The sequence below is a fragment of the Burkholderia sp. Bp8994 genome (assembly GCF_003853805.1).
In the GTDB taxonomy this organism is placed as follows: domain Bacteria; phylum Pseudomonadota; class Gammaproteobacteria; order Burkholderiales; family Burkholderiaceae; genus Burkholderia.
The window spans coordinates 57,058-114,728 of record NZ_QTQH01000023.1; the positions used below are offsets into that span (position 1 = coordinate 57,058).

Consider the following 57,671-nt stretch of genomic DNA (forward strand, 5'->3'; position numbering starts at 1 on the left):
ACCGGGCGCTCGTAGCGGCTGCCGATGTCGTCGAGCAGCTGCTCGACGAGATGCGGCCAGTCGCGTGTCACCGGGTAGCGGCGGTCGTGGCCGATGCGCTCGATGTAACGCAGGTCGTAGTCGTCTGCCAGCTCGGCGAAGATCGTCCGGTACGTCGAGGCCGGAAAACCGTTCGCGTGCGAGAAGTGGAGGATGTCCTTCAAACGCCAATGTCTCCTTTGTCGACGGGAGTTGGCGCTTTAGCGCTTACTCCCGTCCCATGCTTCGCGGTCGACGGGAGTTGGCGCTTCAGCGCCTACTCCTGTCCCATGCTTCGCGGTCGACCGGAGCTGGCGCTTCAGCGCCTACTCCCGTCCCATGCTTCGCGGTCGACCGGAGTTGGTGCTTTAGCACTTACTCCCGCCCCATGCTTCGCGATCGGCGGGCTCCGCTGCTCCAGCACGTGTCCGGTCTCTTCGTTCCTGCTGCGCGCCATCACACCAACTCACCGGTCCATCCAGTACCGTCGCTGCGCATCGCGATAACGCTCGAACGCAAAACCGCCGTCCGCCGGCGCGACGTCGAACCGCACGGCCCCGTCGCGATCGGTGCGTGGCAGCGGAATCCCGCGCGCCTCGTAGCGCGCGAGGACCGTCCGGTGCGGATGCCCGAAGCGATTGCGATAGCCTACAGGAAATACCGCGACGCGCGGCCCGACCGAATCGAGGAAAGGCTCGACCGACGACGTGCGGCTGCCATGGTGCGGCACGACGAGGATCTGTGCGGCCAGCGCGTCGCGCGCATCGGCCACCAGGCGGCGCTCGGCGCGCGCCTCGATGTCGCCCGTCAGCAGGGCCGACGTGCCCACCGCGTCGATGCGCAGCACGCACGATTGTTCGTTCGACGGACCGGCCCCCTCCATGCGCGGCGGCCACAGCATCGTGAACACGACACCGTCCCAGCTCCACCGCTGCCCGGCCGCGCAAGGCAACCGATCGGTCACGCCGGCCGCCTGCGCGTCGCGCCACAGCCGGTGCCGCGGCGCGATGCCGGCAAGCAGCTGACGCACCTCGACCGCCGCATAGACGGCCGCCGCGCCGCCCGCGTGATCGGCGTCCGCATGACTGAGCACGAGCGTATCGACGGTCCGGATTCCGCGCGAGCGCAACGACGGCGCAACGATCCGCTGGCCGGCATGGGTCGACTCCGGCCCCGGCCCCGCATCGAACAGCAAGGTCCGGCGCGCGGTCTCGACCAGCACCGACGCGCCCTGCCCGACGTCGAGCACGGTCAGCCGGAAGCCGCCCGGCGGCGGTTTATCCGGCGCCGGCACAAGCAGCGGCAGCCACGTGATCGGCGCGGCCCAGCGCAGCGGCCAGCCGCGCGGCATCAACACCCATGCGACGCCGATGCACGCCAGCATCAACACCGGCCAGTCGGGCATGCGCAGCCAGAATACGCCGGCCGGCCAGTCGGCGAGATGCCCCAGCAGCGCCATCATCGGTTCGAGCGCCGCATGCGCGAGCCGGAACGCATAGCCGTCCAACGGCGCGGGCAACCCGATACCGGCGAGCACGACCGGCGTCACGACGGCACTGACCCACGGGATCGCGAACGCATTGCCGAACGGGCCGGATACCGAGATCTGCGCGAACCACGCTGCCGTCAGCGGCGCGAGGCCGATCGTCACCGCGTACTGCACGCGCGTGGCCTCCGCGATTCGGCGCCCGGTACGCGCGCACCCTGCTCGCAGCCACCTCCAGCGGTCGACCGCGGCGGTGCCATCCCCCGCACCGTCGCCGCTGTCGCGCCTGTCGCCCCCGTCGAATTCGCGCACCGCGCGCCAGCCCGCGACCGCCATCAGGATCACCGCGACCGCGCCGAACGACAGCCAGAACCCGGCGGACAACACGGCCCACGGATCGGCGAGCAGCACGCCGCCGAGCGCCGCGCACAGCACCGTGGACGTCGGCACGCTGCGTCCGGCCAGATAGGCGGCCGCACCGGCCGCGATCATCCACCATGCGCGCTGCGCCGGCACGTTGAAGCCGGCGAGCGCCGCATAGCCGGCGGCTGCCGTCAGCGCGGCAACCGAAGCCACGTAAGGCGCGGGAATCATCAGCGCCGCCGCACGTCCTCGCCAGCGCAGACGCCGCCAGACGATCGATGCGATCCCGCCGGCGAGCGCGCCGACGAGCCCGACGTGCAGCCCGGAGATCGCGACCAGATGACTCGTGCCCGTATTGCGCAGCACGCGCCACGCGTCGTCGCCGATGCCGGATTGATCGCCGACCGCGAGCGCGGTCACGATGCCGTGATGGCGCGCGCCGCTGCCGAGCGCATCGCCGATACGGGCACGCAGCGCGTCGCGCAGCCGATCGATCGACGCGCGCCATCCCGACGCACGCGCGTCGAGCAGTTCCGCCCGCTCGGGCGCGACCACATAGCCGATCGCGCGAATGCCCGCGGCGAGCCATGCCGCCTCGCTGTCTCGCACGCCGGGATTCGCCTCGGCATGCGGACGCTTCAGGCGCACGACGAGGCGCCAGCGCTGCGCGGCGCGCAAATCGGGCATCGCGTCGCGTGCTCCGGGCGCGCCGTACGTGCGCCACGACAACCGGATCACGGGAGGAAACCGGGCCAGCGCCGCATCGTTCGATTCGACGGCAAACAGCAGTCGCGCACCGGTGTCGTCGATCACCGGCAACCCGCGGATCACGCCCGTGACGACGATGTTGCGCCCTTCCCGCTCGACGGGCAGGCTGTCACGCAGCCGCCATTCGGCGCGCGCGGCCGCATAGCCGAATCCGATCGCACCGGCGGCGTACCCGCACAGCACCCACCGGAGCGCGACGATCGCGCGGGTTCGACGGCGCCGCGCACACCATGCGAGCAGCGCGCCGCAACCGGCCAGCACCGCCGCCCCGCCTGCCCAGCCGCCCGCGCCCGGCAACGCCGCCTGCCGCTGCAGCACGACGACGCCGAGCGCGAACGCGATCCACCACACGCGCATCGCGCCTCCTCGTCGACCTGGCGCTGCCGCTGTCGAGACGGCGCCTTCCGGCAACGATTATGCGGACGAAAGGGCGAGTCGCGGCAGCGCGGCGAGCGCGTTAGCCGTTGTGGATAGGGACAGCGCGTGCGCGTCGATCCCGCGTAGCTCGGCGAGCACGGCACCGATGCGCGGCACCTGGTCGGGCGCATTGCGGGACTTGTACGCCCATTCGGGCGCGATGTCGGGCGCGTCGGTCTCGACGACGATCGCGTCGAGCGGCAACTGCGCGGCGAGCCGGCGGATCTGCAACGCGCGTCCGAACGTCACGTTGCCGCCGAAACCGAGATGCAGCCCCTGTGCGAGATACGCGTCGGCCTGCTGGAAACTGCCGTTGAACGCATGCGCGATGCCGCGCCGCACGCCGAAGCGGCGCAGCCCGGCGAGCACGCGGTCCTGCGACTTGCGCACGTGGCACAGCACCGGCAGGTCGAATTCCCGCGCGAGCTTGAGCTGCCCTTGGTAGAAGAATTGCTGCCGCGCTTCGTCGAGCCCCGGCACGAAGTAGTCGAGCCCGATCTCGCCGATCGCGACGAAGCGCGGATCGTCGAGGCTCGCCTCGATCTCCATGCGCAGCCGGTCGAGATCCTCGTCGCGTGCGTGCGGCGTATACATCGGGTGGATGCCGAGCGCATAGACCGCGCCCGGCGTGCGCTGCGCCAGTTCGCGCACGGTCGTGAAGTTGTCGCGCCCGATGCTCGGAATCACGATGCGCGACACGCCGGCCGCACGCGCCGCCTGCGTGACCGCGTCGCGGTCGGCGTCGAATTCGGCGGCATCGAGATGGCAATGCGTATCGATCCACATGGCGGCTTTCCTGCGCCCCGCCGCAACGCCGGGACTCGTCCGGCGGCACGGCGGAGGCGTTCGTTCACACCGGCAGCGCCGGCTCCTCGTGCAGCACGCCGTCGCGCAGGCGCATGATGCGGTCGCAGCGCGCGGCGAGCTCGGGATCGTGCGTGACGATCACGAAGCTCGTTTCGAGCGTCTCGGACAATTCGAGCATCAGGTTGAACACGGTATCGGCCGTCGTGCCGTCGAGGTTGCCGGTCGGCTCGTCGGCGAGCACGCAGGCCGGCTTCGTCACCAGCGCGCGCGCGATCGCGACGCGCTGCCGCTCGCCGCCCGACAGCTCGCCCGGCCGGTGCTTCGCACGCGGGCCGAGACCGACACGTTCGAGCATCGCCTGTGCCTGCGCGCGCGCGTCCTCGGTCGTCATCCGGCGGATGCGCAGCGGCATCGCGACGTTGTCGAGCGCGGTGAATTCCGGCAGCAGGTGATGGAACTGGTAGACGAAGCCGAGCGCGCGGTTGCGCAGCTCGTTGCGCTCGCGCTCGGCGAGCTGCGTAAACGGCTTGCCGAGCAGCGACACTTCGCCCGCGCTCGGTTCGTCGAGGCCGCCCAGCACGTGCAGCAGCGTGCTCTTGCCGGAGCCCGACGCGCCGACGACCGCCAGCTTCTCGCCGCGCCGCACCGTCAGCTCGGTGTTGTTGAGCACCTGCACGTTGAAGCCGCCCTGCACGAACGCCTTCGTGATCCCGCGCGCCTGAAGCACGTATTCCTGCATACCTGCCGAGTCCTGTCTGATGGGTTGTCGTGAATCCGCGAATGCGGTCGCGCGATCATTCATAGCGCAGCGCCTCCGCCGGCTTCACCTTCGCGCCGCGCCAGCTCGGATAGAGCGTCGCGACGGCCGACAGCACGAACGCGATCAGGCCGATCTTGATGACGTCGCCCGCGACGAGCTCGGACGGCAGCTCGCTGATGAAGTACACCGACGGCGGCAGGAACTGCACGCCGAACAGGTGCTCGATCATCGGGATCAGCCACGGAATGCTCCACGCGATCAGGCAGCCGAGCGCGACGCCCGATGCGGTGCCGACGAAGCCGATCGTCACGCCCTGCACGACGAAGATCTTCATGATCGAGCCCGGCTGCGCGCCGAGCGTGCGCAGGATCGCGATGTCGGCCTGCTTGTTGGTCACCGTCATCACGAGCGACGACACGAGGTTGAACGCTGCCACCGCGATGATCAGCGTGAGGATGATGAACATCATCCGCTTCTCGATCTGCACGGCCGAGAACCAGGTCTTGTTCTGCTGGGTCCAGTCGCGGATGTACAGGCTGCCCGACAGCGTATGCGACAGCTCGACCGCGACCTGCGGCGCCTTCTGCATGTCGGTGAGCCGCAGCCGCACGCCGGTCGGCGCGGCCATCCGGAACAGCGCCTCCGCGTCGCGGATGTTGATCATCGCGAGCGTGCTGTCGTATTCGTAGTGGCCCGACTCGAACACGCCGACGACCGTGAACTGCTTGAGCCGCGGCATCATCCCGGCCGGCGTGATCGTGCCTTCGGGAGCGACGAGCGTGACCTTGTCGCCGACCGTCACGCCGAGGTTGCCGGCGAGCGCGTCGCCGAGCACGATGCCGAACTGGCCGGGCACGAGCGCGGCGAGCTGGCCCGCCTTCATGTCCTTGCCGATGTCCGACACCTGCGGTTCGAGCGACGGCTCGACGCCGCGCAGCATCACGCCGCTCACCGCGTCCTGGCGCGTGAGCAGCGCCTGCGCGTCGACGTACGGCGCCGCGCCCGTCACCGACGGATTGCGGCGCGCTTCCTGCGCGGTCAGTTGCCAGTCGGGCATCGAGCCGGTCGGCGAGAACACCTCGACGTGCGCGAGCACCGACAGCATGCGGTCGCGCACTTCCTTCTGGAAGCCGTTCATCACGGACAGCACGACGATCAGCGCCGCGACGCCGAGCGCGATCCCGAGCATCGACACGAGCGCGATGAAGGAAATGAAGCCGTTGCCGGTCGTGCGTTTGCCGGCGCGCGTGTAGCGCCAGCCGATCTGCCATTCGTACGGAAGTTTCAAGCGAATCCTTTCTGCTGGTTACGGCGGGGATGGCGGCCCGAGGCCGGAGCGCCGCCCGGGGCGCGGTCGAAAAAAGCGGTCGCCGGACGCAATCGGGCCCAATCGGACCGTCAGCCGGCCCGATCACGCGCGCAGTTTGCCATACAATGCGCACCATCATGCACGACCGACGCCTCCATTTTCTCGTTCCGTTCGCGCTGCCGTCGGCGGCCGATGCGGCCTCGTCCCTGCACACGCTGGACAGCCCCGCGCTCGAAAAGTTGCTCGCCCGCGCGAGCCTCGTCGAGCGCGTGGCCGGCGAGGACTTCCAGCGCACGCTGCCGCACGAGCGCTGGCTGGCCCGCCGGTTCGGCGCGACCCAGGGCAACGCCGCCGACGAGGCACCGCTCGCGCCCTACATGCTGCTGGCGGACGGCGGCGACCCGGGCACCCAGGCCTGGGCATGCGTCGAGCCGGTTCACGTCGAAATCGCGCACGATCACCTCGTGCTCGTCGACCCGGCGAGCCTCGCGCTCGACGACGGCGACGCCGCCGCGTTGCTGGCGGTCGCGCGCCCGCTGATCGAGGAGCTCGGCGTGCGACTGGAAGCGCCGCATCCGGCGCGCTGGTACCTGTCCAGCGAGCAGCTCGCCCGCCTCGCCGGCGCCGCGCCGCTGCGCGCCAGCGGCCGCAACATCGAGATCTGGTTGCCGCACGAGGCGCACACCGGCGAACGCTCGCGGATGTGGATGAAGCTGCAGAACGAAGTGCAGATGGCGTGGTTCCAGCATCCGGTCAACGAAGCGCGCGAAGCGCGCGGGTTGCCCGCCGTCAATTCGATCTGGTTCCACGCGCAGGGCACGCTGAAGCCGGTCGGCAAGCCGTTCGCGCGCGTGCTGTCCGTGTCGCCCGCCGCGCTCGGCCTCGCGCGCGCGGCGCAGGCCGAGGCCGGCGCCGTGCCGGCCGCATTCGGCGCACTACCCGCCGCCGCCGGCGCGACGCTCGTCGAGCTGCCCACGCTGTCCGCCCCGTTCATCGAACAGGACTGGGCACGCTGGCACGACGCGCTCGCCGCGCTCGAGCGCGACTGGTTCGCGCCCGCCCTCGCCGCGCTGCAGAACGGCGAGCTGGCCGGCGTCGACTTCACGCTGTGCGGCGACACCAGCTCCGTGACGCTGCAAGCGACGCGCGGCGACCTGCGCAAGTTCTGGCGCCGCCGCGCGCTGGCATCCCTGTTCGAATAACCCGACCTGTATGACCCGGATCGTTACCCGCCCCGTCGCGCCCGCCGACGCCGAAGCGCTCGCGCGCCACGGCCTGCATCCCGTCCTCGCGCGCCTGTACGCGTCGCGCGGCGTGCAGTCCCCGACCGACATCGAGACGGCGCTCGCGCGCCTCGTGCCGCCCACCGAACTGAAAGGCTGCGCGGACGCCGCGGCGCTGCTCGCCGACGCGATCGCCGACCAGCGGCGCCTGCTGGTCGTCGCCGACTACGACTGCGACGGCGCGACCGCCAGCGCGGTCGCGGTGCGCGGCCTGCGGATGTTCGGCGCGCAAATCGACTACCTGGTGCCGAACCGCTTCGAATACGGCTACGGGCTCACGCCCGAGATCGTCGAACTCGCGGCCGCGCGCAAGCCCGACCTGCTGATCACCGTCGACAACGGGATCGCGAGCGTCGCGGGCGTCGAGGCCGCGAACGCACGCGGCATCGACGTGCTCGTGACCGACCACCACCTGCCCGGCGACGCGCTGCCCGCCGCACGCGCGATCGTCAACCCGAACCAGCCCGGCTGCGCGTTCCCGAGCAAGCACATCGCCGGCGTCGGCGTGATGTTCTACGTGCTGCTCGCGCTGCGCGCCGAGCTGCGCCGCCGCGGCGCATTCGCGAGCAAGGAGACCGAACCGCGTCTCGACGGGCTGCTCGACCTCGTCGCGCTTGGCACCGTCGCCGACGTGGTGCGGCTCGACGGCAACAACCGCGTGCTCGTCGCACAGGGGCTGCAGCGCATCCGCAACGGCCGCATGCAGCCGGGTATCGCCGCGCTGTTCCGCGCCGCCGGCCGCGAGGCGCGCACCGCATCGGGCTTCGACCTCGGCTTCGGCCTCGGCCCGCGCCTGAACGCTGCGGGGCGGCTCTCGGACATGTCGCTCGGCATCGAGTGCCTGATCACCGACGACATCGGCCGCGCGTGGGACCTCGCGCAGCAGCTCGACGTGATGAACCGCGAGCGCCGCGAGATCGAGGCCGGCATGCAGCAGCAGGCGCTCGCCGATCTCGCCGACGTCGATCCGGCCGACGCATGCACGATCACGCTGTTCAATCCCGAGTGGCACCAGGGCGTGATCGGCATCGTCGCCGGACGGCTCAAGGAGAAATTCCACCGCCCGTCGTTCACGTTCGCGCATGCGGACGAGGCCGGCACGCGGGTCAAGGGTTCGGGCCGCTCGATTCCCGGCTTCCACCTGCGCGATGCGCTCGACCTCGTGTCGAAGCGCGAGCCCGACCTGATCGTCGCGTTCGGCGGCCACGCGATGGCGGCCGGTCTCACGCTCGACACCGACAACGTGCCGCGCTTCGCGGCCGCGTTCGAGGCCGTCGCGCGCGAATGGCTGTCCGACGACGCGCTGGCGCGCGTGATCGAGACCGACGGCGAACTCGAGGAAGCGTATTTCACGCCGCAGTTCGTCGGGTTGCTCGACGAAGCCGTCTGGGGCCAGGGCTTTCCGGCCCCGCTTTTCTCCGGCGAATTCGACGTCGTGTCGCAGTCGCTCGTGAAGGAAAAGCACCTGAAGCTGCAACTGGCGCGCGGCCGCCAGCGCTTCAACGCGATCTGGTTCAACCACACCGAGCCGCTGCCGGCGAGCGCGCTGATCGCGTACCGCCTCGTGGCCGACACGTGGAACGGCGTGACGCGCGTCCAGCTGATCGTCGAACACGCGGCCGGCTGAGCGCCGACCGGCCGGCCACCCGGCCCGCGGCGCCCGCGGGCCATGTGCGAACCATGCGGACCACATGCGCGCCGCGCCGGACGGGGCCGCGGCGCGCGCGCAAGCACACTCCGCGTCACCGGGAAACCCTGCCGATCGGCTATAATTCCGCTTTTTTACGAAGCAAGAACAGCGAACGATCATGGAAGCGGAACGTCTCAACGCGATCGAAAGCTCCCTGCTCGACCTGCGCAACCGCGCGGGCGAGCTTCGGGGGTATCTTTGACTACGACGCCAAAGCTGCGCGTCTGACCGAAGTCAACAAGGAACTCGAGGACCCGAACGTCTGGAACGATTCGAAGAACGCCCAGGCGCTCGGCCGCGAGAAAAAGCTGCTCGAAGGCGTCGTCACGACGCTGACGGCGCTCGATAGCGACCTGCGCGATGCGCTCGACCTGTTCGAGCTCGCACGCGAGGAAGGCGACGAAGACACCCTCGTCGCATCGGAAGACGACGCGAAGAAGCTCGAAGCACGCGTCGGCGACATCGAGTTCCGCCGGATGTTCTCGAACCCGGCCGACCCGAACAACTGCTTCATCGACATCCAGGCCGGCGCCGGCGGCACCGAGGCGTGCGACTGGGCATCGATGCTGCTGCGCCAGTACCTGCGCTACTGCGAACGCAAGGGCTTCAAGGCCGAGGTGCTCGAAGAGTCCGACGGCGACGTCGCCGGCATCAAGAACGCGACGGTCAAGGTCACGGGCGAATACGCATACGGCTTCCTGCGCACCGAAACGGGCATCCATCGCCTCGTGCGCAAGTCGCCGTTCGACTCGTCGGGCGGCCGTCACACGTCGTTCTCGTCGGTGTTCGTCTATCCGGAAATCGACGATTCGATCGAAGTCGAGATCAACCCGGCCGACCTGCGCATCGACACGTACCGCGCATCGGGCGCGGGCGGCCAGCACATCAACAAGACCGACTCCGCGGTGCGGATCACGCACATGCCGACCGGTATCGTCGTGCAGTGCCAGAACGACCGCTCGCAGCACCGCAACCGCGCCGAAGCAATGGCGATGCTGAAATCGCGCCTGTACGAAGTCGAAATGCGCAAGCGCCAGGCCGAACAGGACAAGCTCGAATCGAGCAAGACCGATGTGGGCTGGGGCCACCAGATCCGTTCGTACGTGCTCGACCAGAGCCGCGTGAAGGACCTGCGCACGAACGTCGAAATGAGCAACACGAGAGCCGTCCTCGACGGCGATCTCGACGACTTCATCAGCGCGAGCCTCAAACAGGGCGTGTAAGCGCCGCGGCGCGGCCCCTCCGGTCGCGCCGCCCTTCCCGTTGCGTTGCCGCACCCACTCCGAATTCCGACCATCATGACCGAACCGACCCAAACGCAGCCCGCCGTCGCGGCGGACGAAAACCAGATCATCGCCGAGCGCCGCGAGAAGCTGCGCGCACTGCGCGAGCAAGGCGTCGCCTATCCGAACGATTTCCGGCCGACGCATCACGCCGCCGATCTCCAGGTGAAATTCGCCGACTCGGACAAGGCCGCGCTCGAAGCGAACCCGGTCGAGGTGTCGGTCGCCGGCCGCATGATGCTCAAGCGCGTGATGGGCAAGGCGAGCTTCGCGACGGTGCAGGACGGTTCGGGCCAGATCCAGTTCTTCGTGACGCCGAACGACGTCGGCGCGGAAACCTACGACGCATTCAAGAAGTGGGACCTGGGCGACATCGTCGCCGCACGCGGCGTGCTGTTCCGCACCAACAAGGGCGAGCTGTCGGTCCAGTGCAAGGAACTGCGCCTGCTGTCGAAGGCGCTGCGTCCGCTGCCGGACAAGTTCCACGGCCTCGCCGACCAGGAAATGCGCTATCGCCAGCGCTATGTCGACCTGATCGTCACGCCGGAAACGCGCGACACGTTCCGCGCGCGCACCAAGACCATCGCGTCGATCCGCAAGTTCATGGACAACGCCGACTTCATGGAAGTCGAGACGCCGATGCTGCACCCGATCCCGGGCGGCGCCGCGGCCAAGCCGTTCGTCACGCACCACAACGCGCTCGACATGCAGATGTTCTTGCGCATCGCGCCGGAGCTGTACCTGAAGCGCCTGATCGTCGGCGGTTTCGAACGCGTGTTCGAGATCAACCGCAACTTCCGGAATGAAGGCGTGTCGCCGCGCCACAACCCGGAATTCACGATGATGGAGTTCTACGCCGCGTACACCGACTACCGCTGGCTGATGGACTTCACCGAGCAGCTGATCCGCCAGGCGGCGATCGATGCGCTCGGCACCGCGACGATCCAGTACCAGGGCCGCGAGCTCGATCTCGCGAAGCCGTTCCACCGCCTGACGATCACGCAGGCGATCCAAAAGTACGCGCCGCAGTACACCGACGGCCAGCTGTCGGACGACGCGTTCCTGCGTTCCGAACTGAAGCGCCTCGGCGTCGACGTGTCGCAGCCGGCCTTCCTGAACGCCGGCATCGGCGCGCTGCAGCTCGCGCTGTTCGAGGAAACCGCCGAATCGCAGCTGTGGGAGCCGACCTACATCATCGACTACCCGGTCGAAGTGTCGCCGCTCGCACGCGCGTCGGACACGGTGCCGGGCATCACCGAGCGTTTCGAGCTGTTCATGACCGGCCGCGAGATCGCGAACGGCTTCTCGGAGCTGAACGATCCGGAAGACCAGGCCGCGCGCTTCAAGAAGCAGGTCGAGCAGAAGGATGCCGGCGACGAGGAAGCGATGTTCTTCGACGCCGACTACATCCGCGCGCTCGAACACGGGATGCCGCCGACGGGCGGTTGCGGGATCGGCATCGACCGTCTCGTGATGCTGCTGACCGACAGCCCGACGATCCGCGACGTGCTGCTGTTCCCGCACCTGCGCCGCGAAGACTGACGGCGTGCCAGCGTGTGCGCCGCGCCCTGCGGCGCGCACGCGTCAGCTTTGTAACCACGCGTAAATCCCGCCTGCCGGCGTTCACCGGTTTTCGATCCTCCCCCGTTTTATTCCCTCGTCGCGACGGCCTTCTCCGGGTTTTCCCTGTAGCAAACGCCGATCCCGCGCTGCAATTCGTTACACCTTGATACGGTGCGCCGCTCGCTCGTGGACGACACTCCTGTTGCGTCACCACGCATGACCACGGGACCAGAACGAGGCGCCGGAACGCCAAGTCTGCTCGCTCCCGAGCGTGGGATCCGGCCAGCGCCAACGTGCGAAACCGGGTCGACACCGGAGAAGAAAATGGACAACCAGAATCAAACCACGCCGCAAAAGCAACGCCTGCACCCGCTCATCGCGACCGCCGCAGGCGCCGTCATCGTCGCCAGCCTCGCCGCCACTGCCGCGATCACGGGCATCTTCCCGAAGGCCAGCAGCAACAACGCGCAGAACGGCCAGACCCAGGCCGCGCTGATCGCGTCGCAGCCGGCCGTCGATACGGCCGCGGCAGCCAGCGCCGCGCTCGCCGCGCAAGCGCAGCAGCAGGCAGCCGAACAGGCCGCGCAGAAGGCTGCGGCCGAGAAAGCCGCTGCTGAGAAAGCAGCTGCGGCACAAGCCGAGCCGCGGCCCGCGCCGCGCCCGGCAGCCACGCACCACCGCCATACGCCGGCACCGCAACCGCCGCAATACGCGCAACAGCCGTCCGCACCCGCGCAGCCGGCCTATTGCCAGACCTGCGGCACGGTCGTCGCGATCACGCAGACGCGCACGCCGGGCCAGAGCTCGGGGATCGGCGCGGTCGGCGGCGCAGCGGCCGGCGGCCTGCTCGGCAACCAGTTCGGTCACGGCAACGGCCGCACCGCGATGACGATCATCGGCGCGCTCGGCGGCGGTCTCGCCGGCAACCAGGTCGAGAAGCAGGTGCGCGCGGAAACCGACTACCAGGTGCAGGTCCAGATGGAAAGCGGCGCGACGCGCACGTTCACGTACCACAACCCGCCGCCGTTCGGCCAGGGCCAGCGCGTGCGGATCGAGAACGGCACGCTGGTCGGCTCGTAATGCATGACGAATCGCCGCGCGGCTCTTGCGCCGCGCGGAAATGAAAAAGGCTCGTGACGCGTCACGAGCCTTTTCCTTTTGCGGGAGCGTTGCCGGCGCCACGCGGTGCGGGCGTCGGCGCGAACCTCAGTCTTCGTCGTCGAAGTCCGATTCGTCGATCCAGTGGGCCTGGATCGCTTCGAGGATCTTCTCGCCCGAGTGCGCCGGGTCGTCGGTGAAGCCGTCCAGCTCGATGACCCATTGGCGCAGGTCGACGAAATTGACCCGCTGCGGATCGACGTCCGGATGCTTCTCTGCCAGCGCGATGGCGATTTCGCGCGAATCGGTCCATTTCATGGCCTGCTCTCCCGTATACGTGGCGAGTCCGCCCCGCCGATCCGTCAGTGATTTTCCTTCGCGTGGTTGATCGAGTACTTCGGGATCTCGACCACCAGGTCCGAATCTTCCTTCACGATCGCCTGGCACGACAGGCGTGATGTCGGCTCGAGGCCCCATGCCTTGTCGAGCAGGTCGTCTTCGTCCTCCTCGGACGGCTCGAGATCGTTGAAGCCCTCGCGGATCACCACGTGGCAGGTCGTGCACGCGCACGACTTCTCGCACGCATGCTCGATCTCGATCCCGTGGTCGAGCAGGTTGTCGCAAATACTCTTGCCGGGCGTCGCGTCGATCACTGCGCCGTCCGGGCACAGTTCGACGTGAGGCAGCACCACCAGTTGAGGCATGTCCGTTCCGTCAGTCAGGGTGCGGCGGCTGGCGCCGCACGGTTCAATATCGTGCGGGCCGTCGCCGGCCCGCATGCAGTTCGTTCGTTCAGATCTCGTCGAGGCGGCGGCCCGACAGTGCGCGCTTGATGCTCTTGTCCATCCGGCGCGCCGCGAATTCGTCGGTGCCGTCGGCCAGCGTCTTGGTCGCGGTCTCGATCGCGTCCGTGTCGTCGCCCTGCGCGATCGTGCGCAGCGCCGCGACGAGCGCGTCGACCTGCGTGCGTTCGGCGTCGTCGAGCAATTCGCCGTCGGCCGCCAGCGCCGCCTGCGTCGCCTCGATCATCCGCTCGGCCTCGACCTGCGCTTCGCGCAGCGCGCGTGCCCGCATGTCGATCTCGGCGGTCTTGAAGCTGTCCTCGAGCATCTTCGCGATGTCGTCGTCGGCGAGGCCGTACGACGGCTTCACGACGACCGACGCCTCGACGCCCGAATGCTGCTCGCGCGCAAACACCGACAGCAGCCCGTCCGCATCGACCTGGTAGGTCACGCGGATGCGCGCCGCACCGGCCGTCATCGGCGGGATGCCGCGCAGCTCGAAGCGCGCGAGCGAGCGGCAGTCGGCGACGAGCTCGCGCTCGCCCTGCACGACGTGGATTGCCATCGCGGTCTGGCCGTCCTTGAAGGTCGTGAATTCCTGCGCACGCGCGATCGGAATCGTCGAATTGCGCGGAATGATCTTCTCGACGAGACCGCCCATCGTCTCGACGCCGAGCGACAGCGGGATCACGTCGAGCAGCAGCCAGTCGTCGCCGCTGCCGCGATTGCCGGCGAGCAGGTCGGCCTGGATCGCCGCGCCGAGCGCGACGACCTGGTCCGGATCGAGGTTGACGAGCGGCGGCTGGCCGAAATACTTCGCGACCGCCTCGCGGATCACCGGCATGCGCGTCGCGCCGCCGACCAGCACGACGCCCTTGATGTCGGCCGGGCTCACCTGCGCATCGCGCAGGGCCTTGCGGGTCGGCGTCAGCGTACGCTGCACGAGCGGCTCGACGAGCGCGGCGAACGTGTCGTGCGAGATCGTCTGCACGAGGTGTGCACCGGTCGACAGCGTCACGTCGAGCGACGCCTGCGGCGCGGACGACAGCGCTTCCTTCAGCACGCGCACGCGATCGAGCAGCAGGCGCACGTCCTCGGGCGCGAGCGCCTTCGGGTCGATGCCGGCCTGCGCAAGTACGTGACCGAACAGCGCGTGGTCGAAATCGTCGCCGCCGAGTGCGGAATCGCCGCCCGCGGCCAGCACTTCGAATACGCCCTTCGTCAGCTTCAGGATCGACAGGTCGAACGTGCCGCCGCCGAGGTCGTACACCGCGTAGAGGCCTTCGGCCGCGTTGTCGAGACCGTAGGCGATCGCAGCCGCGGTCGGTTCGTTCAACAGGCGCAGCACGTTGAGGCCCGCGAGGCGCGCGGCGTCCTTCGTCGCCTGGCGCTGCGCGTCGTCGAAGTACGCGGGCACCGTGATCACCGCGCCGACCAGGTCGTCGCCGAGCGTGTCTTCCGCACGGTAACGCAGCGTCGCGAGAATCTCGGCCGACACTTCGACCGGGCTCTTCACGCCGTCGATCGTGCGGATCTGCACCATGCCGGGTGCATCGACGAATTCGTACGGCGCGTTCGCCGCGCCTTCGACCTCGGCCTTGCCGCGGCCCATGAAGCGCTTGACCGACACGATCGTGTTGCGCGGATCGGTCGCGGCCTGCTCCTTCGCTTCGTGACCGATGCGGCGGCCGCCCTTCTCCAGATAACGGACCACCGACGGCAGCAGCGCGCGGCCCGCTTCGTCCGGCAGCACTTCGGGCACGCTGTTGCGCACGGCCGCGACGAGCGAGTTCGTCGTGCCGAGATCGATCCCGACAGCGAGTCGCCGCTGGTGCGGCGCCGGCGCCATGCCCGGTTCGGAAATTTGCAGTAAAGCCATCTTGGTTCGTTCGGGCGCTCGGCCCGTTTGCTGCGCGTGCCGCGAGGCACGCGGTTAAGTTTCGAGGCGCTCGATCTGCGCGCCCACTTCCGACGCGACCCGTTCGATGAACATCAGCTGGCGCACGGCCTCGGCGGCGGCCTGGTCGGCCGCGCTGTCGAGCAGCGTGCCGAGGCGCTCGAGGCGCACGCGCTTTTCGTCGCGCAGCTCGGCGAGCAGCGCATCGAGCGCGTCGACGTTGCGGGCAGCCGCGGCATCCTCGATGCCTTCGCGCCACTCCATCTGCTGCATCAGGAACGCGGGCTCCATCGCGGTGTTGTTTTCGGCACCGATGTCGACGCCGCGCAGCGACAGCAGATAGGTCGCGCGCTTCAGCGGATCGCGCAGCGTGCGGTAGGCTTCGTTCGCACGGGTCGCCCATTGCATCGCGATGCGCTTTTGCGCGTCGCCGGCCGCCGCGAAGCGGTCCGGGTGCACCTGCGTCTGCACCGTGCGATAGGCGCTGTCGAGCGCCGTCTCGTCGAGCGCGAATTGCGCCGGCAGGTGAAACAGATCGAAGTGGCTGTCTTTCAGCGAAACCATCGTCGCGTTCAATTCCGGTTCGTCGCGCGGCAAACGCCGCACATTAAAAAGGCGGCCCGTGCCGCCTCTTGCCCGCATCGCGCGGAAACCCGCGTCACACGCGGAACGATTCGCCGCAGCCGCACTCGTCCTTCACGTTCGGGTTGTTGAACTTGAACCCCTCGTTCAGGCCTTCGCGTGCGAAGTCGAGCTCGGTGCCGTCGATGTACGCGAGGCTCTTCGGGTCGACGACGACCTTCACGCCATGGCTCTCGAACACCTGATCCTCGGGAGCCAGCTCGTCGACATACTCGAGCTTGTACGCGAGCCCCGAGCACCCGGTCGTGCGAACGCCAAGCCGCAGGCCCACACCCTTGCCGCGACGGACGAGGTATTTCTGGACGTGCTGTGCTGCTTTTTCGGTCAGTGTAATTGCCATGATGTCCTTGCCGCGGCGCGCCACCCGGGCCCGCCGCGATCCTTCACAAGCCGCTCGATGCCGCTCAGGCTGCTGCCTGATCGCCTTCCTTGGTGTCGTGGCGCTTCTTGTAGTCGGCCACGGCTGCCTTGATCGCGTCTTCCGCGAGAATCGAGCAGTGAATCTTCACCGGCGGCAGGGCCAGCTCTTCGGCGATCTGCGTGTTCTTGATCGACAGTGCCTCGTCGAGGGTCTTGCCCTTCACCCACTCGGTCACGAGCGAGCTCGACGCGATGGCCGAGCCGCAACCGTACGTCTTGAACTTCGCGTCTTCGATCACGCCGTCCGCGCCGACGCGGATCTGCAGCTTCATCACGTCGCCGCAGGCCGGCGCGCCGACCATGCCCGTGCCGACCGCGTCGTCGTCTTTCGCGAACGAACCGACGTTACGCGGGTTTTCGTAGTGATCCAGAACCTTGTTGCTGTATGACATGACTCAAACTCCTTGACTCGTTACGTCTGCGTGCGCAAATCCGCCCGCGAATGTATTCAATGCGGTGTTCAGTGTGCGGCCCATTCGATCGTCGACAGATCGATGCCTTCCTGGTGCATTTCCCAGAGCGGCGACAGTTCGCGCAGCTTCGCGATCTTGCTGTTCAGCAGGTTGATCACGAAGTCGACGTCCTGCTCCGTCGTGAAGCGGCCGACCGTGAAGCGGATCGAGCTGTGCGCGAGTTCGTCGTTGCGGCCGAGTGCACGCAGCACGTACGACGGCTCCAGCGACGCCGACGTGCAAGCCGAGCCCGACGACACCGCGACGTCCTTGATCGCCATGATCAGCGACTCGCCTTCGACGAAGTTGAAGCTGATGTTCAGGTTGTGCGGGACACGGTGCTCCATGTCGCCGTTCACGTACGTTTCCTCGATCTGCGACAGGCCGCGCAGCAGCTTGTCGCGCAGCATGCGGATGCGCTCGTTCTCGGTCGCCATTTCTTCACGCGCGATGCGGAACGCTTCGCCCATGCCGACGATCTGGTGCGTCGCCAGCGTGCCAGAACGCATGCCGCGCTCGTGGCCGCCGCCGTGCATCTGCGCTTCGATGCGCACGCGCGGCTTGCGACGCACGTACAGCGCGCCGATGCCCTTCGGGCCGTAGGTCTTGTGCGCCGAGAACGACATCAGGTCGACCTTCAGCTTCGCGAGGTCGATCTCGACCTTGCCGGTCGACTGTGCGGCGTCCACGTGGAACACGATGCCCTTCTCGCGGCAGATCTCGCCGATCGTCTCGATGTCCTGGATCACGCCGATCTCGTTGTTCACGTGCATCACGGATACGAGGATCGTGTCCGGGCGCAGCGCGGCCTTGAACACGTCGAGGTCGATCAGGCCGTCTTCCTTCACGTCGAGATAGGTGACTTCGAAGCCGTCGCGCTCGAGCTCGCGGCAGGTGTCGAGCACGGCCTTGTGCTCGGTCTTCACCGTGACGATGTGCTTGCCCTTGCCCTTGTAGAAGTTCGCGGCACCCTTGATCGCAAGGTTGTCCGATTCCGTTGCGCCGGACGTCCAGATGATCTCGCGCGGATCCGCGTTCACGAGCGCAGCCACCTGTTCGCGCGCTTCCTCGACCGCGCGCTCGGCATCCCAGCCGTACGCGTGGCTGCGCGATGCCGGGTTGCCGAACTGCTCGCGCAGGTACGGCACCATCTTGTCGACCACGCGCGGGTCGACCGGCGTCGTCGCGCTGTAATCCATGTAGATGGGCAGGTGGAGAGTCTCTTGGGTCATCTGTCGCTCCGGGTATTCTGTGCAGGGACTATGTGCGTTATGGGGTGTGCGGCGCGTTCGCGCTCACGAACTCGCGATGTTGAACACCGAATTGGGACCGAGCGGCATCGTGCGCACCGGTTCGGCCGGCGCCGCGGCGGGCTCCGGCGCGCGCCGGTCGCGCAGCACCGCGGGCGCACCCTCGCGTGCGCGCTGCTGATCGACGAGATCCTGCAGCGATACCGAATCGAGGTATTCGACCATTTTCTGGTTCAGGGTCGACCACAGCTCGTGCGTCATGCAATGGCCGTCGGGCTGCTTCGAGCCGTCGCACGTGCCTTTGCCGCCGCACTGCGTGGCGTCGAGCGGTTCATCGACCGCGATGATGATGTCGGCGACGGTGACGTCCTGCGCGCGACGCGCGAGGTTGTAGCCGCCGCCCGGGCCGCGCACGGATTCGACGATTTCATGCCTGCGCAGCTTGCCGAACAGCTGTTCGAGATACGAGAGCGAAATCCGCTGGCGCTGGCTGATGCCTGCAAGCGTCACCGGGCCCTGCTCCTGGCGCAGTGCCAAGTCAATCATCGCCGTGACGGCGAAACGGCCTTTGGTGGTGAGTCTCATGGTGTCTAGGGGACTGCAATCTTGACGATTTTGGTCAAGTATAAATATTTGACGTTTTTAGTCAAGTATCCATGTCTTCGACAGGGTATTCGCAGACCGCTGAATACCCCACGATCAGCGTGCGGTACCGCTCCGGAGGGTGTCCAGCAGGCCCGCGCACGCGCGCTCGACCTGGTCGAGCACCTGTTCGAAGCCCTGCGCGCCGCCGAAATAAGGATCGTCCACTTCGGTCCCGGCCGCGCCCGGCGCGAATTCCATCAGGAGGCGCACCTTGTCGCGATGCCCGGGCGGGCAGCGCCGCCGCAATTCCGCGAGATTGGCTTCGTCCATCGCCAGCAGCAGGTCGAACCGCTCGAAATCCGCCGCGCTCACCTGCCGCGCCCGCAGCGCCGACAGGTCGTAGCCGCGGGTGCGGGCCGCCGCCTGCGCGCGCGTGTCGGGCGGCTCGCCGACGTGCCAGTCGCCGGTACCGGCCGAATCGACCTCGATCCGGTCGGCCAGCCCGGCCGCGTCCACCTGGTGGCGCATCACGCCTTCTGCAGTGGGCGAACGGCAGATATTGCCGAGACAGACGAAACAGATCGCAACGCGGGTCATCGCACTATCGGAAAGCCGCGGCGAGCCGCGCGGGAGAACAACGCGCCATTATACAAAGGCGCCCGGAATCGCGCCGCCGCGCAAAGCGACGGCGGCGTGCCTTACAGCGCCTTGGGTGCGGCGAGCACGACGTCGCCGGATGCGGCCGGCAACGGTGTCGCCGCGTCGTCGACCAGACCGAACGACACCGCGCGCGCGAGCTCGGCCGATGCCTGGTGAACGGCGATCGGTCCACTCGCCGGCGCGTCGGCCATCGCGTGCAGATAAGCGGCCGCGGCGAGCGGAACGACGATTGCCAGCGGCCAGTACATCGATATTGTCTTTTTCATGATGCGGCTCCTTGACCTCATGCCCCGAAACCCGATTCCGGGGACTACAGGCAGGATTCTATAGACCGCACCTATCAAGATAAATACATGAATAGCGAACGCACTGTTGCCACCCGATGAACAGTCGTCAGCCCAGGTGGCTTTGCGAGGCCGCGTACAGTTCGCGGAACGTCCGGCCGGTCGGCGTCGGCATGTCGCGCGTGTCCATCCAGCCACCCATCATCGGCAGGCGCCGCAGCGTGCCGCCGTTGCCGCCCAGCCGCTCGAGGATCCGTACCGCGAGCTTGGTCGTCAGCGCGTAAAGGAGCGGCCGGCGCGCGACAAAGCCCCACGCGGCGAGCGCGGCGCGCTCGCGCCACGGCCGCAGGTGCCGCTCGACCTGTTTCTCGCGCAGCGTGCGCAGCAGGTGCGACAGCGGGATTCCGGCCGGGCACACGCTGTCGCATTCGCCGCACAGCGTCGCGGCCTGCGGCAGGTCGAGCGCACGGTCGATCCCGACGTAGCTCGGCGTCAATACCGACCCCATCGGGCCCGGATAGACCCATCCGTACGCGTGCCCGCCGACCTTCTGGTACACCGGGCAATGGTTCATGCACGCGCCGCAGCGGATGCAGCGCAGCATCTCCTGGAATTCGCCGCCGATCAGGCCCGTGCGGCCGCCGTCGACGAGCACCACGTAGTTGTGTTCCGGGCCGTCCTCGTCGCCGGGGCCGCGCGGCCCGGTCAGCACCGAGAAGTAGTTCGAGGTCTTCTGGCCGGTCGCCGAACGCGGCAGCAGACGCATCGCGGTCGCGAGATCCTCGAGCGTCGGCAGCACCTTCTCGATGCCCGTCACCGCGACATGCACGCGCGGCATCACCGTGCACATCCCTTCGTTGCCTTCGTTCGTGACGAGCGCAACCGACCCCGTCTCGGCGATCACGAAGTTGCCGCCCGTCACGCCCATGTCGGCCGACAGGAAATGCGGGCGCAGCACCTCGCGCGCCTCGCGCGTCATGTCCGGAATCTCGGTCAGCCGCTCGCGGTGGTGCGTGCGCGCGAACAGGTCGGCGATCTCGTCCTTGTCCTTGTGCACGACGGGCGCGATGATGTGGCTCGGCGGCTCGTTGTCGTTGATCTGCAGGATGTATTCACCGAGGTCCGTCTCGATCGACTGCACGCCCATCTCGGCAAGCACCGCGTTCAGGCGCATTTCCTCGGACACCATCGACTTCGTCTTGATGACCTTCTTCACGTCGTGGCGCCGCGCGATGTCGGCGACGAGCCGCGCGGCGTCCGCGGTCGTTTCCGCGAACAGCACCGTCGTGCCGCGCCGCGTCGCTTCGCGCTCGAACGCCTCGAGCCACACGTCGAGGTTCTCCAGCGCACGGTTGCGGCGCGCCTTCAGCGCGGCGCGCGTCGCCTGGAAGTCGATCGCGGTCATCGCATCGGCGCGCGCGGACACGAACTTCGTCGACAGCTTCTTCAGGTTCTGCTGCAGGCGCTGGTCGGCCAGCTTCTGGCCGGCGCGCGCCTTGAAATGCATCGATTGAACTTGCATCGCGGTATCGAGGAAAAGTAAGCGGGAACCGGGCGTCAGACGTCGCCCGCCAGCACCTGCGCGACGTGCAGCACGCGGGTGTCGCGGTCGCCCGTGCGGCGCAACCGCCCTTCGATGTTCAGCATGCAGCCGAGATCGCCGAGCACGACGGCGCCCGCACCGGACGCGCGCACGTTCGCGCACTTTTCGTCCGCGATGGCCGCCGAAATGTCGCCGTACTTGACCGCGAACGTGCCGCCGAAGCCGCAGCAGTGCTCGCAGTCCTTCATCTCGGTGACGGCCACGCCGCGCTGCGCGAGCAGCGCGCGCGGCTGCGCCTTCACGCCGAGCTCGCGCAGGCCCGAGCATGAGTCGTGATAGGTGACGGGCCCCGTGAATTCGCCGGGGGCGAGCGTCACCTTCGCGACGTTCGCGAGGAAATCGGTCAGTTCGTAGACTTTCTGCTGGAATCGCGCATAGCGCCCCATCAGTTCGGGGTCGTCGCGGAACAGGTCGCCGTAGTGCGCGCGGATCATGCCGCCACACGAGCCCGACGGCGCGACGACGTAATCGAACTGCTCGAACTCGCGCAGCGTCTTTTCGGCGAGATCCCGTGCGAGCGCGCGGTCGCCCGAGTTGTAGGCCGGCTGGCCGCAGCAGGTTTGCGCGGGCGGCACGAACACCTCGTAGCCGGCTTCGCGAATCAGTTTCAGCGCGGAAAAGCCGATTTCCGGACGCATCAGGTCGACCAGGCAGGTCACGAACAAACCGACTCGCATACGCGCTCCTTCGAGAAAACGGCTCTCATTATCCGCCGTTTGGCCGGCAAGACCAACGCCGGCGCGCGCGCAAGTGCGCGATGCCGGAAACGAGGACTTCCTCGAACGGCGTTCGCTTTTTTCACGATACGAGATACAATCGACGCAACACCGCTTGACGCGTCAACCGATTCTCCCCCGACATGAGCCAACCCACCCCGGATTCCAAAACGTCGATCCAGGTGATCGAACGCATGATGCGGCTGCTGGACGCGCTCGCCGCGCACAGCGACCCCGTCAGCCTGAAAGAGCTTGCGCAGCGCACGGAGCTGCATCCGTCGACCGCACACCGCATCCTCAACGACATGGTGACCTGCCGCCTCGTCGACCGCTCCGATCCCGGCACCTACCGGCTCGGCATGCGGCTGCTCGAACTCGGCAACCTCGTGAAGGCGCGCCTGTCGGTACGCGACGCTGCGCTGATGCCGATGCGCGAATTGCATCGCCTGACCGGCCAGACCGTGAACCTGTCGGTGCGTCAGGGCGACGAAATCGTCTATATCGAGCGCGCGTATTCCGAGCGCTCGGGGATGCAGGTCGTCCGCGCAATCGGCGGCCGCGCGCCGCTGCATCTGACGTCGGTCGGCAAGCTGTTTCTCGCGGTCGACGAAACCTCGCGCGTGCGCGCCTATGCGACGCGCACCGGGCTGTCCGGCCATACGCAGAACAGCATCACCGACATCGCGAAGCTCGAGCGCGAGCTGACACTCGTGCGCCAGCAATCGTGCGCGCGGGACAACGAGGAACTGGAGCTGGGCGTGCGCTGCATCGCGGCCGGCATCTACGACGACTCGGGCAAGCTCGTCGCGGGCCTGTCGCTGTCGGCCCCGGCGGACCGCCTGCAGGACGCGTGGCTCGGCCAGCTGAGCCGCACCGCGCTGACCATCTCGGAATCGCTCGGCTACCGGCCCGCGCCCACGAAGGATGCCGAAGGGCTGCAACGGCACGCGTGAGCCGCGCCGCCCGCCGCATGGCGCCAGATGAAAAAAAGCCCCGCATCGCGGGGCTTTTTCTTTGCGGCGATCGGCACGGCGCGAACCGCCGTGACACGCTCAGGTGCCGCCGTTCGCCGTATTGGCGGCCGTCAGGCGCTCGCCGCCGCCGGCGTCGAGCCAGTTGCGCAGGCGTGCCGCGTCGGCGAAGCGCGAATACTTGCCGAACGAATCCAGCAGCACCATCACCATCGGCCGGCCATGGATCGTCGCCTGCATCACGAGGCATTCGCCCGCCTCGTTGATGAAACCCGTCTTCTGCAGACCGATGTCCCACGAGCCGTTGCCGCGGATCAGCGCGTTCGTGCTGTTGTAGACCAGGTTGCGCTTGCCCGTATTGACGTCGTACGTGCGGTCGGTCGAGAACTGTCGGATCATCGGGTACTGGTACGCCGCGTTGACCATCTTCACGAGGTCGCGTGCGCTCGACACATTCGAGCTCGACAGGCCCGTCGAATTCTCGAAGTGGGTGTCGTTCATGCCCAGCGACTTCGCCTTCGCGTTCATCGCGGCGATGAACGCCGGACGGCCGCCCGGGTAGTAGCGCGACAGCGCGGCGGCCGCGCGGTTTTCCGACGCCATCAGCGCGATGTGCAGCATGTCCTCGCGCGACAGCACCGAGCCGACCGACAGGCGCGAACCCGTGCCCTTCTCGTAGTCGCGGTCTTCGTCGGTGACTTCGATCTGGTCGGTCATCGGTGACTTCGAGTCGAGCACGACCATCGCCGTCATCAGCTTCGAGATCGATGCGATCGGCACGACGGCGAGCGAATTCTTGTCGAACAGCGGCTCGCCGGTGTTCTGGTCGACGACGTACGCGACGCTCGAGCGCAGCGCGAGCGCGTCCGGCGTGTCGTGCAGGCCGAATGCCTGGCCGACCGTCGGGCGACGCGGCTGGAACGCGACCTTGCGCACCGCGCCGCGATGGCCGTGCACGTTCGACGCGAGCGTCGCGCGCTTGCGCGATGCCTTCGGCGCATCGGCCGACGCGACGTTGGCGGATTTCGCGGAGGCGGCCTTCACCGTCCGCTTCTTTTCCGAAGAAGTGGAAGCGGCTTTCTTGGCGGCCTGGTGGGTCTTCGCAGTGGCGGCAAAGGCGTCAGCGGGCGCGACGGACGCGGCGGTCGCCAGCAAGGCGACGGCGACCGACACAGCCGTGCCGAGCGTCATGCTCTGCAACAATCTGCGCGGTGAAAACGATTCGGCTTTCATTGGGGTCTGGACAAAGCGGGCGGGGTTTCCGCAAGTGTAGTTAAAGCTGAAAAAAAGAGCAATATTAGGCACTTACCGATCGTCGTTAAACCGGAATGTAAGGGTCGACCAACGATGACTCGATCAACCCTCGCGCTCCCATCGAAAAAATTCATGGGATGCGCCGCCCGACAGTACCCGTCTCCCGAATTACCACGCGGTTAATTGAGATAACGTCACTTTGGCGACGAATTAAAGCGGGGAAAGTACGTATCCGGCGTTCGGTGTACCAGGCACCGGTCTTGACCGCGGCGGCGGCACATCGCCACGGCATGCGCATCGCGAAACGGCGCGCTTTTCGACAGGAACAGAAGCATAACGTTCCACATGCCTGTCAGGTTTACCTGTGCATGATCACGGTGCGGCGCGCCTGCCCCGGCCAAGTGCGCACCATGTGGGAACACGTCTGAAACCGATTCCGAACCGGCCGCGATAACCCGTTGTTTTATCGATAATTTGTCGTGATTGTGCAATGCACAAAAAGTGCTTGACAAGACTTTTCTCTGCCCTAAAATATGACTCATTGCTGCGTTGCACAAAGCACGCGGCGCCGAGGTTCCCCATCGTAGTGCCCTTTATCCCTGCGATCGACGTGATCGCTTTTCAGGAGCTTGACATGTCCTTGCTGACCCCCGAGCAAATCGCCGCCGCACAGAAAGCCAACCTCGAAAGCCTGTTCGGTCTGACGACCAAGGCGTTCGAAGGCGTCGAAAAGCTGATCGAACTCAACCTGCAGGTCGTGAAGTCGACGCTGACCGAAAGCCAGGAAAACGCGCAGCGCCTGCTGTCGGTGAAGGACGCACAGGAACTGATCGCGCTGCAAGCGAGCCTGTCGCAGCCGGTCGCGGAAAAGGTGCTGTCGTACAGCCGTCACCTGTATGAAATCGCGTCGTCGACGCAAGCCGAGTTCGCGAAGGTTGCCGAAGCGCAATTCGAAGAGCAGAACAAGAAGGTCCAGGCACTCGTCGACAACGTCGCGAAGAACGCTCCGGCCGGTTCGGAAACGGCTGTCGCCGCACTGAAGTCGGCACTGAACGCTGCGAACACGACGTACGAAACGGTCCAGAAGGCTGCCAAGCAAGCCGTCGAGATCGCCGAAACGAACTTCAACGCGGCTGCCGCTGTCGCGACGAAGGCTGCGAGCGCTGCTGCATCGCGCCGTTCGAGCAAGCCGGCCGCGTAAGCGTCCCCTGCTCCTGACAAAGCCGCGCACTGCGCGGCTTTTTTGTTTCCAGCGACGGAACATCCGGGCATCCCGGTGGCGCTGGTGCGATGGCGCAGCACGGACCGGGCACTGCCGTCGGCCGCGGGCAAAAGAAAACGCCGCCGTCCGGGTATCCCGGGCGGCGGCGTTTTTCGTGGCCGGCGCGAGGCCGGCCGAGCCGATCGCGTTACTTCTTGCGTTGCGGCGGCAGGTCCGTACAGACGCCTTCGTACAGTTCCGCGGCCATGCCGACCGATTCGCCGAGCGTCGGGTGCGGATGGATCGTCTTGCCGATATCTTCCGCGTCCGCGCCCATCTCGACGGCGAGACACACTTCGCTGATCAGGTCGCCCGCGTTCAGGCCGACGATCCCGCCGCCGATCACGCGATGGGTTTCCTCGTCGAAGATCAGTTTCGTGAAGCCTTCGTCGCGGCCGTTCGCGATCGCGCGGCCCGATGCGGCCCACGGGAACACGGCCTTGCCGTACTTGATGCCTTCGGCCTTGCACTGGTCTTCCGTCTTGCCGGCCCACGCCACTTCCGGATCGGTGTACGCCACCGACGGGATCTGCAGCGCGTCGAAGTACGCCTTTTCGCCGTGCGCGGCTTCCGCTGCGACGTGGCCTTCATGCACGGCCTTGTGCGCGAGCATCGGCTGGCCAACGATGTCGCCGATCGCGAAGATGTGCGGGACGTTCGTGCGCATCTGCTTGTCGACGTCGATGAAGCCGCGGTCGGTGACCGCGACGCCTGCCTTGTCGGCACCGATCTTCTTGCCGTTCGGGCTGCGGCCCACCGCCACCAGCACGAGGTCGTAGCGCTGCGCTTCCGCCGGCGCCTTCTCGCCCTCGAACTTCACGTAGATGCCGTCTTCCTTCGCTTCCGCGCCGACCGTCTTGGTCTTCAGCATCACGTTGCCGAAGCGCTTCGCGTTGTACTTTTCCCAGACCTTCACGAGATCGCGGTCCGCGCCCATCATCAGGCCGTCCATCATTTCGACGACGTCGATCTCGGCGCCGAGCGTCGCATACACCGTCGCCATTTCGAGGCCGATGATGCCGCCGCCGATCACGAGCATGCGCTTGGGCAGCTGGCGCAGTTCGAGGGCGCCCGTCGAATCGACGACGCGCGGGTCTTCCGGCATGAACGGCAGCTTCACGGCCTGCGAGCCGGCGGCGATGATTGCCTGCTTGAACTTGACGACCTTCTTGCCGTTCTCGCCCTGCACTTCCATGTGATACGGATCGACGAACGCGCCGACGCCGGTGACCACTTCGACCTTGCGCGCCTTCGCCATGCCGGCGAGGCCCGTCGTCAGCTTCTTGACGACGCCGCCCTTGAAGTCGCGCAGCTTGTCGAGATCGACTTCCGGCTTGCCGAACGAGATGCCGTGCGACGCGAGCGCCGCGGCTTCGTCGATGACGAGCGCCGTGTGCAGCAGCGCCTTCGACGGGATGCAGCCGACGTTCAGGCAGACGCCGCCGAGCGTCGAGTAACGTTCGACGAGCACCGTCTTCATGCCGAGGTCGGCTGCGCGGAATGCGGCCGAGTAGCCGCCGGGGCCGGCACCGAGCACGAGCATGTCGCATTCGATGTCGGCGGAGCCGCTGTAGCTGCCGGCTTGCGGAGCGACGGCCGGGGCGGCGGCGGGCGCGGCGGCCGGAGCCGGTGCTGCGGCCTTTGCGGGTTCGGCTGCTTTCGCGGGCGCGGCTGCGCCTGCCGCTGCTTCGACGATGGCGATCACGGTGCCTTGCGAGACTTTCTCGCCGGCCTTGACCTTGACTTCCTTGACCGTGCCGGCGACGTCGCTGGGCACTTCCATGGAGGCTTTGTCCGATTCGAGCGTGATGAGCGTCTGCTCTTTTTCGATCACGTCGCCCGGCTTCACGTTGACTTCGATGACATCGACGCCGCTGAAATCGCCGATATCCGGAACCTTGACTTCGATGAGACTCATTACTGTCCCCTTCTTGATTAGCTGCAGACAGAGGGGGAGAAACCCGCAAGAACCGACTACGGCCTGACAAAAGAACGCGAACCTGGGCAGGACCACCTTTGCCGTCCGCCCAAGGACGCGCCTTTCTTTTGGTTACTTTTCTTTGGAAGACGACCCGAAGGTAGTCCCTGTGGGACAAAGAAAAGTGACCGCCGCCCCGCGCAGGGGCGACGCTAGCAGACCATTAGCGAAACAGGTTCAACGACAGGGCGAGGATCACAGACATCAACCCCACGCCCCCGCGAGCCACTCCCACGCTCATCAAAGAATGATGCGACGGAAATCGGCCAGCAACGCGCCGAGATACGCATTGAACCGCGCGGCTTCCGCGCCATCGATGACGCGATGGTCATACGACAGCGACAGCGGCAGCGTGAGCCGAGGCACGAACTGCTTGCCGTCCCACACCGGCTTCATCTGCCCGCGCGACAACCCGAGGATCGCGACTTCCGGGGCGTTGATGATCGGCGTGAAGTTGGTGCCGCCGATCCCGCCGAGCGACGAGATCGAGAAGCAGCCGCCCTGCATCTGGTCCGGCTTCAGCTTGCCGTCGCGCGCGGCCTTCGACAGCTCGGCCATTTCCTTCGCGATGTCGACGAGGCCCTTCTTGTCCGCGTCGCGGATCACCGGCACGACGAGGCCGTTCGGCGTGTCAGCGGCAAAACCGACGTGGTAGTACTGCTTGAACACCAGGTTGTCGCCGTCGAGGCTCGCGTTGAAGGTCGGGAACTTCTTCAGCGCGGCGACGACCGCCTTGATCACGAACGCGAGCATCGTGAACTTCACGCCCGCCTTCTCGTGCTCCTTGTTCAGCTGCACGCGCAGCGCTTCGAGCTCGGTGATGTCCGCTTCGTCGTTGTTCGTGACGTGCGGGATCATCACCCAGTTGCGATGCAGGTTCGCGCCCGAGATCTTCTTGATGCGCGACAGCGGCTTCGCCTCGAACGGGCCGAACTTCGAGAAGTCGACCTTCGGCCACGGCAGCAGGTTCAGCTCGCCGCCGCCTGCCGGCGCGGCTGCCGCGGCCGGTGCCGCGCGCTGGCCCGTCATCACGCCCTTCACGAAGCCGGTGATGTCGTCCTTAGTGATGCGGCCCTTCGGACCGGTACCCTGAACGCGTGCGACTTCCACGCCGAGCTCGCGCGCGAACTTGCGCACGGACGGCGATGCGTGGCTCGCGCGGTACTCGCCCGACGTTGCGGCGGCCGGCGCGGCAGCAGCCGGAGCCGGTGCAGCCTTCGCGGGTGCCGGTGCGGCGGCGGGTGCCGGCGCGGCAGCGGCCGGAGCCGGCGCGCTCGCCTGCGGCGCGGCGGCAGGCGCGCCGCCAGCGGCGTCGAGCAGCACGATCAGCGTGCCTTCGGACACCGAATCGCCCACCTTGACCTTGATTTCCTTCACGACGCCTGCGGCCGGGCTCGGCACGTCCATCGTCGCCTTGTCGGACTCGAGCGTGACGAGCGATTGCTCCTTCTCGACCGTGTCGCCGACCTTCACGCCGATCTCGATCACCGGGACGTCCTTGTAGTCGCCGATGTCCGGCACCTTCACCTCGAGCGTGCCGCCCGACGTGGCCGGCGCGGCAGCCGGCGCTGCCGCAGCCGGCGCGGGTGCGGGCGCTGCCGCCGGAGCCGGTGCGGCTGCCGGCGCGGCCGCACCGTTCACCTGCGCCGCGGCGCCGCCTTCGAGCAGGACGATCAGCGAGCCTTCCGACACGGAATCGCCCACCTTGATCTTCACTTCCTTGACCGTGCCGGCTGCCGGGCTCGGGACGTCCATCGTCGCCTTGTCCGACTCGAGCGTGACGAGCGACTGCTCGGGCTCGACCGTGTCGCCCACCTTCACGAGCACCTCGATGACGGGCACGTCCTTGTAATCGCCGATATCCGGCACCTTCACTTCGATCGCTTGACTCATCTTTTTGTGTCTCCATGGCCGCGCGCGCCCCTCCCGGAAGCGGCGCGCGGCATCACACGGCGCGTGTGCGTTAAACGGTCATCGGGTTGGGCTTGGACGGATCGAGGTTGTACTTGGCAATCGCGTCCGCGACCACCTTGCGCTCGATCGTGCCTTCGTCGGCCAGCGCGTTCAGCGCGGCGACGGTGACCCAGTGACGGTCGACTTCGAAGAAGTGACGCAGCTTCTCGCGGGTGTCCGAACGACCGAAGCCGTCCGTGCCCAGCACGACGAAGCGGCGGTCGATCTGGCCGCGGATCTGGTCGACCAGCGCGCGCACGTAGTCGGTCGACGCGATGACCGGACCCTGCGTGTCCTTCAGGCACTTCTGCACGTGCGACAGGCGACGCTCCTCGGTCGGATGGAGCAGGTTCCAGCGCTCGATCTCGTGGCCTTCACGCGCGAGTTCGGTGAAGCTCGGCACGCTCCACAGGTCGGCCGCGACGCCCCAGTCGTTCTTCAGCAGGTCGGCGGCAGCGATCACTTCGTTGAAGATCGTGCCCGCGCCGAGCAATTGCACGCGCGGCGCCTTCGCGTCCGCGTCGGCCTTCTTGAACGCGTACATGCCCTTGATGATGTCGGCCGCTACGTGCTCGCCCTGCGGAATCGCCGGGTGCTCGTAGTTCTCGTTCATCACCGTGATGTAGTAGTACACGTCTTCCTGCTCCTGCACCATGCGGCGCAGGCCGTCCTGGACGATCACCGCGAGTTCGTAGCCGAACGTCGGGTCGTAGCTGATGCAGTTCGGCACCGATGCGGCCCACAGGAGCGAGTGACCGTCTTCGTGCTGCAGGCCTTCGCCGTTCAGCGTCGTGCGGCCCGCGGTACCGCCGAGCAGGAAGCCGCGCGAGCGCATGTCGCCCGCCGCCCATGCCAGGTCGCCGATCCGCTGGAAGCCGAACATCGAATAGAAGATGTAGAACGGCACCATGATCTCGCCGTGCGTCGAATACGACGTCGCTGCCGCGATCCAGTCGCACATGCCGCCCGCTTCGTTGATGCCTTCCTGCAGGATCTGGCCGGTTTCCGATTCCTTGTAGAACATCAGCTGGTCGGAATCTTCCGGCACGTACTTCTGGCCTTCCTGGTTCCAGATACCGATCTGGCGGAACAGGCCTTCCATGCCGAACGTACGCGATTCGTCCGGGACGATCGGCACGACGCGCTTGCCGAGCGCCTTGTCCTTCAGCAGGATGTTCAGGATCCGCACGAACGCCATCGTCGTCGAGATCTCGCGGCCTTCGCCCGTGCCCTTCAGCAGCGGCTCGAATGCGTCGAGCGCCGGCACCGGCAGCGACGTCGCCTTCTCGCGGCGATGCGGCAGGTAGCCGCCGAGGTCCATGCGCTTCTGGCGCATGTATTCGAGCTCCTTCGAGCCTTCCTCGAACTTCAGGTACGGCACGTCGGCGATCTGCTCGTCGGTGATCGGCAGGCGGAACTGGTCACGGAACTTCTTCAGTTGCTCGACCGGCAGCTTCTTCTGCTGGTGCGTGATGTTCATCGCCTGGCCCGACTCGCCCATCCCGTAGCCCTTGATGGTCTTCGCGAGGATGACGGTCGGCGCGCCCTTCGTGTTGGTCGCTTCGTGGAACGCCGCGTAGATCTTGTGCGGATCGTGGCCGCCGCGGTTCAGCGCCCAGATGTCGTCGTCCGACCAGTCGGCGACGAGCGCCTTCAGTTCAGGCGTGTTGAAGAAGTGTTCGCGTACGAACGCGCCCGACTCCGACTTGTACGTCTGGTATTCGCCGTCGACGACTTCCATCATGCGGCGCATCAGCGCGCCCGTCTTGTCGCGGGCGAACAGCGCATCCCAGCGGCTGCCCCAGATGACCTTGATCACGTTCCAGCCGGCGCCGCGGAATTCCGATTCCAGTTCCTGGATGATCTTGCCGTTGCCGCGCACCGGGCCGTCGAGACGCTGCAGGTTGCAGTTGATCACGAACACGAGGTTGTCGAGCTTCTCGCGGCTCGCCATGCCGATCGCGCCGAGCGATTCCGGCTCGTCCGTCTCGCCGTCGCCGAGGAACGCCCAGACCTTGCGGCCGGCGGTCTTCGCGATGCCGCGCGATTCCAGGTACTTCATGAAGCGTGCCTGGTAGATCGCCATGATCGGGCCGAGACCCATCGACACCGTCGGGAACTGCCAGAAGTCCGGCATCAGCCACGGGTGCGGGTACGACGAGATGCCCTTGCCGTCGACTTCCTGGCGGAAGTTGTCGAGCTGCTCTTCCGACAGGCGGCCGAGCAGGAACGCGCGCGAGTACACGCCCGGCGACGAGTGGCCCTGCACGAACACGAGATCGCCGCCGTGCTGGTCGGACGCCGCGTGCCAGAAGTGGTTGTAGCCGACGTCGTAGAGCGTCGCGGCCGATGCGAACGACGCGATGTGGCCGCCGACGTTCGTGTCCTTGCCGGCGCGCAGCACCATCGCCAGCGCGTTCCAGCGCGTGTACGAACGGATGCGGTGCTCGAGGTCCTGGTCGCCCGGAATCTTCGCCTGGGCTTCGACCGGGATCGTGTTGATGTACGGGGTGTTGGCGGAGAACGGCAGGTGTTCGCCGTGCATGCGGGCGAACTCGATCTGCTTTTCGATCAGGTAATGCGCGCGGCCGGTGCCCACCGACGAGATCACGCCGTCGAGCGACTCGAGCCATTCAACGGTTTCTTGCGGGTCGTCGTCACGTTCGGCGGCGACATATTTCATCACTTCGTTCGGTACAGCGGACATTCTCGTCTCCTGGGTCCTGGAATGTGAGGATCGCTCTCGTGCAGACGACGCGGCGCGGCCTGCGGGCAAGCTCCGACGGATTGTAATGAGCGTCGCCGGCCCCGCGCAACAGAATTTTCGAATTATGAGATCTTTTCTCGTAATGCGGAATATTGCTGCGCTGCACCCTTGCGGCGGGCCTCTGCGGCACGCGCCGCGGGCATAAATCCGTTTCCGTTCAACATATCCGGTATAGGTTTTCCATGTATTGCGCTGCGCTACAATCCTGCCATGTTGACCGATCGGCTTTTCGCACGCTCGGCGCGACCGTCGGGCCCGCCGGCGGAGTCGCAGCCGTCCCGCTGGCACCACGGACCGTGGTGGTCCAATTCCTATTTGCTGACGCCGCTGCTGTCGATCCTCGTGTTCCTCGTGGTGATGAGCCTCATTCTATGGAGCCTCAATCGCCGCGAACAGCAGCAGCAGGAAGACACCCTGTTCCGTAACGTCGCGTGGGCGCAGCAGCAGATCCGCCTGTCGATGACGGGCGCGCAGGAGCAACTGCAGGCGCTGTCGCGCGATCTCGCGTCCGGCCGCCTCGACCAGAACGCATTCCAGATGGCCGTCGCGGACGTGATGCAGACGCATCCGGAAATCCTCTATCTGAACTGGTACACCGCGCCCGGCGTGCAGCGCTGGCCGACCGTGCATCCTCCGCTGCTCGGCCAGCGGCTCGCGAAACCCGGCGACGCGCAGATGCAGGACGCCGTGCGCGGCGCGTACGACGAAGCGCGCAGCACGCGCCGCCAGGCCTATTCGCCGCTGATCTACGACGACTTCGGCAACGGCTTCATCACGCTGCAGACGCCCGTGATGCGCGGCGACCGCGAATATCTCGGCTCGCTCGCCGCGGTGTTCTCGGTCGAAGGGATCCTGAAGCACGACATCCCGCAGGAGCTGTCGTCGAAGTACAAGATCTCGATCACCGACTCGAACAACCGCGAGCTGTCGTCCACGTCGACGCGCCCGCGCCTGCCGCGCGACTCCCACTACGACCTGCCGCTCGACCCGCCCGGCCAGGGGCTGACCGTGCGCGTGTACGCGTTCCCGCAGCTCACGAACCTGACCAACAACACGCTCGTGTGGCTCGTGGCCGGCCTGTCGTGCTTCGTGCTGTGGAGCCTCTGGAGCCTGTGGAAGCACACGCGCCAACGCTTCGAGGCACAGCAGGCGCTGTACGCTGAGGCGTTCTTCCGCCGCGCGATGGAGAATTCGGTGCTGATCGGCATGCGCGTGCTCGACATGCACGGCCGCATCACGCACGTGAACCCCGCGTTCTGCCGGATGACGGGCTGGGACGAAACCGACCTCGTCGGCAAGGTCGCACCGTTCCCCTACTGGCCGCGCGACTCGTATCCCGAAATGCAGCGCCAGCTCGACATGACGCTGCGCGGCAAAGCACCGAGCTCGGGCTTCGAACTGCGCGTGCGGCGCAAGAACGGCACGCTGTTCCATGCGCGCCTCTACGTTTCGCCGCTGATCGACAGCTCGGGCCGCCAGACCGGCTGGATGTCGTCGATGACCGACATCACCGAGCCGAAGCGCGCGCGCGAGGAACTCGCGGCCGCGCACGAGCGCTTCACGACGGTGCTCGAAAGCCTCGACGCCGCGGTATCGGTGCTGGCCGCCGACGAAGCCGAGCTGCTGTTCGCGAACCGCTACTACCGCCACCTGTTCGGGATCCGCCCGGACGGCCACCTCGAGCTGTCGGGCGGCGGCTTCGACCGCGCGCAGGCGTCGTCCGACTCGATCGACATGGTCGATGCGTTCGCCGGCCTGCCGGCCGCCGCGCTGACGAGCAGCACGGCAGACGCGCAGGAGGTGTACGTCGAGAGCATCCAGAAGTGGTTCGAGGTGCGCCGCCAGTACATCCAGTGGGTGGACGGCCACCTCGCGCAGATGCAGATCGCGACCGACATCACGACCCGCAAGAAGGCGCAGGAACTCGCGCACCAGCAGGAAGAGAAGCTGCAGTTCACGAGCCGATTGATGACGATGGGTGAAATGGCGTCGTCGATTGCGCACGAATTGAATCAGCCGCTTGCCGCGATCAACAACTATTGCTCGGGCACGCTCGCGCTCGTGAAAAGCGGCCGCGGCACGCCCGAGACGCTGCAGCCCGCGCTGGAAAAGACCGCGCAGCAGGCGCTGCGCGCGGGGATGATCGTCAAGCGGATCCGCGAATTCGTGAAGCGCAGCGAGCCGAAGCGCCAGCCGGCGCGGGTCGCGGACATCGTCGCCGACGCAGTCGGGCTCGCCGAAATCGAGGCCAGGAAGCGCAGGATCCGGATCGTCACGGAAATCCTCGCAAGAATGCCTATTATTTATGTCGACCCCGTGCTGATCGAGCAGGTGCTCGTGAACCTGATGAAGAACGCGGCCGAGGCGATGGCCGACGTGAAGCCGGCGTCGGCGGACGGCGTGATCCGCGTCGTCGCCGACATCGACGCGGGTTTCGTCGACGTCCGCGTGATCGACCAGGGTCCGGGCGTCGACGAAGCGACCGCCGAACGCCTGTTCGAACCGTTTTACAGCACCAAGTCCGACGGCATGGGCATGGGGCTGAACATCTGCCGTTCGATCATCGAATCGCATCGGGGGCGTCTGTGGGTGGTCAACAATGTCGAACCGGACGGCCGCATTTCCGGCGCGACATTCCACTGCAGCCTGCCCATTGGGGAACCCGCTGATCTCGGCCAAGGGGGGCGCGAGGCATCGGCATCACATACCGTTACGGGAGAACTATGAATAGCCCTGTCACCACCACTCAGGAAACTGTCTTCGTCGTCGACGACGACGAGGCCGTACGGGACTCGCTGCGCTGGCTGCTGGAGGCGAACGGCTATCGCGTGCAATGTTTCTCGAGCGCCGAGCAGTTCCTCGATGCGTACCAGCCGGCGCAGCAGGCCGGCCAGATCGCCTGCCTGATCCTCGACGTGCGGATGTCAGGCATGAGCGGCCTCGAGCTGCAGGAGCGCCTGATCGCCGACAACGCCGCGCTGCCGATCATCTTCGTCACGGGCCACGGCGACGTGCCGATGGCCGTGTCGACGATGAAAAAGGGTGCGATGGACTTTATCGAGAAACCGTTCGACGAGGCCGAGCTGCGCAAGCTCGTCGAGCGGATGCTCGACAAGGCCCGAAGCGAAAGCAAGAGCGTCCAGGAACAGCGCGCCGCGAGCGAGCGCCTGTCGAAGCTGACCGCGCGCGAGCAGCAGGTGCTCGAGCGGATCATCGCCGGCCGCCTGAACAAGCAGATCGCCGACGATCTCGGGATCAGCATCAAGACGGTCGAAGCGCACCGCGCGAACATCATGGAAAAGCTCAACGTCAACACGGTCGCCGATCTGCTGCGCCTCGCGCTGTCGAAGAAGCAGGCCTGAACGTTGCGCGCGGCCGCCGGGCGCCTGCCCGGCCGGCCGCACCGCCGCGCCGCGCGATGCGGCCCACTCGCGCGGCACGGCACGGCGCCGCCTCCCGGGGCGCCGGCACCGCCGCCATGACGCTTTCCTTGTATTCGCTGTCGGACGACGGCAGGCGACCGGTATAATTCCGTGTTTTGCTGCGGCGTTTCGCGCGCCGTACGCCCGCATTCCAACTTCCCGGCAGGACCACCACCATGACAGCCCTCCTCATCGACGGCAACGCCCTCTCGAAGACCTTGCGCGCGCAGGCCGCCGAACGCGCCGCCGCCCTGACCGCACGCGGCCACCAGCCCGGCCTCGCGGTGATCCTCGTCGGCGCCAACCCGGCGAGCGAAGTCTACGTGCGCAACAAGATCAAGGCGTGCGAGGACAACGGCTTCTTCTCGCTGAAGGATGCGTACCCCGACACGCTGTCGGAAGCCGACCTGCTCGCGCGCATCGACGAACTGAACCGCGACCCGAAGATCCACGGCATCCTGGTCCAGCTGCCGCTGCCCGCGCACATCGATAGCCACAAGGTGATCGAGGCGATCGCGCCGGAGAAGGACGTCGACGGTTTCCACGTCGCGAACGCCGGCGCACTGATGACGGGCAAGCCGCTGTTCCGCCCGTGCACGCCGTACGGCGTGATGAAGATGTTCGAAGCGCACGGCATCCCGCTGCAAGGCGCCAACGCCGTCGTGATCGGCCGCTCGAACATCGTCGGCAAGCCGATGGCGATGCTGCTGCTCGAAGCCGGCGCGACCGTGACGATCTGCCACAGCAAGACGCGCGACCTCGCCGCGCACACGCGCCAGGCCGACGTCGTGGTCGCCGCGGTCGGCAAGCGCAACATCCTGACGGCCGACATGGTCAAGCCGGGTGCGACGGTGATCGACGTCGGCATGAACCGCGACGACGCGGGCAAGCTGTGCGGCGACGTCGACTTCGCCGGCGTGAAGGAAGTCGCCGGCCACATCACGCCGGTGCCGGGCGGCGTCGGCCCGATGACCATCACGATGCTGCTGATCAACACGATCGAAGCCGCCGAGCGCGCCGCCGCGGCCGCCTGAGCGCCTTCGACCCTCTCGCCCGTCCAGCCGGCGCGCATGCGTGCGCCGGCGTCCCGCCGGCCGCCCGCCGCGGCCGCGTCAGCGCCCTGCCACACTGCCGCGCTCCGCTTCATTCCGCCCCTTTCGACCCTTTCCGGCTCCGCGTCGCGCTCCGTCAATCGCCTCGTTAGAAACTAACGATTGGAAAGCGCGCGTTGCGCCCCAATAATGTCGATATCGGGCGCCGCCGCATCGCGCCTCACCCTTTTCACCCCGGTTCATCCGGCAACAGACAGGGAGTCTTAATGTCCGCCAGCGCCAATACCAATCCGCTCCTCGATTTCTCCGGCCTGCCCCGCTTCGGCGAGATTCGTCCGGAACACGTGACGCCCGCGCTCGACACGCTGCTCGATGCCGCCAACCGCGCGGTCGACACGGCGAGCGCACCCGCGACGCCGGCGACCTGGGCCGCGATCGTCGAGACGGTCGAGCAGGCGACGGAGCCGCTCGGGCGCGCATGGGGCGTCGTCGGCCACCTGAACGCGGTCGCCGATACGCCGGAGCTGCGCGCCGCGTACGGCGAAAACCTGCCGCGCGTGACCGAATTCTGGTCGAGCGTCGGCCAGAACCTCGCGCTGTACGAGAAGTACAAGGCGATCGCCGCGAGCGCCGAATACGCGACGCTGTCCGCCGAGCGCAAGAAGATCCTCGACAACGCCCTGCGCGATTTCCGCCTGTCGGGCGCCGAGCTGCCCGAGGATCAGAAGCCGCGTTTCGCGGAATTGCAGGAGCAGCAGGCCGCGCTGTCGAAGGCATTCTCCGACCACGTGCTCGACGCGACCAACGCGTATGCGTATTTCGCGCAGGACGAGGCCGAGCTGGCCGGCCTGCCGGGCGATGCGATCGAAGCGGCCCGCGAGGCCGCGCAGAAGGAAGGCAAGGAAGGCTGGAAGTTCACGCTGCACTTTCCGTCCTACTTCCCGGTGCTGCAGTACGCCGAGAACCGTGCGATGCGCGAGACGCTGTACCGCGCGTATGCGACGCGCGCGTCCGAACTCGGGCCGCAATACGGCGGCGGCAAGGCCGAGTGGGACAACACGGCGATCGTCGCGGACGAGCTTAAGCTGCGCCGCGAAGAGGCGCAGATGCTCGGCTACCGCAACTTCGCCGAAGTATCGCTCGCGCCGAAGATGGCCGAATCGCCGCAACAGGTGATCGCGTTCCTCGAGGATCTCGCGACGCGCGCGCGTCCGCACGCGGACAAGGACTGGGACGAACTGCGCGCGTTCGCCGCGAAGGAACTCGGCCTGACCGAGCTCGCTCCGTGGGACGTCGCGTTCGCGGCCGAGCGGCTGCGTCAGCAGCGCTACGCGTTCTCGGAAAACGAGGTCAAGCAGTACTTCCCGGAACCGGCCGTGCTGAAGGGCCTGTTCAACGTCACCGAAACGCTGTTCGGCGTGCGGATCAAGCCGGACGACGCACCGGTGTGGCACAAGGACGTGCGCTTCTTCCGCGTGGAGAACCGCGACGGCTCGCTCGTCGCGCAGTTCTATCTCGACCTGTACGCACGCGAAGGCAAGCGCGGCGGCGCGTGGATGGACGATGCGCGTGCGCGCGCCAAGCGCGGCGACACCGTGCAGACGCCGGTCGCGTACCTGACCTGCAACTTCTCGGCACCCGTCGGCGGCAAGCCCGCCTGCTTCACGCATGACGAGGTCATCACGCTGTTCCATGAATTCGGCCACGGGCTGCATCACATGCTCACGCGCGTCGACGAGCTCGGCGTGTCGGGCATCAACGGCGTCGAATGGGATGCGGTCGAGCTGCCGTCGCAGTTCATGGAAAACTTCTGCTGGGAATGGGACGTGCTGTCGTCGATGTCGTCGCACGTCGATACGGGCGCCGCGCTGCCGCGCGAGCTGTTCGACAAGATGATCGCCGCGAAGAACTTCCAGAGCGGCCTCGGCACGCTGCGCCAGATCGTGTTCTCGATGTTCGACATGCTGCTGCACGTCGACTTCGACCCGTCCGGCACGACCGGCGTGAATGCGTTCGCGCGCGAGATCAACGAGCGCTACCACGTGATCCCGCAGGCCGCGTTCTCGCGCTGGCCGAACACGTTCAGCCACATCTTCGCGGGCGGCTATGCGGCCGGCTACTACAGCTACAAGTGGGCCGAGGTGCTGTCGGCCGACGCGTACGCGGCGTTCGAGGAAGCGGCCGCCGCCAGCGGCAGCGTGCTCGACGCGGCGACCGGCACGCGCTATCGCCGCGAAATCCTCGAAGTCGGCGGCAGCCGGCCGGCGATGGATTCGTTCAAGGCGTTCCGCGGCCGCGAGCCGGAAATCGACGCGCTGCTGCGTCACAACGGGATGGCCTCGCCCGCGCACTGAGCGCGCGCTGTCCGGCTTGTCCGGCTGCGTCGAAAGGCACCGCTGCGGCGGTGCCTTTTTTCATGGCGCGGAGGTTTTGTCGTTGGCGGCGTTGTCGGCGTTCGCCTCGTTCGGGTCGTTCGGGTCGTTCGGGTCGTTCGGGTCGATTGCGTCGGTTTCCGCGTTGGCGTTGGCGTTGGCGTTGGCGTTGGCGTTGGCGTTGGCGTTGGCGTTGGCGTTGGCGTTGGCAGCGGCAGCGGCAGCGGCAGCGGCAGCGGCAGCGGCAGCGCCGTCAGTATCAGCCCCCTCGTCCGCATCGTCATCGAACAGCGAAAACTGCCCGTGACGCTCGGCCGTGTCCTCGTCGATGCGCACGCCCACGCCGAGCAACCGCACGGCCTGCGCGCGCCGTTGCAGCCCCTTCGCGAGCAGCGTGACGGCCGTCTGCGCGTTCGTCGCGTCGGCCACGCACTCGACCGTCGTACGCTGGAAATCGGCGAAGCGGATCTTTACGTACAGCTTGCGGATCGTGCGGGCCGCGCCCGCGCGTGCGATGCGCGCGTCGAGCTGCACGACGAGGCGGCGGATCTCGTCCGCGCATTGCTCGAGCGTCGTCAGGTCGGTCACGTAGGTCGTCTCGACGCTGACCGACTTGCGCTCCTGGTCGGCCCGCACCGGCCGCTCGTCGATGCCGCGCGCCAGCTGGTACAGCCGCCGGCCGAACGCACCGAACTCGCGATGCAGGTCGATCAGCGACCAGCCGCGCAACTGCGCGCAGGTCTGGATGCCCAGCCGGTCGAGCCGCGCGGCCGTCACCTGGCCGACGCCGTGCAGCTTGCGCACCGGTAGCGCCGCGACGAACGCATCGACCTCGTGCGGCCGCACGACGAACAGACCGTCGGGCTTGTTCCAGTCGGACGCGATCTTCGCGATGAACTTGTTCGGCGCGACACCCGCCGACACCGTCACGCCGACCGTGTCGTACACGCGCTGGCGAATCTCCCGCGCAATCAGCGTAGCGCTGCCCTGGCACAGCTGCGAACCGCTGACGTCGAGGTACGCCTCGTCGAGCGACAGCGGCTCGACGTCGTGCGTGTAGTCGCGATAGATCGCCATGATCTGCCGCGACGCCGCACGGTATTTGTCCATCGCGGACGGCAGGATCAGCAGGTCCGGACACTTGCGCATCGCGAGCGCCGACGACATCGCGGAATGCACGCCGTAGCGCCGCGCCTCGTAGTTGCAGGTCGCGATCACGCCGCGCTGGTCGGGCCGGCCGCCGACGGCGAGCGGCCGGTTGCGCAGCGACGGGTCGTCGCGCATCTCGACCGACGCGTAAAAGCAGTCGCAGTCGCAGTGGATGATCTTGCGCACGCGCGACGGCGCGTCGCCGGGCGGCGACCCGCGCGGATCGGCAGGCGGGATGATGGTCGGATTCACGGTGCCGATACTGTACAAAAACACAGTGGCCGTTTCAACTGTCGCGTGCTGCCGCGTTCGGCCGACGGCCGACGCCCGGCGCAGCCGGAACGCCTCGGATCGCCTCCACCCGCTCGCCGGCCACCCCCGACCGGCAATGCCGTACCGGTCCGCTTCGCGCGGATCGTACCGCCGCGCGCCCGGGCCGCCCCCTATACTCGTCTGCCACGACATATGAAACGCACAGGTGACGGATGAAAACGATCGGACTCATCGGCGGAATGAGCTGGGAATCGTCGGCCGAGTACTACCGGATGATCAATCGCCATTCGAAGGCGCTGCACGGCGGCCATCACAACGCGAAGAGCGTGCTGGTCACGGTGGATTTCGCGGAGATCGAAGCGCTGCAGCGCGCGCAGGACTGGGCCGCGCTCGGCGAACGGATGGCCGATGCCGCGCGTCGGCTCGAAGCGGCCGGCGCCGATCTCGTCGTGCTGACGACCAACACGATGCACCGCGTGCACGGCGCGATCGAGGCTGCCGTATCGCTGCCGTTCCTGCACATCGCCGATCCGACCGGCACCGCGCTGCGCGCCGCCGGCGTCGAGCGCGTCGCGCTGCTCGGCACGCGCTACACGATGGAGCTGCCGTTCTATGCGGAGCGCCTGCGCGACAAGTTCGGCCTCGACGTGCTGGTGCCGGACGAATCCGCACGCAACGACGTGCACCGGATCATCTACGACGAGCTGTGTCACGGCGTGATCGATGCCGGGTCGCGTGCGACCTACGTGTCGATCATCGGGGAACTGGCGAAACGCGGCGCACAGGCTGTGATACTCGGCTGTACGGAAATCACGCTGCTGATCGGCGCGGACGACGCGCCGCTGCCGGTGTTCGATACGACCGCGCTGCATGCAAAGGCGGCGGTCGAGTGGGCGGCGGGCTGAAAACAAAAAACCCGGCACGGGGCCGGGTTCCTGTCGACGAAGCGCGCATCGGTCACTTGCGCTGCACATCGCCTGGTGTGCTTGGTTGCGGGGGTAGGATTTGAACCTACGACCTTCGGGTTATGAGCCCGACGAGCTGCCAGACTGCTCCACCCCGCGTCAGAGAAATAAATTATAGGGTGATGAAGCACTCACGTCAATACTTTTGTCACAAATTCTTCGCAGGCCGTCGATATCGACACGCACGGCACCGGCTTCACGTCGTGTGTCGCGCGCGTTCGCGCCCCGTGCTCGCGGTAAGATGGCGTCCTTCGCATTCACCCCCGCACGCATTCCCGTTCATGAAAATCGCCACCTGGAACGTCAACTCGCTCAACGTCCGCAAGCAGCACGTGCTCGACTGGCTCGCGCAAAGCGGAGCCGACGTGCTGTGCCTGCAGGAACTGAAGCTGCCGGACGAGAAATATCCGCGCGCCGATCTCGAAGCGATCGGCTACCGCAGCTGGTTCGCGGGCCAGAAGACCTACAACGGCGTCGCGATCCTCGCGCGCGACACGCTCGCCGTCGACGAATCGGACGTCGTGCGCAACATCCCCGGCTTCGACGACGCACAGCAGCGCGTGATCGCCGTGACGGTCGAAGGCGTGCGCATCGTGTCTGCGTATTTCCCGAACGGCCAGGCACCCGACTCCGACAAGTTCGTCTACAAGATGCAGTGGCTCGACGCGCTGCAGGCGTGGCTGGGCACCGAGATGCAGCGCTACCCGAAGCTCGCGCTGCTCGGCGACTACAACATCGCGCCGGAAGATCGCGACGTGCACGACCCGGCGAAATGGGAAGGCCAGAACCTCGTGTCGCCGCAGGAGCGCGCGCATTTCGCGAAACTGATCGAACTCGGCTTCGTCGATGCGTTCCGCCGCTTCGAGCAGCCCGAGAAGACCTTCACGTGGTGGGACTACCGGATGTTCGCGTTCCGCCGCAACGCGGGGCTGCGCATCGACCACATCCTGCTGTCGCCGGCACTCGCCGAAACCTGCACGTCGTGCGAGGTCGATCGCGTGCCGCGCACGTGGGAACAGCCGTCCGACCACACGCCCGTGATCGCGGTCGTCAGTTGAACGCCCTGCCCGCTCGCGCCTGCGCTCAAGCGCGCGCGGGCGCGGGCCCGAGATGCGCCCACAGGAAGCCGAATTCCGCCGCATCGGATTCGGCACGCTCCAGATCGTCGGCGCTGCCGTGGCCGCCGTCGGTGTTCTCCCAGTACCACACCCGTTCGTGTCCGAGCGCATGCATGCGCGCGGCCATCTTGCGCGCATGCGCGGGATGCACGCGGTCGTCGCGGGTCGACGTCGTCAGCAGCAGCGGCGGATACGCAACGCCTTCGCGCACGCGGTGATACGGCGAGTAGGCGGCGAGCGCCGCGCCCTCGCGCGCATCGTCCGGATCGCCGTACTCGTCGAGCCATGCGGCGCCCGCGTGCAGCTTCGGATAGCGCCGCATGTCGAGCAACGGCACGCGGCACAGCACCGCGCCGAACAGTTCCGGGCGCTGCACCATGCATGCGCCGACCAGCAGCCCGCCGTTGCTGCCACCCTCGATGCCGAGTTGCGCGGCCGTCGTCACGCCGGTGCGGATCAGGTCCTCGGCCACCGCGATGAAGTCGTCGAACGAGCGCTGCCGATGCTCGCGTTGCGCGTCGACGTGCCAGCCCGGTCCGAATTCGCCGCCGCCGCGGATGTGCGCAAACGCCGCGACGCCGCCGCGTTCGAGCCATGCGATGCCGAGTGCATCGCTGTAGCCCGGCAGGTTCGGAATCGCGAAGCCGCCATAGCCTGACAGCAGGCACGGCCGCGCGACGCGGGCGCTGCCGTCGGGATGCGCCAGGCCATCGAGCGCATCACGCGGCCCGATCAGCGTGTACGGCACGGCCGTGCCGTCGCGCGAGCGGGCATTCGCGCGACGCACGACGAGCCCGGCCGCATCGAATCGCACCGGCGGCCGGTCGAGCAGCACGCGACGCGACGGCGCATCGACCGCGCGGTCGGCCAGATCGGCGAGCCAGCATTCGGGCGGATCGAGATAGGTGTCGACGTCCACGTACACGTCGTCGTTCAGCGTCGACTCGACCGGCTCGACGTCGATCTGCGCGTCGCCCGGCCATTCGAACGGCCGCGCGTGCCACGTCCACGCGCCGTCCTCACCCTGGCGCGGCTGCCACAGCATCGTGCGGTTGTGCACGTCGTCGAGCCAGCTCGCGATCAGCATCGTGCTCGTGTGCGTCCACGTGCACGCGGACGTCGTCGGTCGCGGCTCGAACAGCGTCGTGAGTTCGTGCGACCCGGCGAGGAACGCCTGCTCGCGGATCGCGAGCAGCGAGCCGCCCGCGTGACGCACGCCGCCGCAGTCCCAGTCGAGCCGCGGCTCCAGCATCAGCCAACCTTCCCAGAAACCGACCTCGACGTGCGTCGGCACGTCGTAGCGCGCCCACTCGCCCGCGTCGGTCAGCCGGTATGCATGCGCGTCGAAGAAATCGACGCTGCGCCACGCGACGTGGCGGCCGTCGATCGGATCGAACCCCGCGCCCGCGCTGATGTCGTCGGGTTCGCCGCGGAACACCACCGGCGCATCGGCGAGCGGCGTGCCGCGTACCCAGCGGCGCGCTTCGTACGGATAGCCGGCGGCGGTCGCATGCGCCTCGCCGCGATCCCAGCTCACGTAGACGGTATCGCGGTCGATCCAGCCTATCGTGTGATTCCCGGGCACGTCGATCGTGAAGCCGCCGTCGACGAAACGGCGCTGCACGAGGTCGAATTCGCGCACGACGACCGCGTCGGCGCCGCCCGGCGACAACGACAGCAGCGCGCGGTCGCCGTCCGGGTACAGGATCGCGTCCTGCTCGAACACCCACGACTCGCCCTCTTGCGCGCCGAGCGCGTCGACGTCGAGCAGCGTTTCCCACTCGGGCCGGCCCGCGCGCCAGTCGTCCCAGCGCGCGCGGCGCCACAGTCCCTTCGGATGGAGATCGTCCTGCCACAGGTCGTACGCCCAGTCGCGCCAGCGGGTCGGAATCACCGGGCGTTCGCGCGGCAGATACGCCTGCGCGAGCCGCGCGGTCAACGCGCGATACGCATCGTCGTCGCGCAGCGCGACCCGTGTGCGCGCGTTCTGCTCGTCGACCCACGCACGGGCACGCTTGCTGTCGAGCGCTTCGAGAAAACGGAAGGGATCGGCCCCGGTGGGCCAGCGGAAGGAATCGGACATGACGGGAGCGCACGTGACGGCAAACCGCGATTATGTCCGATCGCGGCATGCGCGACGCACGCGCATGCCGCGACAGAGGCTTTACGGCTCCAGATGCAGTTCCTGGATCTTGCGCGTGATCGTGTTGCGGCCGATGCCGAGCCGCTCTGCCGCCTCGACCTTGCGGCCGCGCGTGAAATCGAGCGCCTCGCGGATCACGGCCGCCTCGAAGCGGCGCGCGAGCTCGTCCATCACGTCGGCCGAATTCTCGCGCAACAGCCGCGCGACTTCCGTGCGCAGCCCGCTTTCCCACATCGGATAGCCGGCCGGTGCGCCATTCGGCGCGGCCGCGACGGGGGCTGCCGTCAACGGCGCTCCCGCCGCCGGCTGCACGCGCGCGATGTCGCCACCGCCCATGCCGGTGCCGGCGTGCGCATCCACGCCGTCGGCCGTCGCCGTCACCGGCGCGCCTGCCGGCACGAGGTCGGGCGGCAGGTCCTTGATCTCGACCGTCTGCGCGGGCGCCATCACGGTCAGCCAGTTCGCGAGATTCTCGAGCTGACGCACGTTGCCCGGAAACGTGAGCGACGTCAGATACGCGAGCGCTTCGTCGGACACGCGCTTCGGCTCGACGCCGAGATCGCGCGCGCTCTTCTGCAGGAAGTGGCGCGTGAGCAGCGCGATGTCCTCGCTGCGTTCGCGCAGCGGCGGCAGCCGCAGCCGGATCACGTTGAGCCGGTGGTAAAGGTCCTCGCGGAACAGCCCCTGCCGCACGCGCGACTCGAGATTCTGGTGCGTCGCGGCGATCACGCGCACGTTCGCGCGCAGCGGGTTGTGGCCGCCGACCCGATAGAACTGGCCGTCCGACAGCACGCGCAACAGGCGCGTCTGCAGGTCGAACGGCATGTCGCCGATTTCGTCGAGGAACAGCGTGCCGTTCTCGGCCTGCTCGAAGCGGCCCTGGCGCGTCGTCTGCGCGCCGGTGAACGCGCCGCGCTCGTGGCCGAACAGTTCGGATTCGAGCAGGTCCTTCGGAATCGCCGCGGTGTTCAGTGCGATGAACGGCCCGTTGGCCCGCGGGCTGTGACGGTGCAGCGCCCGCGCGACGAGCTCCTTGCCGGTGCCAGACTCGCCGGTGATCAGCACGGTCGCGGCCGAGTGCGACAGGCGGCCGATCGCGCGGAACATGTCCTGCATCGCGGGCGCCTGGCCGAGCATCTCGGGCGCTTCGGCCACACGCTCGTCCTGCGGCGCGCCGCCGCGCAGGCTCTCCTCGACCGCGCGGCGAATCAGCTCGACCGCCTTGTCGACGTCGAACGGCTTCGCGAGATATTCGAACGCGCCGCCCTGAAACGCCGCGACGGCGCTGTCGAGATCGGAGAACGCCGTCATGATGATGACGGGCAGGCCCGGCAGGCGCTCGTGCATCGCCTGCAACAGCTCGAGGCCGGAGCCGCCCGGCATCCGGATGTCGGACACGAGCACCTGCGGCGTCTCGTGGTCGAGCGCGGCCAGCGCGTCGCGCACGTTCGCGAAGCTCTTCGTCGCGAAGCTGTCCCGGGCGAGTGCCTTTTCGAGCACCCAGCGGATCGATTGATCGTCGTCTACTATCCAGATCGGCTTCATAGGTCGGTCAGGTATGGGTGAATCCGGTGAATCGCCATGCCGCCGCTCAATGATCGAGCGGCAGCAGGATCTGAAATTCGGTACGACCGGGCCGGCTCTCGACCTCGATCATCCCGTCGTGCTGCTGCACGAACGTCTGCGCGAGCGTGAGGCCGAGGCCGCTGCCGTCGTCGCGCCCGGACACGAGCGGGTAGAAGATCCGGTCGCGGATCTCCTCCGGAATGCCGGGCCCGTTGTCGACCACGTGCAAGTCCAGTGCCAGCCTGTACAGGCGCTTCGCGATCGTCACCTTGCGTGCGATACGCGTGCGCAGCTCGATCTTCGCGTCGCCCTGCGCGATCCGCTCGCGCAGCGCCTGCGCCGCGTTGCGCACGATGTTCAGCAGCGCCTGGATCAGCTGCTCCTTGTCGCCGCGCAAGTCCGGCACGCTCACGTCGTAGTCGCGCTCGATGGTGAGCCCGCGCGGAAATTCCGCGAGCATCACCGCGCGCACGCGTTCGCATACTTCATGAATGTTCACGTCGCCGACGATGTGCGGATGCCGATGCGGCTCCAGCAACCGGTCGACGAGCGTCTGCAGGCGGTCGGACTCCTTGATGATCACCTGCGTGTATTCGCGCAACTCGCCGCGCTCGCGCCCGCTCAGTTCGAATTCGAGCAGCTGGGCTGCACCGCGAATGCCGCCGAGCGGGTTCTTGATCTCGTGCGCGAGGTTGCGGATCAGTTGCTTGTTGACCGCGGTCAGGTCGTGGATGCGCTCCTCGCGATCGGTGCGCGACTGCCGTTCGTTCTCGAACAGCTCGACGAGCACGAAATCGGGCACGGTCTCGAGGAAGCCGACGATCGCATGCACGTGCAGCGGCTCGCGGCCGGGCCGGTCGAGCACGGTATCGAGATGCGTCGCGTGAAAGCGCTCCTGGCCGATCGCGGTGATCGTCGACGCGAGTTCGTTCGCATTGGGGAAAATCTCGCCCCACGGCCGCTGCGCGAGCTGCCGGCGCGAGATGTCGAGCATCGCCTCCGCGGACGGGTTCGCGAACGCGACCCGCAGCGTCTTGCGGTCGAGCACGATCACGGCCGTCGGCAGCGCTTCCAGCCCCGCAAGCAGGCCCGAGCGCGCGAGCCGCTCGTCTTCCGTCAGTCGCTCGGGCTGCCCCGTCTTCGCCTTGATGAGATTCTTCAGAGCCATCGTGCGTGTCGTCGCGCGTTACCGGGTCGGAAATTGGAAATTTTCGGAACAAAAAAGGGACGGCTGGACGCCGTCCCCCTTCAGACTCCGCGGTTCCCGCCGCAGGCCACGCGACGGGAACGAACCGGCATGACGGCGCTGAATCGAAGCGCCATCGCCGATTACAGCGAGTAGTACATCTCGAACTCGATCGGATGCGTCGTCATGCGGAACTTCGCCAGCTCCTGCTCCTTCAGCGCGAGGTACGCATCGATCATGCCGTCGGTGAACACGCCACCGCGCGTCAGGAACTCGCGATCCTTGTCGAGCGCTTCCAGTGCCTGGTCGAGGCCTGCGCAGACGGTCGGGATCTTTGCGTCCTCTTCCGGCGGCAGGTCGTACAGGTTCTTGTCGGCGGCTTCGCCCGGATGGATCTTGTTCTGGATCCCGTCGAGGCCGGCCATCATCAGCGCCGTGAAGCACAGGTACGGGTTCGCCATCGGATCCGGGAAGCGCGTTTCGATACGGCGACCCTTCGGGTTCGACACGTGCGGAATGCGGATCGATGCCGAACGGTTGCGCGCCGAGTACGCGAGCTTGACCGGTGCTTCGAAGTGCGGGACCAGACGCTTGTACGAGTTCGTCGTCGGGTTCGTGATCGCGTTCAGCGCACGGGCGTGCTTGATGATGCCGCCGATGTAGAACAGCGCCAGTTCCGACAGGCCCGCGTAGCCGTTACCCGCGAACAGGTTCTGGCCGTCCTTCCAGATCGACTGGTGAACGTGCATGCCCGAACCGTTGTCGCCGACGACCGGCTTCGGCATGAACGTCGCCGTCTTGCCGTACGAGTGCGCGACGTTGTGGATGATGTACTTCGACCATTGCGTCCAGTCGGCGCGCTGAACCAGCGTCGAGAACTTCGTGCCGATTTCGTTCTGGCCCTGGCCCGCCACTTCGTGGTGGTGCACTTCGACCGGGATGCCGAGCTGTTCGAGCAGCAGGCACATTTCCGAACGCATGTCCTGGAACGTGTCGACCGGCGCGACCGGGAAGTAGCCGCCCTTCGTGCCCGGACGGTGGCCCGTGTTGCCGCCTTCGAATTCCTTGGCCGACGACCACGGTGCTTCTTCCGAGTTGATCTTCACGAAGCAGCCCGACATGTCCGTGTTCCACTGGACCGAGTCGAAAATGAAGAATTCCGGTTCCGGACCGAAGTAGGCGGTGTCGCCGATGCCCGTGCTCTTCAGGTACGCTTCGCCGCGCTTCGCGAGCGAACGCGGGTCGCGCTCGTAGCCCTTGCCGTCGGCCGGCTCGACCACGTCGCAGGTCAGCACGAGGGTCGACTCTTCATAGAACGGGTCGACGAATGCGGCGCTCGGGTCCGGCATGAGCAGCATGTCCGACGCCTCGATGCCCTTCCAGCCGGCGATCGACGAGCCGTCGAATGCATGGCCGCTTTCGAACTTGTCTTCGTCAAACGCCGAAACCGGCACCGACACGTGCTGTTCCTTGCCGCGCGTATCCGTGAAGCGGAAATCGACAAACTTGACGTCCTCGTCCTTCACGAGCTGCATGACGTCGGCGACGGTTTTACTCATAACCTCTTCTCCTGATTGAACAATTCCGGCGGACTGGGAACCGCCTCGTTTATCGAGCTGCCCGGAGTCTGGCTTTGGCGCAGCGTGCCCCGGGTCGACCGAATTCTATATAGCAGCTTCCGTGCCAACCATCGCAAAACCGACGCGAATCACGCCGACCCGCGCCGTAGCGGGGCCCGGCTGCGCGATTCCGGGGCCGGGCCCCGCACCGGCGGCGGCGCCCCCGCACCGCAACGGTGCAATCCCGGGGAGGCGACGGCGTCGACGAATCTTTTTGGTGCATTCGTGCCATTCTGCACTCTTTTGGTGAGCGCGTGGGCGGTGCATGCGCCACCGGGCACGCGGACATCGGCGCGGCGGCGCCGCGCTAGAATGTTCGTTTGACCGATACGGAGACCTCCTGCCATGAGTACGCTCGACCAGCTTTACGCGAAGGCCGAAGAACGCCGCGCCCAAGGCGCGCTCAACTATGCCGGCGCCCTGCTGCCGGCCGAGGCATTCGAACTGCTGCAGCTCGACCCGTCGGCACGCCTCGTCGACGTGCGCACCCGCGCCGAGCTCGACTGGATCGGCCGCCCGCTCGTCGGCGACGGCCAGTACCTGCACCTCGAATGGACGCGCTATCCGGGCGGCGTGCCGAACGCCGAATTCATCGATCAACTGAAAGCGGCCCTCCCGGCCGATACGCCGATCCTGTTCCTGTGCCGCAGCGCCGCGCGTTCGAAGCTCGCCGCGGTCGCGTCGACGCAGGCCGGCTTCACGAAGGCCTTCGACCTGCTCGAAGGCTTCGAGGGCGGCAAGGATGCCGAAGGCCACCGCAAGACGGTCGACGGCTGGTGCTTCCGGAAACTGCCGTGGATCGGCGCCTGACGGCGCATCCGCCCAGGCACGCCCGACTGCCACATCGTCGAGCCGGGCGATGACATCCCGATGACGGGCCGCGTTGCGCGGCCCGTGGTTTTTGCGGGGCCGTGCCACGGCCCGCATGCGCGATCGCCGCGCGCGGCCTTCAGGCCTTCAGGCGCGCGGCGCCTCCGGTTCGACCACGTCGCCGCCGAGCAGGTGCACGCCTTCGCGCAGCTTCACGAACGCGGCCGCGACCGCCTCCGGCTCGCCCTTCACGCCGAGGTCGATATGCCGGCGCGCATAGATCCCGCCGCGCTCGGCATCGCCGACGCTCGGCAGGCTGAACACGCGCACGCTCGGGAAATCGCGCTCGATCTTCTCCATCAGCGGCGTGAGCGTCGACTCCGGCAGTTCGAACACGTACAGCGAGCGCTCCGCGTGCGGCGTCGCGTGATGGAGATGCCGGTACTTCGTGTCGAGCACCCATTCGATCATCGGCCACGCCATCACCGGGAAGCCCGGCACAAAATGGAGATCGCCGACCGAGAAACCGGGAATCCGGTTATAGCCGTTCGGGATGATCGTCGCGCCCGCCGGGAACACGCCCATGTTGAAGCGATGCTGGTTTTCCGGCGATTCGAAGTCGACCGGCGTGGCCGCATCGGTGTGCGTCTCGCGAATGCGCTCCGAGATCAGCGCCTTCGCTTCCGGATGCAGCACGAGCGGCACGCCGAGCGCGGCGGCCGCGCACTGGCGCGTGTGGTCGTCCGGCGTCGCGCCGATCCCGCCCGTGGAGAACACGATGTCGCCCGACGCGATCGCGCGCGCGAGCGTCGCGGTGATCCGCGCCGGATCGTCGCCGACGTATTCGGCCCAGTCGAGCGCGAGGCCGCGCGCGCCGAGCAGTTCGATGACCTTCGCCAGATGCTTGTCCTGCCGGCGGCCCGAAAGGATTTCGTCGCCGATGATGATGATGCCGATGCTCATGCCTGCCCCATGTCGATTGCGGTGGCGCGCGAACTCGCACGCAGGTCGTCCAGCGCGCGCAGGCAATAGTGCCCGAACCACAGCGCCGAGAAGACGAGGATGAAAGCGTAAACCCAGATCATGGCCGCCGCCACGAACGGAAACAGCACCATCATCCAGACCGACGACACCCACACGAAGGTCGGCACGGTGCCGAGCAGCCCGGTCGCGACGCCGATGCCGATCAGCGGCCAGCGATGCTGGCGCACGAGCGCGCGGCGTTCGTCGCGGCTCGCGTGCTGCGCGAGCGCGTCGTAGGTCATCACGCGGTACGTGAGCCAGCCCCAGATCACCGGCGGCAACAACGCGAAGAACGGCGGGATCAGCCACAGCGGAATCGTGACGACGAGCAGCACGACGCCCACGATCGCCGCGCCGAGCGAATTGAACACGCTGCCGAAGAACGTGCCGCCCCGCTTCGCCTCCAGCGCGGCGAACTGCCGGTTGGACAGGTGCCTGATCACGACCGGCATCGAGATCGTCGCGATCAGCAGCAGCACGGTCAGCACGATCAGCGGAATCGCGAGCGACACGACGACGAACGGCGCGACGACCGCATGCAGCTGCGACATCCCGAGCGCGTCGAACGCGCGGTACAGCGCCGCGGTCAGCACGAAGCCGTCGAGCGCGCCGCGCGCGGCGTCGATCAGCGTCTGCCACGAGAACCACAGCACGACGCCCCACAGCAGCGCGGAGACGACGAACGGCATCAGGGTGAGCCACAGCATGCGCGGGTGCAGCGCGCTGGCGAACGCCCGGACGAAGGAGCGCAGCAAGTCGTTCATGCGAACCTGTATCGACGATGAAAAACGGGAAAAGGATAAACCACACGGCCCGCAGGCGCCAAAGCGCATGCGGGCCGTGCGGGAAAGCCGTTCAACGGGAAAGTGACGCGCTCAGGCCGACGCCGCGCCGCGCTTCGCGGGAAAGAGGCGCCGGAAGATCCGCACGAACGCGAGGCCGTGCTGCGCCCAGAAGCCTTCGCCGTAGGACACGCCTTCGACCTGCTCGCGGATGCCGGTCGGCTCGACCGTGCGGTTCCACGACGCGGTGCCGAACATCATGTCCCACCACGGGAACAGCACGCCGAAGTTGCAGCCGTACTTGGTGCCTTCGTGACCGTAGCCGACCGCGTGGTGGCGCCGGTGGAAGGTCGGGCTCACGAGCAGGCGCTCGCCGAGCCAGCCGAACGACAGCCGCGCATTCGTATGCTGGATGCTCTGCACGAAGTTCGTGACCGCGGTCAGCACGACGAACTGCGACGGCGTCACGCCGATCACGAGCGCGATCGCCGCGAAGAAACACGATTGCAGCACGTTGTCGAGCAGGTGGTTGCGGTCGTCGCACCACAACGACATCTGCCGCTGGCTGTGATGCACCGCGTGCAGCTCCCACCAGATGCCGAACTTGTGCTGCCAGCGGTGATACCAGTAGCCGGCGAAGTCGAGCACGACGAGGTAGATCGCGAACGCGACGATCGGCCGCGAGGTCACGCCCGGCCACAGATAATCGAGGTTGACGTTCGCAACGCCGTGCAGGCGCAGCCACGCCTGGAGGCGGTCGAACACCGGCTGCAGCGCGAAGAAGAAGAATAGCGTGTAGATGCCGAGCTTCGAGATCGCGGTATAGATCACGTCGACCCGCACCGCGCGGCGGTTCTTCCAGCGCTCGACGGGCGCGAGCGCCTCGAGCGGGCGCAGCAGCGCGAACATCAGCACCATCTGGAGCGCGCCGATGATCACCCAGTACAGCGCGTCGTAGGTGTCCTCGTCATAGTCCATCAGGTTGAACTTGAAGAGGAGCGGCTGCACGACGTCGACGTACAGCCAGGTCTGGATGTCCGACACGAACGCATCGATCAGGTGCAGCATCGTCCGCCTCCGCCCGTCACGCGCCGTTCGCAGCCTTCCACGGCGCGCGGTCGTAGAAGTAGATGCCGTGCGGCGAACGGCCGACGGAGATCGTCTGCACCAGCTTGCGCGAGGCCAGGTCGATGATCCCGACCTTCTTCGCGAAGCGGAACGTCACCCACAGCGTCTTCTTGTCGGCGGACAGCTCCATGTCGTCCGGGCCCGGCAGCAGGCCGGTGATGTCGCCGACCTTGGTGAGCGTGTTCTCGTCGATGATGCTGATCGTGTTCGCGACCCGGTTCGTGATCGCGACGTGCGTGCCGTCCGCGAGCGAGCGGAAGTTGTGCGCGCCCTTGCCGGTCTGGATGGTCTTCACGACCTTCTGATTGCGCCAGTCGACGACCGCGACGTAATCGGCGCCCGTCATGCCGACCAGCAGGTACTTGTCGTCCGGCGTCATCCACAGGCCCGCCGGCACGTTGCCGACCGGCATCTTCCACTTGACCGTCTGCGTCGCGAGGTCGACCGCCGCGATCTCGCCGGACACCTGCAGCGACACGAGCACGGTCTTGCTGTCCTTCGTGAACGCGATGTGACTCGGCATCACCGCGAGCGGCAAGCGCTTCACGAGATGCAGGTCGCGGCCGTCGTAGCTGTAGATGTCGAGCCGGTCGAGGCGCAGCCCGGTCGACACGAACCACTTGTTGTCGGGCGAGAAGCCGAGCTGGTACGGATCCTCGATGCCTTCGACCGTGCGCTGCAGCTTGCCCGTCTTCGGATCGACGAACATCAGGCTGTTCGAGACCGAATTCGCGACGATCAGCGACGAATTGTCCGGCGTCGCCATCAGGTGGTGCGGCTCCTTGCCGGTCGGCATCGTGCCGACGACCTGGCGGGTCTGCTGGTCGATCAGGGAAAGCGTCGCTTCGGCCGAATTGAGGATGATCACGTTATTCGCGTGCGCGGCAGGCGCCAGCACGGCGGCGGCCAGCGCAAGCGTGCGGCCGAAGGAAAGGAAAGTGCGCATGAAGACTCACGTCGTGGAACAGCAGTGATTGTAAAACGCTCGACCGGCCCTGCCGGTTGACGGAAGTCGGCCCTGCGCCACTTCGACGCACGCCGCGGCCGCCGTGCGGCCCGCCGCGGCAGGCGCCGCGCGGCCTGCCGGGCCGGCCGCCGGCGCGGACCCGGACAACCGCCGTTGCGCTAGCGCTGCATCGACTCCCAGACCTTGTGCAGACGCTTGACAGAGACAGGCATCGGCGTGCGCAGTTCCTGCGCGAACAGCGAAATGCGCAGTTCCTCCAGCAGCCAGCGGAATTCCGCGAGCCGCGGGTCGGCGACGCCGCCGCGCTGCGACACCGCGCGCTGGTACTGCTGGACGAGCGGCAGCAGCTCGCCGGACTGCTTCGCGTCGCGCGCCGGGTCGGCCTTCAGCTTGTCGATCCGCAGCGCGATGCCTTTCAGGTAGCGCGGGAAGTGTGCAAGCTGCACGTAAGGCGTGTCGATCACGAAGCGCTTGCCGACCAGCGCGGCGAGCTGCTGCTGCAGATCCGCGTGGGCCTGTGCGAACGGCTTCGCCTGCGCGAGCTTCTTCGCGAGCCCCGCGTATTCGGCGAGGATCTGCCCGACGAGCCGCGCGATCTCCTGCGCGAGCAGGTTCAGGCGGCTGCGGCCTTCGTCGCGACGCGCGTGGAAGCTCGCGTCGTCGTCGGGCAGCGGATCCTGCAGGCACGCGCGGTCGAGCGCCGTGTCGATCAGCTGGTCGCGCAGCTCGTCCTGCGTGCCGAGCGACATGTACTGCATCGCCATCTCGCGCAGCCCCGGCAGGTTCTTCTCGAGGAACTTGATCGGCTCCTTCAGCTGCAGCGCGAACAGCCGCCGCAAGCCGGCCCGGTGGATCCGCGCGGCCTCCTCCGGCGAGTCGAACACCTCGACGTCGCAATGCGTGCCGCGATCGACGAGCGCCGGATAGCCGTACAGCGTCTGGCCGCGCCGGCGGATCTCCAGCAGCTCGGGGAGCTTGCCGAAGTTCCACGTCGTCAGGTTCTCGTACAGCGCGGTCGCGCCGGCTTCCGCCGGGGCGCCCGTGTGCGGTGCGACGCCCTTGCCCGGCTTGCCGCCCTTCGCCGTCGAAGCCGCGGAACCCGCCGTGGCCGCCGGCGCCGGCGTGGCGCCTGCGTCGTCCGCGCCGGCTTCGCCGCCGGGCGCGATCGTCGACGCCGCCGCGATCTTCTGGAACTGCTGCTGCGCCTGCGCGCCGAGTTCCTGGCGCAGTTGCGCGAGATTGCGCCCCATCGCGAGCTGGCGGCCGTGCTCGTCGATCACCTTGAAGTTCATGAACAGGTGAGCGGGCAGCGTCTCGAGCTTGAAGTCGGCCGTCTTCATCGCGACCTGCGTCTCGCCGCGCACGTCGGCGATCAGCGCCTCGACGAGGCCGCCCGCGCCGAAGCGCTCGCGGCCCGTGCGCTCGACGAAGCCGGCCGCGTACTCGGGCAGCGGCACGCAATGCCGGCGCAGCTTCTGCGGCAGCGACTTCAGCAGCAGCTGCACCTTTTCCTTCAGCATCCCCGGCACGAGCCATTCGCAGCGGCGCGCGTCGACCTGGTTCAGCGCGTACAGCGGCACCGCGAGCGTCACGCCGTCGCGCGGCGTGCCGGGTTCGAAGTGGTAGGTCAGCGCCATCTCGACGCCGGCCATCGTCGCGCGCTTCGGAAACAGCTCGGTCGTGACGCCCGCCGCCTCGTGGCGCATCAGGTCGTCGCGCGACAGGTACAGCAGGCGCTGCTTGTCCTCCGCCTGGCCGCCCTTCTTCACTTCATCCCGATACCAGCGCTCGAACGCGACGCCCGTGTGAATTCCTTCCGGAATCGCCTGGTCGTAGTACGCGTAGATCAGCTCGTCGTCGACCAGCACGTCCTGGCGGCGCGACTTGTGCTCGAGCTGCTCGATGTCGGCGAGCAGCTTGCGGTTGTGCGCGAAAAACGGCAGCTTCGTGTCGAATTCGCCTTCGACCAGCGCGCCGCGGATGAACAGCTCGCGCGCCCGCGCCGGGTCCTGCTTGCCGAACGCGACGCGCCGGCGGTGGTAGATCGGCAGCCCGTACAGCGTCGCGCGCTCGAACGCGCTGACCTGCGCGGGACGCTTTTCCCAATGCGGCTCCGACAGCGATTTCTTCAGCAGGTGCGCGCCGATCTTCTCGACCCACTCCGGCTCGATCTTCGCGAGGCAGCGCGCGTACAGCCGGCTCGTCTCGACGAGTTCGGCCGCCATCACCCAGCGGCCGGCCTTCTTCGCGAGCGCGGAGCCCGGCCACAGGTAGAACTTGATCCCGCGTGCGCCGAGGTAGTGCGGATCGTCGTCGGCCTTCATGCCGAGGTTGCCGAGCAGGCCCGTCAACAGGGCCAGATGCACCTGCTCGTAGGTCGCCTCGACCTCGTTGAGGCGCCAGCCGTGTTCGCGCACGACCGTCAGCAGCTGCGAATGGACGTCGCGCCATTCGCGCAGCCGCAGGTGCGACAGGAAATTCTGCCGGCACGCGTCGATCAGCTGGCGGTTCGACTTCTTGTGCGCGACGGCCTCTTCGAACCACGCCCAGATCTTCAGCCACTGCAGGAATTCGGAGCGCTCGTCGGCGAACCGGCGGTGCGCCTGGTCGGCCTGCTCCTGCGCTTCGATCGGCCGGTCGCGCGGGTCCTGCACGGACAGCGCGCTCGCGATGATCAGCACCTCGCGCAGCGACTGCTGGTCGCGCGCGGCGAGAATCATCCGGCCGACGCGCGGATCGAGCGGCAGCCGCGCGAGTTCGCGGCCGAGCGGCGTCAGTGCGTTGTCGTCGTCGACCGCGCCGAGTTCGTTGAGCAGCTGGTAGCCGTCCGCGATCGCGCGGCCGGGCGGCGGCTCGAGGAACGGGAACGATTCGATCGCCGTCAGGTGCAGCGATTTCATCCGCAGGATCACCGACGCGAGCGACGAGCGCAGGATTTCCGGATCGGTGAAGCGCGCGCGCGCCTGGTAGTCGCTTTCCTCGTACAAGCGGATGCAGACGCCGTCGGCCACCCGGCCGCAGCGGCCCGCGCGCTGGTTCGCGGCGGCCTGCGAGATCGACTCGACCTGGAGCTGCTCGACCTTGTTCCGGTACGAATAGCGCTTCACGCGCGCGAGGCCGGTGTCGACGACGTAGCGGATGCCCGGCACCGTCAGCGAGGTTTCGGCCACGTTGGTCGCGAGCACGATGCGGCGCGCGTTCGACGCCTTGAACACCTTGTCCTGATCGGCCGCCGACAGCCGCGCGAACAGCGGCAGGATCTCGGTGTGCGGCGGATGGTGCTTGCGCAGCGCCTCGGCCGCCTCGCGGATCTCGCGCTCGCCGGGCAGGAACACCAGCACGTCGCCGGGGCCTTCGCGGCACAGTTCGTCGACCGCGTCGACGATAGCGTCCATCAGGTCGCGCTCGGCCTCGCGCGCGGTCTTCACGCGGTCGCGCCCGCCGGTGCCTTCTGCGTTCTTTACCGCCGGGCGGTCCTCGGCCACCGGCCGGTAGCGCATCTCGACCGGGTACAGCCGCCCGCTCACCTCGATCACGGGTGCCGGGCGCTCGTCGGTGCCGAAATGGCGCGCGAAGCGGTCGGCGTCGATCGTCGCGGACGTGACGATCAGCTTCAGGTCCGGCCGCCGCGGCAGGATCTCCTTCAGGTAGCCGAGCAGGAAGTCGATGTTCAGGCTGCGTTCGTGCGCCTCGTCGATGATCAGCGTGTCGTACGCCTTCAGCAGCGGATCGGTCTGCGTCTCGGCGAGCAGGATACCGTCCGTCATCAGCTTGAC

At 67.3% G+C, this 57,671-nt stretch carries 45 protein-coding genes and 1 tRNA gene (2 of these 46 only partly in view); 14 read left to right on the plus strand and 32 right to left on the minus strand.

Going from position 1 to position 57,671, the window contains the following annotated elements; translation table 11 throughout:
* The 5 genes from DIE04_RS24140 to DIE04_RS24160 form a co-directional block, all read right to left on the minus strand.
* Nucleotides 1-203 carry the 5' portion of an alpha/beta fold hydrolase gene (locus DIE04_RS24140; protein WP_124522139.1) on the minus strand. Its footprint begins 643 nt before the window's first position, so the window shows 203 of its 846 coding nt (coding positions 1-203); its start codon is at nucleotides 201-203; the stop codon falls past the left edge of the window.
* Nucleotides 204-484: 281 nt separating this feature from the next.
* Nucleotides 485-2,992: a DNA internalization-related competence protein ComEC/Rec2 gene (locus tag DIE04_RS24145; RefSeq protein WP_124522141.1), complete on the minus strand. Its 2,508-nt coding sequence runs from the start codon at nucleotides 2,990-2,992 to the stop codon at nucleotides 485-487.
* A gap of 57 nt (nucleotides 2,993-3,049) precedes the next feature.
* Complete coding sequence (locus DIE04_RS24150; RefSeq protein WP_044848181.1) at nucleotides 3,050-3,838, minus strand: TatD family hydrolase; 789 nt, start codon at nucleotides 3,836-3,838, stop codon at nucleotides 3,050-3,052.
* Nucleotides 3,839-3,902: 64 nt separating this feature from the next.
* Entirely contained in the window at nucleotides 3,903-4,661 is a 759-nt protein-coding gene (lolD, locus tag DIE04_RS24155) for a lipoprotein-releasing ABC transporter ATP-binding protein LolD (protein WP_081051465.1), read from the minus strand.
* A complete protein-coding gene (locus DIE04_RS24160; RefSeq protein WP_044848183.1) occupies nucleotides 4,654-5,907 on the minus strand; it encodes a lipoprotein-releasing ABC transporter permease subunit in 1,254 nt (417 codons plus the stop codon). The genes lolD and DIE04_RS24160 overlap by 8 nt, the downstream gene beginning before the upstream one ends.
* A 146-nt stretch (nucleotides 5,908-6,053) precedes the next feature.
* Between DIE04_RS24160 and DIE04_RS24165 the strand changes: the two genes are divergently transcribed.
* The 5 genes from DIE04_RS24165 to DIE04_RS24185 all read left to right on the plus strand — a co-directional run bounded on the left by DIE04_RS24165 (nucleotide 6,054) and on the right by DIE04_RS24185 (nucleotide 12,827).
* Entirely contained in the window at nucleotides 6,054-7,130 is a 1,077-nt protein-coding gene (locus tag DIE04_RS24165; protein WP_185500419.1) for a regulator, read from the plus strand.
* 10 nt (nucleotides 7,131-7,140) lie between these two features.
* A complete protein-coding gene (gene recJ / locus DIE04_RS24170; RefSeq protein ID WP_124522147.1) occupies nucleotides 7,141-8,838 on the plus strand; it encodes a single-stranded-DNA-specific exonuclease RecJ in 1,698 nt (565 codons plus the stop codon).
* A 181-nt stretch (nucleotides 8,839-9,019) separates the two neighbouring features.
* Nucleotides 9,020-10,124 (plus strand): peptide chain release factor 2 gene (prfB, locus tag DIE04_RS24175; protein WP_124488306.1). Its coding sequence is split into 2 segments (ribosomal slippage): nucleotides 9,020-9,100 and nucleotides 9,102-10,124, totalling 1,104 coding nucleotides; the frame shifts between segments, so codons are not numbered across the junction.
* Nucleotides 10,125-10,199: 75 nt separating this feature from the next.
* A complete protein-coding gene (gene lysS, locus DIE04_RS24180; RefSeq protein ID WP_124488307.1) occupies nucleotides 10,200-11,726 on the plus strand; it encodes a lysine--tRNA ligase in 1,527 nt (508 codons plus the stop codon).
* 345 nt (nucleotides 11,727-12,071) lie between these two features.
* Nucleotides 12,072-12,827, plus strand: a complete 756-nt coding sequence (locus DIE04_RS24185; protein ID WP_124522148.1) for a glycine zipper 2TM domain-containing protein — start codon at nucleotides 12,072-12,074, stop codon at nucleotides 12,825-12,827.
* A gap of 126 nt (nucleotides 12,828-12,953) precedes the next feature.
* Here the strand turns inward: DIE04_RS24185 and iscX are convergent, their stop codons facing one another.
* The 12 genes from iscX to DIE04_RS24245 all read right to left on the minus strand — a co-directional run bounded on the left by iscX (nucleotide 12,954) and on the right by DIE04_RS24245 (nucleotide 22,097).
* Nucleotides 12,954-13,163 (minus strand): Fe-S cluster assembly protein IscX, encoded by a 210-nt coding sequence (gene iscX / locus DIE04_RS24190; protein WP_124522150.1) that lies wholly within the window; start codon nucleotides 13,161-13,163, stop codon nucleotides 12,954-12,956.
* 44 nt (nucleotides 13,164-13,207) lie between these two features.
* Nucleotides 13,208-13,549, minus strand: a complete 342-nt coding sequence (fdx, locus tag DIE04_RS24195) for an ISC system 2Fe-2S type ferredoxin (RefSeq protein WP_044848189.1) — start codon at nucleotides 13,547-13,549, stop codon at nucleotides 13,208-13,210.
* A gap of 88 nt (nucleotides 13,550-13,637) precedes the next feature.
* Entirely contained in the window at nucleotides 13,638-15,506 is a 1,869-nt protein-coding gene (hscA, locus tag DIE04_RS24200; protein WP_124522152.1) for a Fe-S protein assembly chaperone HscA, read from the minus strand.
* A gap of 54 nt (nucleotides 15,507-15,560) precedes the next feature.
* Nucleotides 15,561-16,088 carry a Fe-S protein assembly co-chaperone HscB gene (gene hscB, locus DIE04_RS24205; RefSeq protein ID WP_044848201.1) on the minus strand — a complete coding sequence of 176 codons (528 nt, stop codon included), beginning with the start codon at nucleotides 16,086-16,088 and terminating at the stop codon, nucleotides 15,561-15,563.
* A gap of 94 nt (nucleotides 16,089-16,182) precedes the next feature.
* Nucleotides 16,183-16,506, minus strand: coding sequence for an iron-sulfur cluster assembly protein IscA (gene iscA / locus DIE04_RS24210; protein ID WP_011885413.1), 324 nt, complete (start codon nucleotides 16,504-16,506; stop codon nucleotides 16,183-16,185).
* Between the two features lie 64 nt (nucleotides 16,507-16,570).
* Nucleotides 16,571-16,978 (minus strand): Fe-S cluster assembly scaffold IscU, encoded by a 408-nt coding sequence (gene iscU / locus DIE04_RS24215; protein WP_009691729.1) that lies wholly within the window; start codon nucleotides 16,976-16,978, stop codon nucleotides 16,571-16,573.
* Nucleotides 16,979-17,046: 68 nt separating this feature from the next.
* Nucleotides 17,047-18,270: an IscS subfamily cysteine desulfurase gene (locus DIE04_RS24220; protein WP_044848191.1), complete on the minus strand. Its 1,224-nt coding sequence runs from the start codon at nucleotides 18,268-18,270 to the stop codon at nucleotides 17,047-17,049.
* A 63-nt stretch (nucleotides 18,271-18,333) separates the two neighbouring features.
* On the minus strand, nucleotides 18,334-18,873 hold the full coding sequence (gene iscR, locus DIE04_RS24225) for a Fe-S cluster assembly transcriptional regulator IscR (RefSeq protein WP_006760276.1): 540 nt from the start codon (nucleotides 18,871-18,873) through the stop codon (nucleotides 18,334-18,336).
* Between the two features lie 114 nt (nucleotides 18,874-18,987).
* Complete coding sequence (locus DIE04_RS24230) at nucleotides 18,988-19,470, minus strand: low molecular weight protein-tyrosine-phosphatase (protein ID WP_124522154.1); 483 nt, start codon at nucleotides 19,468-19,470, stop codon at nucleotides 18,988-18,990.
* A 101-nt stretch (nucleotides 19,471-19,571) separates the two neighbouring features.
* A complete protein-coding gene (locus DIE04_RS24235; protein WP_124488312.1) occupies nucleotides 19,572-19,799 on the minus strand; it encodes a hypothetical protein in 228 nt (75 codons plus the stop codon).
* Between the two features lie 127 nt (nucleotides 19,800-19,926).
* Entirely contained in the window at nucleotides 19,927-21,339 is a 1,413-nt protein-coding gene (locus DIE04_RS24240) for a lactate utilization protein B (protein WP_044848194.1), read from the minus strand.
* Between the two features lie 35 nt (nucleotides 21,340-21,374).
* The gene (locus tag DIE04_RS24245) at nucleotides 21,375-22,097 is read right to left on the minus strand and encodes a (Fe-S)-binding protein (protein ID WP_044848195.1); all 723 of its coding nucleotides are present in this window, start codon (nucleotides 22,095-22,097) and stop codon (nucleotides 21,375-21,377) included.
* Between the two features lie 182 nt (nucleotides 22,098-22,279).
* Here DIE04_RS24245 and DIE04_RS24250 point away from each other — a divergent pair, with 182 nt between their 5' ends.
* Entirely contained in the window at nucleotides 22,280-23,089 is an 810-nt protein-coding gene (locus DIE04_RS24250; RefSeq protein ID WP_124488314.1) for an IclR family transcriptional regulator, read from the plus strand.
* Between the two features lie 99 nt (nucleotides 23,090-23,188).
* Here the strand turns inward: DIE04_RS24250 and pbpG are convergent, their stop codons facing one another.
* A complete protein-coding gene (gene pbpG, locus DIE04_RS24255) occupies nucleotides 23,189-24,340 on the minus strand; it encodes a D-alanyl-D-alanine endopeptidase (RefSeq protein ID WP_044848196.1) in 1,152 nt (383 codons plus the stop codon).
* 655 nt (nucleotides 24,341-24,995) lie between these two features.
* On the opposite strand from pbpG, the gene DIE04_RS24260 reads away from it, so the two are divergent.
* Nucleotides 24,996-25,562, plus strand: a complete 567-nt coding sequence (locus tag DIE04_RS24260; RefSeq protein ID WP_044848197.1) for a phasin family protein — start codon at nucleotides 24,996-24,998, stop codon at nucleotides 25,560-25,562.
* Nucleotides 25,563-25,770: 208 nt separating this feature from the next.
* Here the strand turns inward: DIE04_RS24260 and lpdA are convergent, their stop codons facing one another.
* The 3 genes from lpdA to aceE all read right to left on the minus strand — a co-directional run bounded on the left by lpdA (nucleotide 25,771) and on the right by aceE (nucleotide 32,260).
* Nucleotides 25,771-27,540, minus strand: coding sequence for a dihydrolipoyl dehydrogenase (gene lpdA / locus DIE04_RS24265; protein WP_124488315.1), 1,770 nt, complete (start codon nucleotides 27,538-27,540; stop codon nucleotides 25,771-25,773).
* Between the two features lie 300 nt (nucleotides 27,541-27,840).
* Entirely contained in the window at nucleotides 27,841-29,493 is a 1,653-nt protein-coding gene (aceF, locus tag DIE04_RS24270) for a dihydrolipoyllysine-residue acetyltransferase (RefSeq protein WP_124488316.1), read from the minus strand.
* Between the two features lie 70 nt (nucleotides 29,494-29,563).
* Complete coding sequence (aceE, locus tag DIE04_RS24275) at nucleotides 29,564-32,260, minus strand: pyruvate dehydrogenase (acetyl-transferring), homodimeric type (RefSeq protein ID WP_044849249.1); 2,697 nt, start codon at nucleotides 32,258-32,260, stop codon at nucleotides 29,564-29,566.
* 270 nt (nucleotides 32,261-32,530) lie between these two features.
* On the opposite strand from aceE, the gene fixL reads away from it, so the two are divergent.
* The 4 genes from fixL (at nucleotide 32,531) to DIE04_RS24295 (ending at nucleotide 39,148) form a co-directional block, all read left to right on the plus strand.
* Nucleotides 32,531-35,047, plus strand: coding sequence for an oxygen sensor histidine kinase FixL (fixL, locus tag DIE04_RS24280; protein ID WP_124522156.1), 2,517 nt, complete (start codon nucleotides 32,531-32,533; stop codon nucleotides 35,045-35,047).
* The gene (gene fixJ / locus DIE04_RS24285) at nucleotides 35,044-35,682 is read left to right on the plus strand and encodes an oxygen response regulator transcription factor FixJ (RefSeq protein WP_006493245.1); all 639 of its coding nucleotides are present in this window, start codon (nucleotides 35,044-35,046) and stop codon (nucleotides 35,680-35,682) included. The genes fixL and fixJ overlap by 4 nt, the downstream gene beginning before the upstream one ends.
* 236 nt (nucleotides 35,683-35,918) lie before the next feature.
* Complete coding sequence (gene folD, locus DIE04_RS24290; protein WP_124522157.1) at nucleotides 35,919-36,776, plus strand: bifunctional methylenetetrahydrofolate dehydrogenase/methenyltetrahydrofolate cyclohydrolase FolD; 858 nt, start codon at nucleotides 35,919-35,921, stop codon at nucleotides 36,774-36,776.
* Between the two features lie 284 nt (nucleotides 36,777-37,060).
* Nucleotides 37,061-39,148, plus strand: coding sequence for a M3 family metallopeptidase (locus tag DIE04_RS24295; RefSeq protein ID WP_124522159.1), 2,088 nt, complete (start codon nucleotides 37,061-37,063; stop codon nucleotides 39,146-39,148).
* Nucleotides 39,149-39,208: 60 nt separating this feature from the next.
* On the opposite strand, the gene dinB is transcribed toward DIE04_RS24295, so the two are convergent.
* Nucleotides 39,209-40,591 carry a DNA polymerase IV gene (dinB, locus tag DIE04_RS24300; protein ID WP_124522846.1) on the minus strand — a complete coding sequence of 461 codons (1,383 nt, stop codon included), beginning with the start codon at nucleotides 40,589-40,591 and terminating at the stop codon, nucleotides 39,209-39,211.
* A gap of 209 nt (nucleotides 40,592-40,800) precedes the next feature.
* On the opposite strand from dinB, the gene DIE04_RS24305 reads away from it, so the two are divergent.
* Nucleotides 40,801-41,493, plus strand: a complete 693-nt coding sequence (locus DIE04_RS24305) for an aspartate/glutamate racemase family protein (RefSeq protein ID WP_124488321.1) — start codon at nucleotides 40,801-40,803, stop codon at nucleotides 41,491-41,493.
* An 82-nt stretch (nucleotides 41,494-41,575) separates the two neighbouring features.
* On the opposite strand, the gene DIE04_RS24310 is transcribed toward DIE04_RS24305, so the two are convergent.
* A tRNA-Met gene (locus DIE04_RS24310) sits at nucleotides 41,576-41,652 on the minus strand.
* 182 nt (nucleotides 41,653-41,834) lie between these two features.
* Here DIE04_RS24310 and xth point away from each other — a divergent pair.
* Nucleotides 41,835-42,611 carry an exodeoxyribonuclease III gene (gene xth / locus DIE04_RS24315; protein WP_124522161.1) on the plus strand — a complete coding sequence of 259 codons (777 nt, stop codon included), beginning with the start codon at nucleotides 41,835-41,837 and terminating at the stop codon, nucleotides 42,609-42,611.
* A 25-nt stretch (nucleotides 42,612-42,636) separates the two neighbouring features.
* Here xth and DIE04_RS24320 read toward each other — a convergent pair whose 3' ends face one another.
* From DIE04_RS24320 to glnA, 4 genes are all read right to left on the minus strand, one after another.
* Nucleotides 42,637-44,754, minus strand: coding sequence for a prolyl oligopeptidase family protein (locus DIE04_RS24320; protein ID WP_124522163.1), 2,118 nt, complete (start codon nucleotides 44,752-44,754; stop codon nucleotides 42,637-42,639).
* Nucleotides 44,755-44,835: 81 nt separating this feature from the next.
* Nucleotides 44,836-46,359 carry a nitrogen regulation protein NR(I) gene (ntrC, locus tag DIE04_RS24325; protein ID WP_124488324.1) on the minus strand — a complete coding sequence of 508 codons (1,524 nt, stop codon included), beginning with the start codon at nucleotides 46,357-46,359 and terminating at the stop codon, nucleotides 44,836-44,838.
* 46 nt (nucleotides 46,360-46,405) lie between these two features.
* Nucleotides 46,406-47,548: a nitrogen regulation protein NR(II) gene (glnL, locus tag DIE04_RS24330; RefSeq protein WP_044849106.1), complete on the minus strand. Its 1,143-nt coding sequence runs from the start codon at nucleotides 47,546-47,548 to the stop codon at nucleotides 46,406-46,408.
* Between the two features lie 161 nt (nucleotides 47,549-47,709).
* Nucleotides 47,710-49,125: a type I glutamate--ammonia ligase gene (gene glnA, locus DIE04_RS24335; RefSeq protein ID WP_044849105.1), complete on the minus strand. Its 1,416-nt coding sequence runs from the start codon at nucleotides 49,123-49,125 to the stop codon at nucleotides 47,710-47,712.
* Between the two features lie 405 nt (nucleotides 49,126-49,530).
* Between glnA and DIE04_RS24340 the strand changes: the two genes are divergently transcribed.
* Nucleotides 49,531-49,995, plus strand: coding sequence for a rhodanese-like domain-containing protein (locus DIE04_RS24340; protein WP_044849104.1), 465 nt, complete (start codon nucleotides 49,531-49,533; stop codon nucleotides 49,993-49,995).
* A gap of 147 nt (nucleotides 49,996-50,142) precedes the next feature.
* Here DIE04_RS24340 and DIE04_RS24345 read toward each other — a convergent pair whose 3' ends face one another.
* From DIE04_RS24345 to hrpA, 5 genes are all read right to left on the minus strand, one after another.
* Complete coding sequence (locus DIE04_RS24345) at nucleotides 50,143-50,958, minus strand: molybdopterin-binding protein (RefSeq protein WP_044849103.1); 816 nt, start codon at nucleotides 50,956-50,958, stop codon at nucleotides 50,143-50,145.
* Nucleotides 50,955-51,782: an EI24 domain-containing protein gene (locus tag DIE04_RS24350; RefSeq protein ID WP_044849102.1), complete on the minus strand. Its 828-nt coding sequence runs from the start codon at nucleotides 51,780-51,782 to the stop codon at nucleotides 50,955-50,957. Before DIE04_RS24350 ends, DIE04_RS24345 begins: the two co-directional genes overlap by 4 nt.
* A 111-nt stretch (nucleotides 51,783-51,893) precedes the next feature.
* Nucleotides 51,894-52,868, minus strand: a complete 975-nt coding sequence (locus tag DIE04_RS24355; protein ID WP_124488325.1) for a sterol desaturase family protein — start codon at nucleotides 52,866-52,868, stop codon at nucleotides 51,894-51,896.
* A gap of 16 nt (nucleotides 52,869-52,884) precedes the next feature.
* Nucleotides 52,885-53,874: a beta-propeller fold lactonase family protein gene (locus DIE04_RS24360; RefSeq protein ID WP_044847670.1), complete on the minus strand. Its 990-nt coding sequence runs from the start codon at nucleotides 53,872-53,874 to the stop codon at nucleotides 52,885-52,887.
* A 179-nt stretch (nucleotides 53,875-54,053) separates the two neighbouring features.
* Nucleotides 54,054-57,671: the 3' portion of an ATP-dependent RNA helicase HrpA gene (gene hrpA / locus DIE04_RS24365; RefSeq protein ID WP_124522164.1), read on the minus strand. Its footprint extends 564 nt past the window's final position; only the last 3,618 of its 4,182 coding nucleotides appear in the window; the start codon falls outside the window, past its right edge — the gene reads right to left on this strand; the stop codon is at nucleotides 54,054-54,056.

Coding starts and splice junctions, on each gene's coding strand:
- DIE04_RS24145 (WP_124522141.1), bottom strand. CDS start 2,992: ATGCGCGTGTGGTGGATCGCGTTCGCGCTCGGCGTCGTCGTGCTGCAG.
- DIE04_RS24150 (WP_044848181.1), bottom strand. CDS start 3,838: ATGTGGATCGATACGCATTGCCATCTCGATGCCGCCGAATTCGACGCC.
- lolD (WP_081051465.1), bottom strand. CDS start 4,661: ATGAATGATCGCGCGACCGCATTCGCGGATTCACGACAACCCATCAGA.
- DIE04_RS24165 (WP_185500419.1), top strand. CDS start 6,054: ATGCGCACCATCATGCACGACCGACGCCTCCATTTTCTCGTTCCGTTC.
- recJ (WP_124522147.1), top strand. CDS start 7,141: ATGACCCGGATCGTTACCCGCCCCGTCGCGCCCGCCGACGCCGAAGCG.
- lysS (WP_124488307.1), top strand. CDS start 10,200: ATGACCGAACCGACCCAAACGCAGCCCGCCGTCGCGGCGGACGAAAAC.
- DIE04_RS24185 (WP_124522148.1), top strand. CDS start 12,072: ATGGACAACCAGAATCAAACCACGCCGCAAAAGCAACGCCTGCACCCG.
- iscX (WP_124522150.1), bottom strand. CDS start 13,163: ATGAAATGGACCGATTCGCGCGAAATCGCCATCGCGCTGGCAGAGAAG.
- fdx (WP_044848189.1), bottom strand. CDS start 13,549: ATGCCTCAACTGGTGGTGCTGCCTCACGTCGAACTGTGCCCGGACGGC.
- hscA (WP_124522152.1), bottom strand. CDS start 15,506: ATGGCTTTACTGCAAATTTCCGAACCGGGCATGGCGCCGGCGCCGCAC.
- hscB (WP_044848201.1), bottom strand. CDS start 16,088: ATGGTTTCGCTGAAAGACAGCCACTTCGATCTGTTTCACCTGCCGGCG.
- iscA (WP_011885413.1), bottom strand. CDS start 16,506: ATGGCAATTACACTGACCGAAAAAGCAGCACAGCACGTCCAGAAATAC.
- iscU (WP_009691729.1), bottom strand. CDS start 16,978: ATGTCATACAGCAACAAGGTTCTGGATCACTACGAAAACCCGCGTAAC.
- DIE04_RS24220 (WP_044848191.1), bottom strand. CDS start 18,270: ATGACCCAAGAGACTCTCCACCTGCCCATCTACATGGATTACAGCGCG.
- iscR (WP_006760276.1), bottom strand. CDS start 18,873: ATGAGACTCACCACCAAAGGCCGTTTCGCCGTCACGGCGATGATTGAC.
- DIE04_RS24230 (WP_124522154.1), bottom strand. CDS start 19,470: ATGACCCGCGTTGCGATCTGTTTCGTCTGTCTCGGCAATATCTGCCGT.
- DIE04_RS24235 (WP_124488312.1), bottom strand. CDS start 19,799: ATGAAAAAGACAATATCGATGTACTGGCCGCTGGCAATCGTCGTTCCG.
- DIE04_RS24240 (WP_044848194.1), bottom strand. CDS start 21,339: ATGCAAGTTCAATCGATGCATTTCAAGGCGCGCGCCGGCCAGAAGCTG.
- DIE04_RS24245 (WP_044848195.1), bottom strand. CDS start 22,097: ATGCGAGTCGGTTTGTTCGTGACCTGCCTGGTCGACCTGATGCGTCCG.
- DIE04_RS24250 (WP_124488314.1), top strand. CDS start 22,280: ATGAGCCAACCCACCCCGGATTCCAAAACGTCGATCCAGGTGATCGAA.
- pbpG (WP_044848196.1), bottom strand. CDS start 24,340: ATGAAAGCCGAATCGTTTTCACCGCGCAGATTGTTGCAGAGCATGACG.
- DIE04_RS24260 (WP_044848197.1), top strand. CDS start 24,996: ATGTCCTTGCTGACCCCCGAGCAAATCGCCGCCGCACAGAAAGCCAAC.
- lpdA (WP_124488315.1), bottom strand. CDS start 27,540: ATGAGTCTCATCGAAGTCAAGGTTCCGGATATCGGCGATTTCAGCGGC.
- aceF (WP_124488316.1), bottom strand. CDS start 29,493: ATGAGTCAAGCGATCGAAGTGAAGGTGCCGGATATCGGCGATTACAAG.
- aceE (WP_044849249.1), bottom strand. CDS start 32,260: ATGTCCGCTGTACCGAACGAAGTGATGAAATATGTCGCCGCCGAACGT.
- fixL (WP_124522156.1), top strand. CDS start 32,531: ATGTTGACCGATCGGCTTTTCGCACGCTCGGCGCGACCGTCGGGCCCG.
- fixJ (WP_006493245.1), top strand. CDS start 35,044: ATGAATAGCCCTGTCACCACCACTCAGGAAACTGTCTTCGTCGTCGAC.
- folD (WP_124522157.1), top strand. CDS start 35,919: ATGACAGCCCTCCTCATCGACGGCAACGCCCTCTCGAAGACCTTGCGC.
- DIE04_RS24295 (WP_124522159.1), top strand. CDS start 37,061: ATGTCCGCCAGCGCCAATACCAATCCGCTCCTCGATTTCTCCGGCCTG.
- DIE04_RS24305 (WP_124488321.1), top strand. CDS start 40,801: ATGAAAACGATCGGACTCATCGGCGGAATGAGCTGGGAATCGTCGGCC.
- xth (WP_124522161.1), top strand. CDS start 41,835: ATGAAAATCGCCACCTGGAACGTCAACTCGCTCAACGTCCGCAAGCAG.
- DIE04_RS24320 (WP_124522163.1), bottom strand. CDS start 44,754: ATGTCCGATTCCTTCCGCTGGCCCACCGGGGCCGATCCCTTCCGTTTT.
- ntrC (WP_124488324.1), bottom strand. CDS start 46,359: ATGAAGCCGATCTGGATAGTAGACGACGATCAATCGATCCGCTGGGTG.
- glnL (WP_044849106.1), bottom strand. CDS start 47,548: ATGGCTCTGAAGAATCTCATCAAGGCGAAGACGGGGCAGCCCGAGCGA.
- glnA (WP_044849105.1), bottom strand. CDS start 49,125: ATGAGTAAAACCGTCGCCGACGTCATGCAGCTCGTGAAGGACGAGGAC.
- DIE04_RS24340 (WP_044849104.1), top strand. CDS start 49,531: ATGAGTACGCTCGACCAGCTTTACGCGAAGGCCGAAGAACGCCGCGCC.
- DIE04_RS24345 (WP_044849103.1), bottom strand. CDS start 50,958: ATGAGCATCGGCATCATCATCATCGGCGACGAAATCCTTTCGGGCCGC.
- DIE04_RS24350 (WP_044849102.1), bottom strand. CDS start 51,782: ATGAACGACTTGCTGCGCTCCTTCGTCCGGGCGTTCGCCAGCGCGCTG.
- DIE04_RS24355 (WP_124488325.1), bottom strand. CDS start 52,868: ATGCTGCACCTGATCGATGCGTTCGTGTCGGACATCCAGACCTGGCTG.
- DIE04_RS24360 (WP_044847670.1), bottom strand. CDS start 53,874: ATGCGCACTTTCCTTTCCTTCGGCCGCACGCTTGCGCTGGCCGCCGCC.